This is a genomic window from Brevundimonas sp. GW821-FHT09G01 (genome assembly GCF_059416065.1).
Map to the genome: position 1 here is coordinate 1 of NZ_JBWKOL010000004.1, position 57,671 is coordinate 57,671.

Here is a 57,671-nt window from a genome sequence, read left to right on the forward strand (position 1 = left end):
GGCTGGCGGATCATCGACAACACCGCCGGCCGCGACGGCTCGATCCTGGCCACCAGCATCGAGGTCCTCGAGTTCGGAGACCGCTCCACCCGCGACCTGACCCCGCCCGCCGCCCCCGCCGACGTCGGCGATAAGGACCAGGGCGCCGACGCCCTGGTCTCGCCGCTCGTCGCCGACGACTTCCTGCTGGGCGGACCGCAGGTCCAGCCGGTCGCGCCGTCGGCCGACACGGTCAAGACCGTCGACGCCGGACCGCAGGTCCTGCCCGTCGATCTCGAAGCGCCGGCCGCCAAGGCGACCGCGGACATGCCCCTGGTCCTGCCGGGCGTGCTGGACGACGGCTTCGTGAACTACAAGGCCATCGGCGACGGTCCCCTGGTCCTGCCGTCGGAGGTCGGAGACCGTCTCATGATGGAGCCGGCCGGCTTCTTCGGCGGACTGGAAAGCCATGCCTTCCAGTTCAACCCCGGCTCGGCGATCGACTTCTGGAACCTGGAGCACGAGATGCAGCGCGCCCTGGATGATTTCCAGGGCCGGTCGCACACCGGCAGCCCCGCGGATCACGATCCCTGGGGCTGAGCCTGATCTCTCCGTGACCTGTGAACCGCCGCCGGACCTCCGGCGGCGGTTTTCGTTTCAGGCGCGGCTCAGCCGCCGGCGCGGTTCTTCACCAGATCCTCGACCACCGACGGATCGGCCAGGGTCGAGGTGTCGCCCAGCGATCCCACCTCGTTCTCGGCGATCTTTCTCAGGATCCGGCGCATGATCTTGCCCGAGCGGGTCTTGGGCAGGCCCGGGGCCCACTGGATCACGTCGGGCGCGGCGATCGGCCCGATCTCCTTGCGGACGTGGGCGATCAGCGCCTTGTGCAGGTCCACGGTCGGCTCCACCCCCTTGTTCAGGGTGACGTAGGCGTAGATGCCCTGGCCCTTGATGTCGTGCGGGAAGCCGACCACCGCCGCCTCGGCCACGTCGTCGTGCAACACCAGGGCGCTTTCGACCTCGGCGGTGCCCATGCGGTGGCCCGAGACGTTGATCACATCGTCCACCCGCCCGGTGATCCAGTAATAGCCGTCCTCGTCCCGGCGGCAGCCGTCGCCGGTGAAATACTTGCCCGGATAGGCGCTGAAATAGGTGTCGAAGAAGCGCTGGTGATCGCCCCAGACGGTGCGCATCTGCCCCGGCCAGCTGTCGGTGATGACCAGATTGCCCGAGGTCGCGCCCTCCAGCACCGCGCCGTCCGCGTCCACCAGCTGCAGCTCGACGCCCGGCAGGGGCTTGGTCGCCGAGCCGGGCTTCAGGTCCGTCGCGCCGGGCAGGGGCGAGACCAGCACCCCGCCGGTCTCGGTCTGCCACCAGGTGTCCACGATCGGGCAGCGGCCCTCGCCGACCACCTCGTGATACCAGCGCCAGGCCTCCGGATTGATCGGCTCCCCGACCGTGCCCAGCAGGCGCAGCGATGAGCGGCTGGTCGCCTGCACCGGCCCGTCGCCCTCGCGCATCAAGGCCCGCAGCGCGGTGGGGGCGGTGTAGAAGATCTCGACCTGGTGCTTGTCCACCACCTGCCAGAAGCGGCTGACCGTCGGATAGTTGGGCACGCCCTCGAACATCAGGGTCGTCGCGCCGTTGGCCAGCGGGCCGTAGACGCAATAGCTGTGGCCGGTGACCCAGCCCACGTCGGCGGTGCACCAGAAGACCTCGCCGGGCCGGTAGTCGAACACCAGCTCGTGGGTCCAGGACGCCCAGAACAGATAACCGCCCGTGGTGTGCAGCACGCCCTTGGGCTTTCCGGTCGAGCCCGAGGTGTAGAGGATGAACAGCGGATCTTCGGCGTTCATCGGCTCGCACGGGCAGTCGTCGCCGACGCCCTGCCTGGCCTCGCCGTAGGGAACGTCGCGGCCCTCGACCATCGGCACGTCGGCGTGGGTGTGCGAGACGACCAGCACCTTGTCGACCGCCACCTTCCCCAGCGCCGCGTCGACATTCGCCTTCAGCGGCACCCGCTTGCCGCCGCGCATTCCCTCGTCGGCGGTGATCACGACCTTGGAGCCGCAGTCCTCGATCCGCCCCGCCAGACTGTCCGGCGAGAAGCCGCCGAAGACGACCGAATGCACGGCCCCGATCCGCGCGCAGGCCAGCATGGCGACCGCCGCGGCCGGGATCATCGGCAGGTACAGGGTGACGCGGTCGCCCTTCACCACCCCGAGGCCCTTCAGCACATTGGCCATGCGGCAGACTTCGGCGTGCAGCTCGCGATAGCTGAGCTTGCCCGACTGGGTCGGTTCGTCGCCCTCCCAGATAATCGCGGTCTCGTCGCCGCGCGTCTCCAGGTGCCGGTCCAGGCAGTTGTACGCGACGTTCAGCACGCCGTCCTCGAACCAGCGGATGTGGAAGTCCGCCTTTTGGAACGAGACGGCCTTGATCACCGACGGCGTCGTCATCCAGTCCAGCCGGCGGGCCTGCTCGCTCCAGAAGGCGTCCGGCGTCTCACGCGCCGCGACCCGCGCCGTCTCATAGCCCGCCTTGGTCATCCGGGCGCGCTGGGCCCATTCGGACGGGACGGGATAGAGTTCGGGGTCGGTCGTCATGGGCGGCTCCTCGCGTCGGATCGCCCACGTTAGGCCGACAGCCGAGGCAAGGGGAAGCGCCGACTCCCGCGCCTCACTCCGGCGCCGCTGGCGAACCTCGACCGGATCACGTATCGCGACGCCAAGGGACAAGGGCGCCGCCAGACGCGCCCATCAGGAGATGACCCATGACCTACCGCCACCGCGCCCGCACGCTCGGGACCCGCACGCTCGCGCCCGAAACCCTGATGATGGGCTTCGGCTATGATCCCGCCCTGTCGGAAGGCTCGATCAAGCCGCCGGTCTTCCAGACCTCGACCTTCGTGTTCCGCTCGGCCGAGGACGGCAAGCGCTTCTTCGAGGTCGCCTACGGTCTGCGCGAGAAGGATCCGGAAGAGGCGCTGGGCCTGATCTATTCGCGGATCAACAACCCAAATCTCGAAATCCTCGAGGACCGTCTGGCGGTCTGGGACGCCGCGGACAAGGCGCTGGTCTTCTCCAGCGGCATGGCGGCCATCTCGACCACCATCCTGGCGCTGAGCCGGCCCAATGACGTGGTCATCTACACCGCCCCGGCCTATGGCGGCACCGAATACCTGTTTGACCGCATCCTGCCGCGCATGGGCGTGGAGACGATCAGCGTGTCGGAATGCGACGGCGGCCGGACCCTGGTCGACGCCATCCCCGAAGCGGCCGCGCGTGCGGCGGCGCGCGGCGGACGGCTGGCGGCGGTCTATGTCGAGACCCCGGCCAACCCCACCAATCAGCTGATCGATCTGCGCGCCGCCGCCGACGCCATCCGCGCCCTCGGCCAGGCCGAGCCGCCGCCGCTGGTGGTCGACAACACCTTCCTCGGCCCCCTGTGGCAGAAGCCGTTCGAGCATGGCGCGGACCTGATCCTCTACTCCCTGACCAAATACGTCGGCGGCCATTCGGATCTGATCGCCGGCGCCTGCCTGGGGCGCGCGGACCTGATGGGTCGGGTGGCGGAGATGCGCACCATCTGCGGCACGATCACCGACGCCCACACCGCTTGGTTGCTGACCCGCAGCCTGGAGACCCTGCAGATCCGCATGGAGCGGTCGCAGCAGAACGCCTCGGAACTGGTCCGGCGCCTGCGCGGCCATCCCAAGATCGAGGCGGTGCTCGACGCGGGCGGCGCGGAAAGCTCGGCCGAACAGCAGGCGATCTTCAGCCGCCAGTGCTCGGGCGCCGGATCGACCTTCTCGTTGCGGCTCAAGGGCGGCGAGGCCGAGGCCTTCCGGATGCTCAACGCCCTGCAGCTGTTCAAGCTGGCGGTCAGCCTCGGCGGGACCGAGAGCCTGGTCTCCCACCCGTCCAGCACCACCCACTCGGACTACACCGCCGAGGCCAAGGCCCGCTGCGGCATCGGCGACAACTTAGTGCGTCTGTCGGTCGGCATCGAGAATGTCGAGGACCTGTTCGCCGACCTGTCCCAGGCGCTGGACGCGGTCTGAGGCGTCGTGCGGGGCGGGATCAGGCGCGCGGCAGGGCGGCGGCCCAGGCCTCGCGCCTTGGCCCGTCATAGGCCTGCAGCGCCGGCGCCAGCTCCTCGACCAGGGGGCGGGCGTCCCAGTCCATCGGCAGGAGCGGGTCGCCGGCGATGGCCCTGACGACGGCCGCGCCCAGCGTCAGGCTCTCGCGCGCCGCCGCCGAGGGGGGCAGCGACCCCAGCTGCTGCGAACTCCGGGCCAGGCGGGCGAGAAGCGCGTTGCGCGCCTCGCCCATGCCCGACACGTCCCACAGCGACGCGGCGGTCCGCGTGACGGCGCCGTCCAGCCGGTCCAGGCGCGCGGTGAACAGCGTCGGGGGGACGCCGGCCTCGCGCAACCGGTCCCGGCAGGCGTCCAGTCCGCCGACGATGGTGTCGGGCCGCAGCCAGAAGCCTTCGGCGGTCCGGCGGAAGCCTTCGACCTGAAGCGCTTCGGCGGCGGTCGGGGCGTCCGCCGCCAGCAGCCAGCAGCCGGTCCACACCCGGCGGCGGAACACCGTCTCGCGCCATTGCCGCAGACGGCGGGCTGAGACCGCGTCCGGTCCGCTTTCCACGAAGGACCCGTCTTCCGTCCGCGTCAGCCGGCCTTCGCTGACCAGCCGCGCGGCGGCGTCGGTCATTGCGGCCGCCGACTGGTCGAAAACGGCGCCGGCCGCTGTCAGCTCGTCGGAGGACGCGCGGGCGTCGTCCGCCATCAGCAGCAGGTCGAGGATCAGCGCGCCGGGATCCGTGGACGGGGCGCCGCCGGGATCGGGGTCGGTGGTCCTCATGACGGCGCGCTCCCTCAGGCGTGGATGTCGACGTCCTTGCGATCCCGGATCAGCAGTCCGCCGACGACGACCGTCAGCAGGGCCACCACGATCGGGTACCAGAGGCCGTAGTAGATGTTGCCCGTGGCCGCGACCATGGCGAAGGCCGTGGTCGGCAGGAAGCCGCCGAACCAGCCGTTGCCGATGTGATAGGGCAGGGACATGGAGGTGTAACGCACGCGGGTGGGGAACATTTCCACCAGCGCCGCCGCGATCGGTCCGTAGACCATGGTCACGTACAGCACGAGCACGAACAGGATGCCGACCACCAGCGGCTTGTTCACCAGCGCGCTGTCCGCCTTGGCCGGATAGCCGGCGGCGGTCAGGGCGGCGCCGAGGCCCTTCTCCCATTCCGCCTTGCCGGACGGGTCGGCAAGGCCCGGCACGACCGTCTCGCCGATGCGGACCTCGGCGATCGTCCCGGCGGGCGCGGCGACGGTCTCATAGGTGACGCCCGCCTTGGCGAGGTAGGACTTGGCCATGTCGCACGAGCTGTCGAACACGGTCTTGCCTACGGGATCGAACTGGAACGCGCAGTCGGTCGGATCGGCGACCACGGTCACCGGCGCGCTCGCCGTCGCCGCCGCCAGCCGCGGATTGGCCGCGCCGGTCAGGGCGTGGAACAGCGGGAAATAGGTCAGGGCCGCCAGCAGGCAGCCGATCAGGATGATCGGCTTGCGCCCCACCTTGTCCGACAGCCAGCCCCAGAAGACGAAGAAGGGCGTGGCCAGCGCCAGCGAGATGGCGATCAGCACATTGGCCAGCGCCGGATCGACCTTCAGCGTCTTCTCCAGGAAGAACAGGGCGTAGAACTGGCCGGTGTACCAGACCACGGCCTGACCGGCGGCGAGGCCGAACAGGGCCAGCAGCACCAGCTTCAGATTGGGCCATTTGCCGAAGCTGTCCTTCAGCGGCGTGGTCGATCCCCGCCCTTCGGCCTTCATGCGGGCGAACGCCGGGCTCTCGGCCAGCTTCAGCCGGATCCACAGCGAGACGCCCAGCAGCAGGATCGAGACCAGGAAGGGGATGCGCCAGCCCCATTCCTTGAACGCCTCCTCGCCGATCGCCGAACGCACGCCCAGGATGACCAGCAGGCTCAGCATCAGGCCCGCCGTCGCGGTGATCTGGATGAAGGAGGTATAGAAGCCCCGCTTTCCGGGCGGGGCGTGCTCGGCGACATAGGTGGCCGCGCCGCCGTACTCGCCGCCCAGCGCCAGGCCCTGCACCAGCCGCATCAGCACCAGCACCACCGGCGCCGCCACCCCGATGGCGGCGTAGGACGGCAGCAGCCCGACCACGAAGGTCGACAGCCCCATCAGCAGCATGGTCACCAGGAAGGTGTTCTTGCGTCCCCACAGGTCGCCCAGCCGCCCGAAGAAGACGGCCCCGAACGGCCTGACCGCGAACCCGGCGGCGAAGGCCATCAGGGCGAAGATGAAGCCGGTCGTCTCGTTCACGCCCGAGAAGAACTGGGCCGTGATGATCGCCGCCAGCGATCCGTACAGATAGAAGTCGTACCACTCGATCACCGTCCCGACGGACGAGGCGAGGATGACCAACCGGTCGCTGCGGTCCACGGTGCGCCCTTCGGCGGCGGCTTCGGTCATGGTCCCTCCCTAGACTGGTCGGGAGGAGCCTAGAACGCCGATTTCGAAAAGCACATCCTTTCCTCTCCCGGCGGGAGAGGGCTTGAGTTGCTGGGAGCGGGGCGATTGGGGAAGGCCACCTTGAAGAGCCTTCGCGGGCAGTTCATCTTATCGTTGAACGATGTTCCCGAGGTCTGTCGCGGGAGGTGATTATCCGAGGAACGAAATCCAATGCCGAAGCTGTGGCTGACCTACGCGTGGAAGGACAATGAGGCGAACGATGTCGATCACGTGATCGCCGAGCTTAAGGCCGCTGGCATTGAGGTTGCATTTGATCGCGCCCATCTGCTGGCTGGTCGCCGCCTTTGGGATCAGATCAGCACCGGGATCGAAGACCCCTCTCTCGACGGGTGGGCGATTTACGCAACCAAAGCCAGCCTTGAGAGCGAGCCCTGTCAAGAAGAGCTCGCCTACGCCTTGGACCGGGTGCTTCGCACCCGTGGCAGCCAGTTCAATTTGATCGGAATATTCCCGGAGCCGATGGATAGGTCGGTCGTTCCCTCGGCATTGGCGACAAGGCTCTATGTGAACCTTGCCGCCGCTGATTGGCGCCAACAGATCGTCGATGGTCTGATGGGGTCCAAGAGCCCGCCTTCGCTGTCGCCGGGTTCGCCGTATGGCTTCCAGTGGCACCTGGACGGCACGCCTGCGCTGGAAGTCTGGCCTCGCACTGGGCAATGGGTTCCAACCTTCATGCTCGTCCCCAAGAAAGAAGAGGGTCTCGTCAAGATGATCATGGCGGGCCCGCGAGGGCATGTGACCGGCACGGGTATGAGCATGTACGCGCCAGCGCAAACCAACGACGGCTCCTACGTGGGACTGCGGCTCGACCAGCCGGTCACCGCTCAAACCACTGCGCATCTTTTGCTGAACGGCATCCCGTCGGCAGTCATGTTCGGGACAGCGCAAGAGCGCTACATCCTCAAACAGTCGGCCAACCTGATTTGAACCCCGTGCTGCGCCGCGAGCCGTGAGCGTGACAGATTCGCGCTATCGCACGCCGCTGGGTCATCCGACCTCTTCCCGCTTTCGCGGGAGCGCCGCAGGATGAAGATAGCAATGGAAGGCTGCTCCCACGACCAGTTTTGACGCACCGGCGTGCGATCCTGCGGTCCGTCGATCCACGGCCTGGAGGCGTCCGGATGGTCCGGAAATTCACCCTCAGCGATTACAATGACTTGGGCTGTCCATCCGGACGCATCGGACGCTTCGGACGGTGTTTTTAGTTCAGGGAAACGCCGGGGCTCCGAACGACAAAGGACCCCCGCCGCTTGCGCGACGAGGGCCCCCGGGTCGGCAAGGATTTCAGCCGAGGCTCAGTCGCTGTCGCTGTCGTCGTCGGAGGCGACCAGGACGGCGACGAGCACCACGCCGGCGGCGATGGCGGCCAACGGAATGCCGGCGAACTCGCTGGCGGCGTCGGCCCGGGCGCCGACGCGGTCGCCCACACGGGCGCTGGCGGTGGTCTGGGCGGCGACGGCCTGGCCCGCGACGAGCAGGGCGCCGACGGCGACGGCTGCGATGGCTTTCTTCATTCTGGTTCTCCTGGGCGGTCTGGAATCGTGACCTTCGAGGTCGCACGACCGGGACGGAATTTCCATCGCCGAGGGAAATTTGAGGAGAGTCCGGAGCGAGTCCTCACGTCCGGCCTAGCGGACGGCGGCGGCGCCCCTGCCCTCGACCCGTCCCTGCACCTCGGCCAGCGAGGTCATGGCGTTGTCGCCGGGCGTGGTCATGGCGATGGCCCCATGTGCCGTGCCGAAGTCCACCGCCGCCTGCGGCCCGAGTCCGCTCATGAAGGCCCAGGCCAGCCCCGAGACGAAGCCGTCGCCGCCGCCGACCCGATCCAGCACGGCGACCTCGCTGACCGGCGTGGCGTAGCGCTCGCCGCCCAGCCACAGCACTCCGCCCCAGCGGTTGACCGAGGCCGAGACCGGGTCGCGCAGGGTGGCGGCGAAGACCTGCACGTTCGGCAGCTCCTTCGCCAGACGGGCCACGAGGGCGTCGAAGGGCCGGCTGTCCGCCGGATCGGCGCGGCGGTCCGCCGTCTCGATCCCCAGGCAGGAGGCGTAGGCGTATTCGTCGCCGACCAGCACATCGACCAGCCCGGCGATCTCGCGGTTCACGCGGCGGGCGGCGTCGGGGTCCGGATGGCTGGACCACAGGCTGGCGCGATAGTTCAGGTCGTAGCTGACCACGACGCCGTGCCGCTTGGCGGCGCGGATGGCGGCCAGGGTCGTCTCGGCGGTGGCCTCGGACAGGGCGGCGAAGATGCCGCCGGTGTGCAGCCAGCGCACGCCTTCCGAACCGAACAGCGCATCCCAGTCGACCTCGTCCGGCCGGATCTGCGAGGCTGAGGAATTGGCCCGGTCGGAGCAGCCCAGCGCCCCGCGCACGCCGAAGCCGCGCTCGGTGAAGTTCAGCCCGACCCGGGTGTTGCGGCCCACCCGGTCGGCCTCGCGCCACAGGATGTGGGACGTATCCACGCCCCCCTGCAGGATCAGGTCCTCGACCAGCGCCCCGGTCTCGGTGCGGGGCAGGGCGGTGACGACCGAGGTCCTCAGGCCGAAGGTCTTCCTCAGGCCGCGCGCCACATTGTACTCGCCGCCGCCCTCCCAGACCTGGAAGGATCGGGCGGTGCGGATGCGGCCCTCGCCCGGGTCCAGCCGCAGCATGACTTCGCCCAGGGCGACGGCGTCCCAGCGGCAGTCCGCGGCGGGCTTCAGGCCCTTCAGATCGGTCATTTGAGCAGCGAGGGCAGCCACAGCGAAAGCGCCGGCACGAAGGTGACCAGCATCAGCACCGCGGTGCAAGCCAGATAGAAGGGCCAGATCGAGCGCAGGCTGTGGGTCATCGGCACCTTGGCGATGGCGCTGCCCACGAACAGCACCGAGCCCACCGGCGGGGTGATCAGGCCGATGCCGCAGTTGAGCAGCAGGATGACGCCGAACTGCACCGGGTCCACGCCGAAGGCCTTGGCCACCGGCAGGAAGATCGGGGTGCAGATGATGATCAGCGGCGCCATGTCCATGAAGGTGCCCAGGATCAGCAGGATGACGTTGATCAGCAGCAGGATCAGGATCGGGTTGTCGGTCAGGGTCTGCAGCAGGCCGACCATCATCGACGGCACCTGCAGATAGGCCATCAGCCAGCCGAAGGCGCCTGCGCAGCCGATGATGAACAGCACCGCGCCCGAGGTCCGCGCCGCGCCTGTGCAGGCCGCCTTGAAGGCGTCCCACTTCATGTGGCGGTAGACGATGCCGGTGATCACGGTGGCGTAGACCACGGCGATCGACGCGCTTTCCACCGCGGTGAAGATGCCCGCCCGGATGCCGCCGAAGATGATGCCGACCAGCAGCAGGCCGGGAATGGCGGCGACCAGCCGGCTGGCGACGACGCGGAAGCCGGGGAAGGGCTCGGCCGCATAGCCGCGGCGGCGCGCCATCACATAGGAGACGATCATCAGCGAGACGGCCAGCAGGCCCGCCGGGATGATGCCGGCCGCGAACAGGTCCGAGATCGACACCCCGCCTCCGGCCGAGGCCGAGTACAGGATCATGTTGTGCGACGGGGGCACCAGCAGGGCGACCAGCGCCGCCGAGATGGTCACGTTGACGGCGTAGTCGCTGTCATAGCCGCGCTTCTGCATCTGCGGGATCATGGTGCCGCCGATGGCCGAGACGTCGGCGATGGCGCTGCCCGAGACGCCGCCGAACAGGGTCGAGCCGACGACCGTGACCTGGCCCAGGCCGCCGCGAACATGGCCCACCATCGAGGAGGCCAAGGCGATCATGCGGTCGGACAGGCCGCCCTTCATCATCAGTTCGCCGGTGAAGATGAACAGTGGGATGGCCAGCAGGGCCACGGAGGTGATGTCAGACCCCATCTGCTGGAACACCACGATGGGCGGCAAGGCCAGGTAGAGCACCGTCGCCAGCGTCGCGGCCAGCAGCGAGAAGGCAACCGGCACGCCGATGACCAGCAGCACAGCCAGCAGGCCGAAGAGGATGATGTACTCCATGGTCAGTCCCCGGCTTCGGTGGTTTCGGGCGCGTGGTAGTCGCCGGTCAGCAGACGCTCGATCGAGAACAGCAGGATCAGCGATCCGCCGACGCACAGACCCGCGAACTTCAGGCCCGCAGGCAGGGGCGCGCCCGCCATGGTGACCGGCCACTCGTCGATCATCAGGGTCCCGCCCAGCACCATCAGGCCCGCGCCGGACGCCGCTGCGATCAGCCGCGACAGGGACTTGAGCAGCCATTGGGGGCGTCCGGGCAGGGCGTGCAGGACGGTCTGGAAGGCGAAATGGGTCTCGCGCCGCACGGCGACCGCGGCCCCGAACATGACGGCGAAGCTCATCAGCAGAAGGGCCAGGGGCTCGGTCCAGCCGGGGCTGTCGTTCAGCACATAGCGGGCGAAAACCTGCCAGGCCTGGATCAGGGCCATGGCGACCAGCGCCGCTCCCGCCAGTCCCAGGACGAAGACGGCCAGCCCGTCGAGCGCGCGGGTCAGACCGCGTCGGGATTCAGACATTCGGGCCCTCCCTGAGCGCCGATAGGGTGTGCGCGGCCGTTCAGGCGACCGCTGCGATACGTTCGTGGAGCGCGCGCAGACGCGGCTCGGAAAGATACTTGTCCAGCACCGGGCGGACCGTGGCGGCGAAGGCGGCCTTGTCGACCTCGCTCACCTGCACCCCGGCGGCCAGCACGGTCGCCCGGGCCTCGGCCTGGCGCTTGTCCCACGCGATGCGCATGACCTGCACCGACCGGCGGGCCACGTCGCGGACCAGGTCGCGGTCGGCGGGCGTCAGCTGTTCGAAGCTGGCCCTGGACATCAGCAGGGCGTCCGGCGCGAAGGAATGCTCGGTCTGGCTCCAGTACCGGGCCACCTCGAACTGGCGGCTGGACTGATAGCTGGGCCAGTTGTTCTCGGCCCCGTCGATCAGATGGGTCTGCAGCGACGAAAAGACCGCGCCGAAGGTCAGCGGCGTCGGGTTGGCGCCCATGGCCCGGATGGAGTCCAGGAAGATGTCCGACTGCGGCGAGCGCATCTTCAGCCCGCGCATCTGGCCCGGCTCGCTCACCGGGTGGCGGACGTTGTAGAAGCTTCGCGGCGCGGCGTCGTAGTAGGCCAGGCCGACCAGGTCGCGGCCCTCGAACACGTTCAGCAGCTCGGCGCCAATCTGCCCGTCAATGACTGCCCGCACATGGGCGACGTCGCGGTAGACATAGGGCAGGGCCAGCAGCCGGGTCTCGGGGAAGGCGTTGTTCAGCGCGGCTACGGCGACGCGGCAGATGTCCACCGCCTGGAAGCGGGTCAGGCCGATGGAGTCGTCCTCAGTGCCCAGCTGCCCGGCCGGGAACTGGCGGATGCCGATGCGGCCGCCGGTCAGGCGGCCCAGCTCCTCGCCCATCCATTTGACGGCGACGACGGTGGGGTAGTCGGCGGGGTGGACGTCGACGGCGTTCAGCACCGTGCGCCCGCCCGTCGCGCGCGGCGAACAGGCGGCCAGGCCGAGGCCGGAGATCCCGGCGAGCGCGAGGGTGCGGCGGGTCAGGCTCATCTGGCGTCTCCCACGGCCGGGATGGCCACGCAGGCGATCCGGCCGTCCGGGCCGAAGTCGGCGACGGCCGACTGGCCGATGGCGATCGGATGCACGCCGGTCGCGGCGCCCGTCGAGATCAGCTGTCCGGCCTCGAGGCGGCGGCCCCGGCGGTGCAACAGGTTCAGCAGGAAGGCCAGCGAGTCCAGCGGGCCGTTGGGGATCGAGGCGGCGCCGCCGGCGCCGACGATCGCGCCGTCGATGGCGGTGGTGCAGGTCAGGCCCGCCAGCCGCTCGCGCCAGTCGGCGATCTGGGCGCCCAGGATCAGGCCGGCGTTGTTGCCGAAGTCCGAGGCGGTGACGGCGGGGCCGTGGTCGTTGATGCCGGGGAAGGGGCTGCCCGCGATCTCGACGCCGGTGAAGACCCGGCTCACGAGGGCGGCGACGGTCCCGGCCGTCCAGTCGTCGCGATCGGGAGCGGTCTCAGCCAGCTCGATCACATATTCGGCCTCGACGGCGGCGAAGCCTCCCGCGATCACGCCGAAGGGCGTCGGACGGTCGGCCTCGGCGGTCCAGACGGCCTTGGAGAAGATCGGTCCCGCCAGGCGTCCGACGCCGAAGCGTGCGTCCCACGGCGCGTTGATCCGGCCCAGCTTCCAGCCCGCGATCCGGTCCGGCCACAGGGCGATGGCCTCGTCCTGGACGGCGTAGGCCGCCTCCAGCGAGTCGGGGTGCGCGCCCGGATAGGACGGCACGGCCCGGGCCGCCAGACGGGCCCCGGTGAAGGCGCGCGCGATCGGCGAACCGCTTGAATTGTCGTGTGCGTGGCTCACGCCGCCTCCCATTTGCAGTGGACATTGCGCAGGAAGGAAACCGGTGTCAATTTGAATCCGGCGACGCCCGTCCGGCGGCGCTTTCAGCACAAGGCCGCGGTCACAGTCGGTCAGGCTAAAGGATGGAAACATGACCCTCGCCCGTCTGGCCGCCCTGGCGGCCGCGTTCCTGCTGCCGGTAACGGCCCCGTCCGCCGGTCTCGCCCAATCGCCCGCATCGGCTCCGGCCGAGGCCGCGCTTCCCGCCTTCCCCGGCGCCCTGGGCTGGGCCGCGCGGACGCCCGGCGGACGCGGCGGACGGATCATCCGCGTGACCAATCTGAACGGGGAGGGGCCCGGCTCCCTGCGCGAGGCGATCGAGGCCGACGGTCCGCGCATCGTGGTGTTCGAGGTCGGCGGGGTCATCGACCTGAACCGCAGGACGCTGAAGATCGCCAACCCCTTCATCACCATCGCCGGCCAGACCGCGCCCTCGCCGGGCGTCACCCTCATCCGCGGCGGCATGGACATCGGCGGCCATGACGTGATCGTCCAGCACATCCGCATTCGCCCCGGTTCGGCGGAACAGGGCTGGATGAGCGGCTGGGACGAGGACAGCATCTCCACCCAGGCGGCGTATAACGTCATCGTCGATCACTGCAGCCTGGAGTGGGGCACGGACGAGAACCTGTCCGCCTCCGGCCCGCGCTTCACCGGCGCGACGCCCGAGGAATGGCGCGCCGGGACCAGCCACGACATCACCTTCTCGAACAATCTGATCGCCGAGAGCCTGGCCTATTCGACCCACGCCAAGGGCGAGCACTCCAAGGGCTCGCTGATCCACGACAACGTCACCGGCCTGCTGATCATCGGCAACCTGTACGCTCACAACTATGAGCGCAGCCCGCTGTTCAAGGGCGGGGTGCACGGGGTCATCGTCAACAACCTGATCTACAATCCGGGGCCGCGCGCTCTGCACTACAACCTGGCCCCCGAGGAGTGGCTGGATCACCCTTATGAGGTCGGCAAGATGACCGCCGTGGGCAACGTCCTGCGCGCCGGGCCGTCGACCCCGACCGATCACCTGGCCTTCCTGATGATCGGCGGGGCGGGGGATCTGGAATACTACGGCCGCGACAACATCGCCGTGGACCAGGTCGGCGAGCCGATCCGCATGTTCGGCCGCTACACCACCGCCCCGGCCCGCATCATCCAGACCCGCCGTCCGCCGGTCTGGTGGGAGGGACTGACTCCCATTCCGGCCGAGCAGGTGCAGGTCGCGGTCCTGTCGCAGGCCGGCGCCCGCCCGTGGGACCGCGACATGCGCGACGTGCTGCTGGTCGCCGAAGTCGCCGAGGGCCGCGGCCAGATCATCGACCATGAGCGGCAGGTCGGCGGCTATCCGCCGATCCGCGAGGCGACCCGCAAACCCTTCAATCCCGACGACTGGGACCTGCGTTTCATGACGCCCCTGCGCGACGAGGTCCTGGACCGCCCCGCGTCGAGGAACCACACCTGAGCCGCTGACACGGGACACGGCTCAGTTTAAGGACGGTGTTCGGCCAGAGAGACTTGACGCGTGAATGACACCAAGCGACCCGGCGGCAAGCCCGCCACCATCAACGACATCGCCCGCCTGGCCGAGGTGTCGAAGAAGACGGTGTCGCGTGTGATCAACAACTCCCCCTTCGTGAAGGAGGAGACACGCAAGCGGGTCGAGGCGGTGATCGCCGAGCATGGCTTCAGCCCTGATCCGCAGGCGCGGGGATTGGCCTTCCGCCGGTCCTTCCTGGTCGGGATGATCTACGACAACCCCAGCCCCAACTACGTCGTGAACATGCAGCAGGGTGTGTTGGACGCCGTGCGCGGCGCGGGCCTGGAACTGGTCGTCCATCCCTGCAACCGCGCCTCGCCGACCTTCCTGGACGAGGTCCGCGCCTTCGTCGTGCGCCAGAAGCTGTTCGGCGTGGTCATGCCGCCGTCGGTGTCGGAAGACGACCGGGTCATCGAGATCCTCAAGGACGCCGACTGCCCCTATGTCCGCATCGCCTCGGTGTCGCTGGACGAGCCGGCCTGCATGGTGGTGACGAACGACAGCCGCGGCGCGGCCCAGGCGGCGCGTCACCTGGCCGAGCTGCGCCACACGCGGGTCGCCTTCATCTCCGGCCCCGACACCTTCCGCTCGTCGTTCGAGCGGGGCAGGGGCTTCCGCGAGGGGCTGGCCGAGCACGGCCTGTCGATGGACGACGCCTATGTCCGCGCGGGCGCCTACACCTTCGAGTCCGGAGCGGAGGCGGCGCAGAGCCTGCTGGCCATGGCGAACCCACCGACCGCCATCTTCGCGGGCAACGACGAAATGGCCATCGGGGTCATGAAGGCCGCGCGCGACGCCGGTCTGGACGTGCCGCGCGACCTGTCCATCGTCGGCTTCGACGATCTGCCCATGGCCTCGCGCGTCTGGCCCAACCTGACCACCGTCCGCTTGCCCATCCGCGACATGGGCCGCATGGCGGCCGAGAAGCTGACGGCCGGCCTGCGTGGACTGGACCCCGCGACGCTGGTCCAGCCCGAGGTCGATCCGTCGCTGATCGTGCGGGAATCGACCGCACCGCCGAGGGGCTGACGACCGAAGGCTATTGACGACTACAGGCGTAGATGCAAGATCGTCTACAGATGTAGTTGAAGGTCGCCCGATGGAACGGATCAGTGAAGGCGAGCAGGCGGTGCTTGAGGTGCTGTGGCGTCAGGCCCCGCTCTCGGCGACCGACATCATCGACCGGATCGAACCATCCCGCGACTGGAGCGCCAGTACGGTCAAGACCCTGCTGGCCCGGCTGGTGGCCAAGGGCGCCGTGTCGCACGAGGGCGAGGGGCGCCGCTTCCTCTACTCGCCGCTGCTGACCCGGGACGCCTTTCTCGCCACCGAGTCGCGCCGGATGATCGACCGCCTGTTCGGCGGTCGGGCGGCCCCGCTGGTCGCCCATCTGGCGGAACAGGATCAACTGTCCGATCGGGACCTCGCCGAGATCGAGGCGCTGCTGCGGTCGTTGAAATCATGACCGACTGGCTGCTTCAGGCCCTGCTCGGTTCGACGGTTCTCGGCGCCGTCGTCCTGCTGGTCAGGCCTTGGGTCCTGCGCCGTCTGGGACCCCGGATGGCCTATGGCCTGTGGCTGCTGCCCGTCGTTCGCCTGGGGCTTCCGCCGGTGCCGGCCTGGAGCGTGCACAGTTCCGCCGTGGCCGCCTTCGGGGAGGAGGCGACAGGCGTCGCGGCCCAGATCGTTCGGCCTGACGCGCTGGTCCAGATGCTCGTCGTGCTCTGGGCGGCCGGGGCCCTGGTCCATCTCGTTCGGGGGCTGTTCGACTATGTCCGGTTCATGCAGCGCGCCGGGGCGGCGGTCGTCGGCCCGGACGAGACCCTCGACGGCGTCGCGGTGCGGACCAGCGCTTTCGTGACCGGGCCCGTGGCGGCCGGGATCTGGAAGCGGCGCATCTTCCTGCCGCTGAACTTCCGTCAGCGGTTCGACCCGGATCAGCGCGTGCTGGCCCTCGCCCACGAGCGCGCCCACCATCGCCGTCATGACATCGCCTGGAATTTCGTCGCCCTGATCGCGCTGTCGATCCACTGGTTCAACCCGTGGGCCCACCACGCCTACCGCCTGTACCGGCTGGATCAGGAACTGGCGTGCGATCGCGACGTCCTCGCCGCCTCGCCCGTATCCCCCGAAGCCTACGGCAGGCTGATCGCGAGCGCCTCCCGAACCGGCGGCGTCAGCCCGGTCTGCGCGCTGAGCAAGGCGGACCTGATCAAGCAGAGGCTGGTCGCCCTGACCCGGCCCGCCGGTCTTTCGCGGAGATGGGCGGCGGCGTCCCTCGCCCCCGCCGTGATCCTGGCCCTGGCGGCGACCGCCCCGATCAGCATCAGCGGGGCCGATGGCGTGGCGGCCATCGTATCGGCGGCGGCCCGGCCGAAACCCGCCCCATCCCCCGCGGCGTCGCCGGCGCCTGAGCCGGACAGCGCCCCGTCGGTGGCTCGCCGGCCGCCTTCTCGCCACCGTGCGTCGCCCGCACCCGTGCCTACACCAGCGACGCAGCGCCTCACCGCCCGGGCCGTCGCCGCGGAACCGACGCCCTCGGTGGATGAAGACCGGACCTCCCCCGACTATCTGGCCCGACGACGAGCGATCGGCTTGGCCAGAAGCCGGTGGCGGATGGAGCATCCGGCCGAGGCCGCCCGGGCCCGCGGCCGCCCCATCCCCGCATCCTTCTCGCTCGCGCCCTGACCACACCGCTTCGCGGCCGTCTCCAGCAGGACAACCGACCATGCAGATTCTATCGACGGGCGGACTCCGCCCGACCGGACTCTCGCGCCTGATGCGCACCCTCCGACAGGCGCTGATCGCAGTCGCGCTGATTGTTCCAGGGGCGGCGGTCGCCCAGAACGGCGCCGGACCGGCGGATGCGACGGAACAGGTCGATCGGTATCTGCAGATGCAGATGCAGCGGCTGCAGATCCCGGGCCTCGCCGTCGCGGTGGTCAAGGACGGCCGGCTGGTCCTTGAGCGCCATTACGGAACCGCCAGCATCGAGTTCGGCGTTCCCGTGTCCACGGACACCGTTTTCGCCATCAACTCCGTGACCAAGGCCTTCACCGGCGTCGCCGCCATGCGTCTGGTCGAGGCGGGGCGGCTGGACCTTTCGGCGCCGGTCGACCGCTACCTGGCCGATCTGCCCGAGGCCTGGCGCGCCGTCACCATCCGCCAGCTGCTCAGCCACACGTCCGGCCTGCCCGACGTCCTGCGCGCGCCCACGGTGGAGACCGATGCGGCTGCGGCCTGGGCCTGGGTCCTGGCCCAGGACATCCGTTTCCCGCCCGGGGAGCGCTTCAACTACTGCCAGACCAACTACACCTTGATCCAGCGGGTGGTGAACCAGCTCGAGGGCCGGGCGCCGGACGCGCCCCTGGCCGAGGAACAACTGGCCATCGCGGGCATGGCGGACACCCGTTATGGCGACGCCTACTCCGTTATCGCGAACCGGGCGCCGACCTATCGCTGGACCCTCGGCGGGCCGATGATCGCCGGCTATCGCGCCGCCTCGGCCACGAACCCCGGCGTCATGACGGCCGTCTCCGAACGGTTCCTGCCGTTCCGCCGCGCCTCCTCGGGCCTGAACAGCTCGGCCGGCGACCTGGCGCGGTGGCTGATCGCCATCCAGGACGGGAAGATCCTGAGCGCGGCCAGCCTGGAGACGCTATGGACCCCGGTCGCCTTCAACGACGGGAGCCAGGGCCAATGGGGACTCGGATGGCAGGTCCTGGCTCGCGGAACCCATCGGTCGGTGGGCATGACCGGCGGCGGCCGGGCCGCGGTCTCCCTCTATCCGGACGACGGCGTCGGGGTGGTCATCCTGACCAATCTCACCGGTTCGTATCCGGAAGACATGATCGACAGGATCGCCTCGATCTACGCCCCGGATCTGGACCTGGCCGGCGTCCCGGCGCTGCGCATCGCGCTTGAGGAGGGGGGCTATGACCAGGTCATGGCCGCCGCCTCGGCGATCGAGCAGGGCCATCCGGGCCTGATCTGGCCGGAGGCCGAGCTGAACGACTGGGGCTACCGCCTGCTCAGCACGGGACGCCCCCGCGACGCGCTGCAGGTCTTCCGCCTGGCGGCCGATCGCTATCCCGCCAGCGGCAACGCCCATGACAGCCTGGCCCAGGCGCTGCTGGTCAACGGCGACGACGGCGCCGCGGCCGACCACTATGCGCGCGCCGTCGCGCTGGACCCGGCCAACACCAGCGCGGCCCGGCATCTGGCCGAGCTGCGCGCCGGCCCGCCCCGCTGAGGCGCGACTTTTCGCCGGTCTCAGGCGGTTTCGAGCGCAGGGCTTTGGACCAGGCCCTTGATGTAGGCGCGGATGCCTTCGTCCGTGGCGTTGGCGAAGAAGTATTCCTGGAAGCGCTCGCCCGCGACGGCGGCCTTCAGCAGGTCCTGATCGACGGTCTTCAGGACGGTCAGCATGTCGTGGCAGGTGACGGCCTTGAGGTCCTTCAGGACGCCCCGGTTCTTGCGCATGATCTCGGCGCGTTCCTTGGGATAGCCCAGGCCGCGCTCACCCTCGAACAGCTTGCGATAGACGTCCTGCAGGTTCAGCTCGGCCGCCCAGCCGAAGCCCTTGGCGTAGGGCATGGCGATGGCGTTGCCGTCGTTGATCTGGCCGAACAGGAAGGCGTCGGTGGGGTCGATGATCAGGCCGCAGAACACGCCCGGCATGGCGTTGGCGGCCAGCATCGAGCCCGTGCCGGTGCCGCAGCCGGTCACCACGAAGTCGGCGGCGCCGGAGTTGAGCAGGATCCCCGTCAGCAGGCCGTTCATGACGTACGTCAGCGAGGCCTTATCTTCGGGCGTGTACATGCCGTAGTGGAACACCTCGTGGCCCAGGGGCTCGGCCACCGCGGTCAGGGCCGCATGGACCGTCTCGCTCTTGGCGGCCTGGCTGTTCTCGATGATCAGGGCGATTTTCATGGCGTTCCTCCGGTGGAGACAATGGGCGGAGCGGCGCGTCGGCTCCAGCCCAGTCCCCGTTTGCATCGGATTATGACACCGGTTACCTATGCGTTCAATCTGCATCAGACAAGCCGGGGAGGGAAAGCATGTCGACGAGCGCGCGTTCGTGCGAAATCCTCCTGATCGGCGCTGTGTCCGCCCCTCGTGAGGTCCACTGAAATGAACCCCTTCGACCTCTCGGGCCGCACGGCCCTCGTCACCGGCGCCAACACCGGACTGGGTCAGGCCATCGCCGTCGGTCTGGCGCAGGCGGGGGCGGATATCGTCGCCGTCGGCCGTTCGGCGCCGACCGAGACGGCCGCCCTGGTGCAGGCCGCCGGCCGCGCCCTGCACGCCATCCCGGCGGACCTGTCCACTATCGCCCCGATCGCCGACGTGGTGGCCAAGGCCGTGGACGCCGTCGGCGCGGTCGACATCCTGGTGAACAACGCCGGCATCATCCGCCGCAACGACAGCCTGGACTTCACCGAGGACGACTGGGACGCGGTGATCGACACCAATCTGAAGACCGCCTTCTTCCTGAGCCAGGCCGTGGCGCGCACCTGGGTCGACGCCGGCCGCGGCGGCAAGATCATCAACATCTGCTCGATGCTCAGCTTCCAGGGCGGCATCCGGGTGCCGTCCTATACGGCGTCCAAGAGCGGTCTGGCTGGGCTGACCCGCCTGCTGGCGTGCGAATGGGCGTCCAGGGGCATCAACGTCAACGGCATCGCGCCCGGCTATTTCTCGACCAACAACACCGAGGCCCTGCGCGCGGACGAGACGCGCAACCGCGACATCCTGGCCCGCATTCCGGCGGGGCGGTGGGGCGACCCGTCCGACCTCGGCGGCGCGGCCGTCTTCCTGGCGTCCGACGCCTCCGCCTATGTCCACGGCACGGTGCTGGCGGTGGATGGCGGCTGGCTGGCGCGCTAGCCCGCCAACGCGTTCAGCCAGTCCTCGAGATTGGTGAAGCCGTCGCCGTTCCGATCAGCCGGGCCGTCGGCGGCGTCGGCCGGATCCAGCCCGTGCGCCTGCTCCCAGTCGTCGGGCATGCCGTCGCCGTCGCGGTCGATCCACGGCGTTCCGGCCTCCAGCTCCGGCCAGCCGCCGGTCTGGCTCTGGCTGTCGATGATCCTGCCCGTGCGGCCGCGGACGCCCGCGACGATCCGCAGGTCCACGGCGTCGCGCACCCGGCCGGCGCCCGCCCGGTCCAGCACCGCCAGCGCCGCGGCCTCCGGCGTCTCCGCCGCCGCCTCCGCCCAGTCGGGCCGCGCGGGAAGGCGATAGTCGGGCCGGCCTGAATCCTTGACCAGCGTCCACGGGTCGGCGGGGATCGCGCCGTCCATGCTGTTGGCCTCGAACCAGGCCCTGGCCAGCGGATTGGATTCCTCGAACGCCCAGCGTCCGGCCGAGTCCGGGCCTGGGATGTAGGCGTTGCCGATGAAGGCGTAGGCCGAGCGGCTTTCGGTGTCGGCGTTGTAGCCCGCATGCGACCCGCCCCAGTCGTAGAAGACGTTGGAGCGGAACTCGAAGCGCGGCCCCTCGGGATCGACGGACGGCGGATTGTAGTTGCCCGGGCGGGGCATGCGCGCCCGGTGGGCGGCCCACAGATTGTGATGGAAGGTGAAGCGCGCGCCGTGCCCGCCGCGCACCAGCGAGCCATAGCCGTGATCGCCCTTGGCGTGGCCCGACCGGTTCAGCGATTCGGCGATCAGCGACCACTGCACGGTCACGTCGTAGACGCCGCGCTCGGGCGGGTCGTAGCGGCTGCCGACCGACAGGGTCTCGTCCACCGACCAGGAGGCCGAAACGTGGTCCAGGATGATGCGGCGGCCGCGCTCGATGGTGACGGCGTCCGACTCGATGCGGCTCTCGTCCCCCAGCCGCGCGCGGATGTGGCGCACCACCACATCGTCGGCGGCCACGATCAGCGCCTGGTCGCGCAGGGTGATCCCGCCGCCCGGCGCGGTTTGGCCGGCGATGGTGATGCGGCCCCGGCGGATGCGCAGCGGCGTCTCCAGCCGGATCGTCCCGCCGATATCGAACACGACCGTGCGCGGACCGTCCGCCTCGACCGCGGCCCTCAGGCTGCCGGGACCGGCGTCGTTCAGATTGGTCACCCGCAGCACCGCGCCGCCGCGCCCGCCCGAGGCCAGACGCCCCGCGCCCTCCGCGCCGGGGAAGGCGACGACCGGCTCGGGCCCGGCCTGGGCCGAGACCGTGTGTGCCCCAAGCGACACGGCGAACAGCGTCACGGCGAAGCCTGTGACCGCTTTGTGTCGAAGGCCGCTTGCGAAAACGCCGATCATCAGGTTAGGCTCGTGATTGCTACCGGTGTCAGGGCGCATTCCGCACGAATATGACACCGGTGTCAAACGGAACGGCCAGCGATGTCGGACCGCAAAAACAGATAGACCGGGGTCACTCCGGCGTCCTGTATGCCCATTGGGAGGAGGCATATGTTGCAAGCTATCCAGCCGGGGATGACCCGTGCCCTTCGTCGTCGCCTGTTCGTCGGAGCGTCCGGTCTGGCCGTCGCCCTGTCGTTGGGAGTCGGCGCCGCCGCCGCGCAGACCGCGCCGCAACCCGCACCGCAGGACGAGACCGTCGAGATCGATGAAGTCGTCGTCACCGGGTATCGCGCCAGCCTGAACGCCGCCCTCGACGCCAAACGTCGCGAGACCAGCATGGTCGACGTGATCATGGCCGAGGACATCGCCGATTTCCCCGACCTGAACCTGGCCGAGTCGATCCAGCGGGTCCCGGGCGTCGCCATCGACCGTGACGCCGGCGAAGGCCGTTCGATCACCGTCCGCGGCCTGGGCGCCGACTTCACCCGCACCCGCATCAACGGCATGGAGGCCCAGGCCACCGCCGGCGGCACCGACTCCTCGGGCGGCGCCAACCGGGGCCGTGGCTTCGACTTCAACGTCTTCGCCTCGGAGCTCTTCAACTCCATCACCGTGCGCAAGACCGCGGCGGCCGAGACGGAAGAGGGCTCGCTGGGCGCCACCGTCGACCTGCAGGCCACGCGCCCGTTCGACTACGACGGCTTCACCGCCGCCATGTCGGCCCAGGTCGGCTACAACGACCTGTCGGAGCAGTACAATCCGCGCATCGCCCTGCTGCTGAGCGACCGGTTCGGCGCCAATGACGAGTTCGGCGCCCTGATCTCGCTCGCTTACAGCGAACGCGACCTGCTCGAAGAAGGCTTCAGCTCGGTGCGCTGGGCGCCGGCCGTCGGCACCAACAGCTCGGGCGGCTTCGCCTCCGCCGGATCGAACGCCACGGCCTTCGCCCTGGCCAATCAGAGCAACGTATTCATCCCGCGTCTGCCGCGCTATGGCCGCCTGACCCACAGCCAGGAACGCCTCGGCGTCACCGGCGCCCTGCAATGGCGCCCGGCCGAGACCACGGTGCTGTCTCTGGACGTGCTGTATTCCTCGCTGGACGCGACCCGCCAGGAGGACTTCCTCGAAGCCCTGTCCTTCAGCCGCAACGCCGCGGCCGGCGGCCAGCCCCAGGTGACGGTCCAGGACGCCGCCGTGCAGAACAACATGCTGGTCTACGGCGTGTTCAACAACGTCGATGTCCGGTCCGAGAGCCGCTACGACGAACTCTCGACCGACTACCTGCAGGTCAGCCTGACGGCCGAGCATGACTTCACCGACCGCCTGCACGGCCGCTTCTACTACGGGCGCGCGGAGTCGAATTTCGAGAACCCGATCCAGACCACGGTCACCCTCGACCGGAACAATATCCAGAACTACTCCTGGGACTTCCGCGGCAACGCCAACGCCCCGGTCATCAGCTACGGCTTCGATGTCGCCAACCCGGCCAACTGGGAATGGCGCCCGTCGACCGCCGTGGTGCCGCGCTCGGAAATCCGCATCCGTCCGAACGGCGTCGACACCGTGTTCGAGTCCGCCCAGGCCGACTTCGCCTATGACGCCAGCGACTGGTTGACGATCAAGGCGGGCATCAACTGGAAGAGCTACACCTCGGACTCCTACGAGTTCCGCCGCGCGGACGAGACCGTGGTTCCGGTGCTTCCGGCCGGTACGACGATGGCCGACATCACCAATGTGCTGACCGGCTTCGGCGCCGACCTGATCCCCGGGGGCACGGCCAGCAGCTGGGTCGGTCCCAACCTCGGCGCCCTGGCCAGCCTGTTCAACATCTACTGCAACTGCGACACGGGCGTGCCGGGAGGCGACTTCCGCCTGACCAGCATCACCAACGGCAATGCGCGCGGCGGCAACCGGTCGATCACCGAAGACGATCTGGCGGTCTATCTGCAGGCGGACTGGGACACCGACCTGTTCGGCCGTCCGTTCCGCGGCAACGTCGGCGTGCGTCAGGTCAGCACCACGCTCAACGCCTCGGGCTACAGCTCGACCGGCGGCGGCACCCTGGTCACCGGCGAGAACCAGTACGACAACACCCTGCCGTCGCTGAACATCAGCTATGAGCCGATCGACGACCTGATCGTCCGCTTCGGCGCGGCCACGGTCATGGCCCGTCCGCAGATCGGCAACACCCTGGCCGGAACCAACTATCTGGTGCCGACCACCTCGCTGGCCGCCACCGGACCGAACTACACGGCCTCGATCGGCAATGTGAAGCTGGAGCCGTTCCAGGCCAACACCTACGACTTCAGCATCGAGTGGTATTTCGCCCGCGAAAGCCTGCTGTCCTTCGCCTATTTCTACAAGGACATCGACACCTACATCCAGATCGTGCGTCAGGACCTGGCCTATTCGGACCTGACCGCGCTGAACCCGTCGGCCTTCGCGCCGGGCTTCTGCACGGGCACCTGCTCGTCCTCGACCATCTTCCAGCTGACCGCCGCGGTGAACACCGAAGGCGGCCCGCTGAAGGGCTTCGAGATCAGCTACCAGCAGCCCTTCACCTTCCTGCCGGGTCCGCTGGAAAACCTCGGCGTGCAGCTGAACTACACCCACGTCGAATCCGAGATCGACTACTGCAACAACGCCCTGTGCACGACCTTCGTGACGGCCGACCTGATCAACCTGTCGCCGGAATCGTGGAACGCGACCGTGTATTATGAGGACGACACGTTCTCGGCGCGGGTCTCGGGCGCCTTCCGCGACAGCTACATCCAGAACGTGCCCGGCCGGAACGGCAACAATGTCGAAGGCAAGATGGAGACGTTCAACCTGGACGCCTCGGCCTCGTACAATCTGACCGACGAACTGGTCCTGACGCTGGAGGCCCTCAACCTGACGGACGAGGAGAACCATCAGTACGTCGGCGACGGCGCGGATCGCCAGAGCACCTCCGTCTACCACCACACCGGCCGACAGTTTTACTTCGGCGCCCGCTATCGCTTCTGATCACTCCTGAACCGAAGCGCACTCTCCGCCGCCGACCCACCCGGGTCGGCGGCGCTTTTTTATCCGGCGACCAGATCGGTCAGGTCGGCCCAGACGCTCTCGGTCGTCGGGATGCGGCCGGCGCCGCGGCCGCGGGCGGTGAAGACGCGGCCGTCGCCGGTGGTGACGCGCAGGGCGTTCCACTCGTCCGGCAGGTCGGCGAACAGGGCGTCGCCGTCGGCGGCGGCGAAGGCCACGTCGGCGCGGTCGGTGCGCACGTCCAGCCGCGCCAGCTGACGCACCCGGCCCGGCGGCAGGACCGCATCGGCGGCCAGGGTCGCGCGGGCGATCCGCTCGGGCGTCAGGCCGCCGTCCAGCGCCTCGTGCGCCAGGATGGCCAGTTTGGCGGCGGCGTCCAGGCCGCTCAGATCGGCGGTCGGATCCTCTTCCGCGAAGCCCGCCTCGCGCGCGCCGGCCAGGGCGTCGTCGAAGGCGACCCCGTCGGCCAGCCGGTTCAGGATGAAGTTGCAGGTGCCGTTCAGCACCGCCTCGATCCGCACTACCGGCGCATGGGCGCGGGCCCGGCGCACGGTCTCGATCAGAGGCGAGCCGCCGCCGACGCTGGCGGAGTAGAGCAGTTGCGCGTCATGGGCCTCGGCCAGGGCGGTCAGGGCCGGCAGGTCGCCGCCCACCGCCTGCTTGTTGGCGCTGACCACATCGACGCCGCGCGACAGGGCGGCGCGGATCAGGGCCAGTCCGGTGGACGCGTCCGAGATGGCCTCGACCAGCACGTCCGGTTCGCGGGCCAGCAGGGCGGCGGGATCGGCCAGCAGCAGGCCTTCGGGCGCGGCCGGGTCGCGCGGCTTCTTCGGATCGCGCACCAGCACCCCGACCACGGTGAAGCGGTCGTCGTCCAGCAGCCGCGCCAGCACGCCGCCGCCGACCACGCCGCAGCCGGCCAGCGCCACGCGCAGCGGACGCTCGGGCCTGGGCCGGGCATGGGCCGCGGCGGCCTCGGGCCCCGCGACGATGGAGACGGGGGCGTTCAGCAGCGCCTCGCCCGGACCGGGCCGGGCCGAGGTCACGCCGATGGCGTCCAGGGCGGCGGCCAGGCGGGCGGCGGCGTCCGCGGCGCCCGAGGCGACGGCCACGACCCGGCGTCCACGCCGCACTTCGCGATAGACCGCGCTGGCGGCCTCGGCCGCGTCGGCGACGTCGAGCTGGAGCAGGGCGACGGGTTCCTCGGCGCCATGCGGGACGGCGTCCGCCCCGGCGGCGGGGCGGGGAAGCGGCAGGGAGGCGGCGGTCATCAGGCGGCCTCGGCTTCCAGCGGAGAGGCGGCCAGGACGGCGTCCAGCGCGGCCGACAGGTCGGCCAGCAGGTCTTCCGGATGCTCCAGCCCGATCGACAGGCGCAGCAGGCCGTCGGTGATGCCCGCCGTCAGGCGCGCTTCCGGCGTCATGGCCGCGTGGGTCATCAGGGTCGGGTGGGCGATCAGGCTTTCGACCCCGCCCAGCGACTCCGCCAGGGTGAAGACCTCCAGCTGGTCGACGAAGGTCCGCACCGCGTCCAGGTCGGCCAGCTCGAAGCTCAGCATGGCGCCGAAGCCCTTCTGCTGGCGCGAGGCGATCTCGTGGCCGGGATGGCTCTTCAGGCCCGGATAGTTGACGGTCTTCACCGCCGGATGGGCTTCCAGCCATTCGGCGACGCGGCCCGCTGTGGCCTGCTGACGCTCGACCCGGGCGAACAGGGTGCGCACGCCGCGCAGGGTCAGATAGGCGTCGAAGGGCGAGCCGGTGACGCCCAGGCAGTTGGCCCACCAGGTCAGCTGCTCCAAGTCGGCCTGATCCTTGGCCACCACGCAGCCCCCGACCACGTCGGAGTGGCCGTTGATGTATTTGGTGGTCGAGTGGATCACCAGGTCGGCGCCCAGGGCGATGGGGTTCTGCAGGGCCGGCGACAGGAAGGTGTTGTCCACCGCCGCCTTGCAGCCGACGGCGTGCGCCCGGGCGCAGATGTCGGCCACATCGACGACGCGCATCAGCGGGTTCGACGGCGTCTCGATCAGGATCAGCTTGGGGTTCAGGGCGAAGGCGGCGTCCAGCGCCTCGCGGTCGTTCTGGTCGACGAACTGGACGTCGAAATGGTTGCGGCGCGCCCGGGCGCACAGCAGGCGGTGGGTGCCGCCATAGAGGTCGTGCGGGGCCAGCAGCAGGTCGCCGGGCTCCAGCGAGAACAGGGCCAGGTCCACCGCGGCCATGCCCGTCGCGGTCACCACCGCGCCTGCGCCGCCTTCCAGTTTCGCCAGGGTCTCGCCCAGCACGTCCCGGGTCGGATTGCCCGAGCGCGTGTAGTCGTACTTCCGTTTCCCATCGAGCCCGTCGAAGCTGTAGTTCGAGGACAGGTACAACGGCGGCATCACCGCCCCGTGCGCCGGATCGTTGTTCACGCCGTGCCGGGCGGCGGTCGTACAGGGGTGGGCTTCACTGGAACAGGTCATGCGGCGATCTCGCGGGGCTGGCGGGCGTACAGGGGAGAGAGGGCGTCGTGGAGCGTGCGGCCGACCAGCTCGCGCTCCTTCAGGAAGGCGTCGTGACCGAAGATGGAGCCGGCCTCGCCGAAGCGGCGCAGGGCGGGGGCGCGGCCGGCCAGGTCGCGCAGGTCCTCGATCGGCACAAGGCGGTCGCTGGTGAAGCCGAGCAGGGTCAGGGGGCAGGTCACCGCCTCGGGCGCGACCGCGTGGCGGTCCAGCGAGTCCGACAGCGAGATCCAGCGGTCGGCGCTGGTGGCCTCGGCGTAGTCGGCGCCGCGGGCGATCAGATAGTCGCAGACGGGGTAGGGGCCGCCGGCCTGCGCCGGGGCCGTTCCGGCGAAGCGCCAGTCGAACTCGTCGGCGGTGCGATAGGTGGTCATGGCCAGCTCGCGGGCCAGTGAAACGCCCTCCGCCTCGCGGCCGCAGTCGCGGGCGAAGGCCAGCACGCGGCGTTGCACTCCGCGCCAGGCGGTGGCGGCGGGATGGGCGCGGTGGGCGGCGGAGATGACCACCAGCTCGCCGATCCGCTCGGGGAAGTCCGCCGCGAAGGCCAGTCCGATGCAGCCGCCGTAAGAGGCGCCGACGAAGGCGTCGATGCGCGGCTCCTCCAGCGCGTCCAGCAGCAGGACCAGCAGGCGGGCCTGATCGGCGGTGGTGATGGTGACGCCCGGATCCGTCTTGCCGGGCAGCAGGTCGAAGGCCAGCACGCGGGCGCGGTCCAGGTCGATGGGGCCGCCGTGACGGACGGCCCACGACCACCAGTTGGCGGCGAAGCGGCCGCTGGAGATGCCGCCGGCGACCACCACCAGAGGACCCTCCGTGGGGCCGTGCAGGCGTCCCGTCAGGGTGTCCGCCGCCAGACGCTCGCCCGAGGCCAGCCGGAAGTCGGCCGGAATCACGGCCGTCACGTCACGGCCGGGAGCCTCGTCGATGATCCATTCGGTGGACGCCACTGTCCGCTCCGGTTCCGCTCAGCGAAACCGATGGGGCGAACCAACACCTGTGATGAAAGACCCGTGAAGTCCGTCGGACCCGCAAGGGTCCTGTCGCTTCACTCATCTCTCGCGGCTTCCGAAGAGGCCTCGCAGGAGTTGGCACCTTTCCAAGGATCGGGTGGATCCTGGGTAGGTTGCCCCGGCGTCAAAGGGCCTATCCCTCAGCCGGTCTTGATGAGTGTCCTTACGGTGAAGAACGCGGCCGCTGTCGTCAATCCCCCAAAATTGCTGCGACTGCGAATTACCAAGCGTGGCCGCAGCGTGGGTAATTTCGTCCCTTATCACCATCATTGAAGCATCAGTAATGCCTATGTCGGATTCAGGTGCGCTACAGACGCAACAAATTTCCCTGAATCTTCCTCCGCCCACTTGCGTATCTCGCAAGTGCGGTAAACAGTTCGCAAATGCGTAACGGCGTCCTTTTGGGGGATTGAGATGACTCGACTTCGCAACGGCCTGGCTCTTGGGCTCGGCCTTTTGACCATGGTGATCGCGACGGGGGCCCAGGCGGCGCCCGCGCTACTGGGGCACCAGGTTCCACTGGAACTGGACGGCGCCGGCACGGCCTGGCTGTCCACCTCGACGGCCCTCGTTCTGCTCATGACCCTGCCGGGTCTGGCGCTCTTCTACGGCGGCATGGTGCGCCGCAAGAACGTGATCGCGACCATCACCCAGTCCGTCGGCGTCTTCGCCGTCGCGACCCTGGTGTGGTTCATCGCCGGCTATTCCATCGCCTTCGGCAAGGCGGGCGGCCTGGGCGGCTATCCGGCCGACACAGTCAACCAGTTCGTCGGCGGCTTCGAGGCCGTCTTCCTGAACGGCGTGGGCATGGAGACGGCGCACAGCCTGCTGCCGGGCATTCCCGAGTTCGTCTTCCTGTCCTTCCAGCTGACCTTCGCCATCATCACCCCGGCCCTGGTCACCGGCGCCTTCGCCGAACGGCTGAAGTACACCGGTCTGTTGCTGTTCACGGCGCTCTGGTCGCTGTTGGTCTATGCGCCCATCGCACACTGGGTGTGGGGCGGCGGCTTCCTCGGCTCGGCCGGGGTGCTGGACTTCGCCGGCGGCGCGGTGGTGCACGTCAACTCCGGCGTGGCCGGTCTGGTCTGCGCCCTCTTCCTCGGCGCCCGCAAGGGCTACGGCAAGGAGCCGATCGTGGCGCACAATCCGGTGCTGACCATGATCGGTGCCTCCCTGCTGCTGGTCGGCTGGATCGGCTTCAACGCCGGTTCGGCGGGCGGCGCCAACGCCCTGGCGGGCGTGGCCCTGATCAACACCATCCTAGCCGCCGCGGCCGCCTCCATCACCTGGAAGATCGTCGAGGTCATCGAGAAGAAGAAGGCGTCGCTGATCGGCGTGCTGTCCGGCATCGTCGCCGGCTTGGTCGCCATCACCCCGGCCGCCGGCTTTGTGGATCCCAAGGGCGCCGTCCTGATCGGCCTGATCGCCGGTCCGGTCTGCTACGCCTCCTCGGTCTGGATCAAGAAGCTGCTCCGCTACGACGACAGCCTGGACGCCTTCGGCATCCATGGCGCGGGCGGTCTGGCCGGGGCCCTGCTGACCGGCGTGTTCGCCTCCACCGCGATCAACAGCCTGTCCGACGGAGCCAATGTCATGACCCAGCTGATCGGCCTGGGCTGGACCATCGCCTACAGCGCGGTGGGCACCCTGGTCGTCCTGATCATCTGCAAGTTCACCACCGGCCTGCGCGTCAGCCCGGCGGCGGAAGAAGAAGGGCTGGACACCCACCTCCACGGCGAGGCGCTGGAGTCCGTCTGATCCCGTGTGCCCCGGCGCGGGCTCTCTCCCCGCGCCGGGCCGCCAGTAAGCGTTCGCGTGCCGACATCGAGAACATTGGGGATACGACTATGAAACTCGCCTTCGCTAGCGCGGCCGTCGCGGCCGCCCTGTTCGCCACCGCCGGCGCCGCCCAGGCCCAGACGCCCGAGGTGGCCTGGAACGTGGCGGTGACCTCCGACTATGTCTTCCGCGGCTTCAGCCAGTCCGACGAGCATCCGGCGCTGCAGGGCGGCGTCGACGTGACCTTCGCCTCCGGCTTCTACGCCGGGGCTTGGGCCTCCAACATCGACTTCGGCGACGACACCGACGCCGAGGTCGACGTCTACGCCGGCTATCGCACCGAGGCGGCCGGGTTCGCCGTCGACGTCGGAGTGATCGGCTATCTCTACGCCGGCGCCGGCCGCGACAACGCCTACGACTATCTGGAGGTCAAGGCCGCCGCCTCGCGGGCTGTCGGTCCGGTGACCCTGGGCGCCGCCGTCTACTTCTCGCCGGACTTCTTCGGCGCGGACGAGGAGGCCACCTATGTCGAGGCCAACGCCAGCTTCACCCCGGCGCCCAAATGGACCGTCAGCGGCGCGGTCGGCTACCAGGCGCTGGACGTGAGCGACGACTACACGACGTGGAACGCCGGGGTGGCCTACGCCATCACGGACAAGATCATCCTCGACGGCCGCTACCACGGCGCAGACGTCGACACGCCGCTGGCGGACGATCGCGCCGTCGCGACGATCAAATTCCTCTTCTAGACCTCCGGACGCCCCTCCTGTCCGACCGCGACCGGCAAGGTCTTGCCTTCCTGGCAGGCCTTGCCGGTTTGTCTTTTCCTGAAGCTCATCCTTTCGCGCACATTCCGGATGGAAATTGCGCGCCCTTTCCAAAGACCCTACAACTTGTGCAGTTGCGAAGAGGGCTTGCCTTGGCGTCCGTGAACCAGACTTTCGTTGTCGTCCCCAGGACAGGACCGGCCAAGACGCCGGCCGCTGACCGCGTGCAGGATCACGCCGAAATCTACGCCAATTTCGCCCCCGAGGCCGGCAAGGGCCAGGCCGGACGCTGCGCCCAGTGCGGCGTGCCCTTCTGCCAGTCCGGCTGTCCGCTGCAGAACAACATTCCCGACTGGCTGAGGCTGGCCGCCGAGGGCCGCGCGGAGGAAGCCTGGCGTCTGTCCGAGGCCACCTCGACCCTGCCCGAGATCTGCGGCCGCATCTGTCCGCAGGACCGGCTGTGCGAAGGCTCCTGCACGCTGGAACAGTCGGGCTGGGAGACGGTCACCATCGGCTCGGTCGAGCGTTGGCTGGGCGACATGGCGTTCGAGAACGGCTGGGTCGATCCGATCCGCCCGCGCGCGGAGAAGGGCCAGTCGGTCGGCATCGTCGGCGCGGGCCCCGCGGGCATGGCGGCGGCGGACCGGCTGCGCTCGGCGGGCTATGCGGTCACCGTCTATGACCGGCACGACCGCGCGGGCGGCCTGCTGACCTACGGCATCCCCGGTTTCAAGCTGGAGAAGCATGTCGTCGGGCGTCGGGTGGACCGCCTGATCGACGGCGGCGTCGAGTTCCGGCTGGGCGTCGATGTCGGCGGGACCCTGCCCTTCGCCGAGGTGCGCGCCGCCCATGATGCGGTGCTGGTGGCGACCGGCGTTTACAAGGCGCGTCGGCTGACCGCGCCGGGCTGCGGCTCCGACGGCGTGGTGGCGGCGCTCGACTATCTGATCGCCTCGAACCGCAAAGGCTTCGGCGACGCCGTGCCCGCCTTCGACGGCGGCCCGCTGAACGCGGCGGGCAAGAAGGTGGTCGTCATCGGCGGCGGCGACACCGCCATGGACTGCGTCCGCACCGCCGTCCGTCAGGGCGCGACCTCGGTCACCTGCCTGTATCGCCGCGACCGCGAGAACATGCCGGGCAGCGCGCGCGAGACCCAGAACGCCGAGGAGGAGGGCGTGGTCTTCGAATGGTTGGCCGCCCCCCGCGCCGTGCTGGGCGGCGCCTCGGGCGTCACCGGCATGCGCGCCCAGCGCATGGCGCTGGCGGCCCAGTCCGCCGACGGCCGCTGGTCGGTCGAGCCGGTCCCGGGCGGAGAGTTCGACCTGCCCGCCGACCTGGTGATCGAGGCGCTCGGCTTCGAGCCCGAGGACATGCCGGCCCTGTTCCAGGAACCCGATCTGGCCCTGACGGACTGGCGCACCATCCGCACGGCGGGCCACACCAAGGCGACGACGCTGGAGGGGGTGTTCGCCGCCGGCGACATCGTGCGCGGCGCCTCGCTGGTCGTCTGGGCCGTCCGCGACGGTCAGGATGCGGCCGCTGAAATCGATACCTGGCTGTCCTCGCGCCGGAGGGCTGCTGCGTGACCTTTGATCCCGTTCAATATGAAGCCGATCGGCAAAAGCTGGTCGACGCCCACGCCTACGATCCCGCGTCCGAGCGCGACGCCTGCGGCGTCGGCCTGGTCGCCGCCATCGACGGCCAGCCGCGCCGCGAGGTCGTCGATCTGGCGCTCAAGGCCCTGTCGGCCATCTGGCACCGGGGCGCCGTGGACGCCGACGGCAAGTCCGGCGACGGCGCGGGCATCCTGATCGGCCTGCCGCGCGCCTTCTTCGAGGCCCAGGTGCGCGACGCCGGCCATGAGCCGCGTCCCGGCCCCATCGCCGTCGGCATGGTCTTCCTGCCGCGCGTCGATCTGGGCGCCCAGGAGCAGGCCCGCACCATCGTCGAGCGCGAGGTCATGGCCGCCGGCTTCTGGCTGTACGGCTGGCGTCAGGTGCCGCACCGCGCCGAAGTGCTGGGCCAGCGCGCCGCCGCCACCCGGCCCGAGATCGAACAGATCATGCTCAGCGCCCCCGACGGGCTGGAGGGCGAGGATCTGGAACGTGCCCTCTACCTGCTGCGCCGCCGCATCGAGGCGCGCGCCACGGCGGCGGGGCTGCAGCATTTCTACGTCTGCTCCCTGTCGGCGCGGTCAGTGATCTACAAGGGGATGATGCTGGCCGAGGCGTTGGGGGACTTCTACCCCGACCTGACCGACCCCCGGGTCGAGGCCAATGTCGCCCTGTTCCACCAGCGCTATTCGACCAACACCTTCCCCGAATGGCGGCTGGCCCAGCCGTTCCGGATGCTGGCCCACAACGGCGAGATCAACACCCTGCGCGGCAACGCCAACTGGATGCGCAGCCACGAGATCCGCATGACCGCCGAGGCCTTCGGGGCCGACGACGCGACTGTGAAGCCCGTCATCCAGGCGGGCGGCTCCGACTCCGCCGCGCTCGATAATGTCTTCGAGGTGCTGGTCCGCGCCGGCCGTCCCGCGCCCATGGTCAAGGCCCTGCTGATCCCCGAGGCGCCGATCGAGGGCGTGATCTCGGACGATCACCGCGCCCTCTACGCCTACTGTAACTCGGTCATGGAGCCGTGGGACGGCCCGGCGGCGATCTGCGCCACCGACGGCCGCTGGGTGGTGGCGGGCAAGGACCGCAACGGCCTGCGTCCCCTGCGGGTGGCCGAGACGGTGGACGGCCTGCTGATCTGCGGCTCCGAGGCGGGCATGACCGGCGTGCCGGACGAGCGGATCGCGCGCCGCCTGCACATCGGCGGCGGCCGCATGATCGCCGTCGATCTGGAAGCGGGCGAACTCTACGACGAGACCCAGACCATCGACCGTCTGGCGGCCCAGCATCCCTATCGCGAATGGCTGGCCAATATGGTCGAGCTGGAGCCCGAGGTCGGCCCCGGCCCGGAGCCGCGCAAGCTGTCGGGCGAGGCCCTGACCCGCTTCCAGGCCGCCGTCGGCTGGACCCAGGAAGACATCGAAGCCCTGCTCGACCCCATGGCGGGTGAGGGCAAGGAGGCGGTCGGCTCCATGGGCGACGACGCCCCGCCGGCGGTGCTGTCGGAACAGTCGCGGCCCTTCGCCCACTACTTCCGCCAGGCCTTCGCCCAGGTCACCAACCCGCCCATCGACTCCCTGCGCGAAGCGGGCGCGATGAGCCTGCGGACCCGATTCAAGAACCTGGGCAACATCCTCGCCCAGGACGAGACCCAGACGAAGGTCTTCGTGCTGGACAGCCCGGTCCTGACCAACGGCATGTACGAGCGGATGCTCGATGTCGTCGGCGCCGGCGCGACCACGGTGATCGACTGCACCTTCGCCGCGCCGCCCGAGGACGACCGCGCGGGCCTGGCTCTGCAGGGCGCGCTGGACCGCATCCGCGACGAGGCGGTGGCGGCGGCCCGGGGCGGCGCGGGTCTGATCGTCCTGACCGACGAGCGGGCGGGCGAGGACCGGCCGCTGATCCCGATGATCCTGGCCACGGCGGCGGTGCATGGCCGTCTGGTCGACGAGGGGCTGCGCACCTTCTGCTCGCTGGTCGTGCGCTCGGCCGAGGCCATCGACGCCCACGCCTTCGCCGTCCTGGTCGGCTGCGGCGCCACGGCGGTCAACGCCTGGCTGGCGCAGGAGACCTTCCTGGAGCGGCTGGAAGGCGGGCGCTATCCCGGCCTGACGCTGCGCGACGCCTGCCTGAACCACAAGGCCGCCGTCGAGGCGGGCCTGATGAAGATCCTAGCCAAGAAGGGCATCTCGGTCATTTCGGCCTATCGCGGCGCCTGCGAGTTCGAGGCCCTGGGCCTGTCGCGCGCCCTGGTGGCCGAATTCTTCCCCGGCATGACCTCGCGCATCTCGGGCGTGGGTCTGGCGGGTATCGAGCAGTCGTCGGTGGCCAAGGCGCAGCGCGGCTTCTCCGCTGACCGGGCCCGCCTGCGCATCGGCGGCGCTCACCGCATTCGGGCAGGGGAGGAGACCCACGCCTGGGACGCGGAGATGATTCACCGCCTGCAGGACGCCACCACGCGCGGCGACTACAAGCGCTTCAAGGCCTACAGCCGCCGGGCCCGCGACCTGCCCGCCACGGCCCTGCGCGACCTGCTGGACTTCCGCGAGGCCCTGCCGATCCCGGTCGAGGAGGTTGAGAGCGTCAACGAGATCCGCAAGCGCTTCGTCACTCCCGGCATGTCCCTGGGCGCCCTGTCGCCCGAGGCGCACGAGACGCTGAACATCGCCATGAACCGCATCGGCGCGCGCTCGGTTTCGGGCGAGGGCGGCGAGGACCCGGAGCGCTACCGCCCACGCCCGAACGGCGATAATCCGAACTCGGCGGTCAAGCAGATCGCCTCGGGCCGCTTCGGCGTCACCGCCGAATATCTGAACCAGTGCCGCGAGATCGAGATCAAGGTGGCCCAGGGCGCCAAGCCCGGCGAGGGCGGCCAGCTGCCCGGCTTCAAGGTCACCGAATTCATCGCCCGCATGCGCCATTCGACGCCGGGCGTGGGTCTGATCTCGCCGCCCCCACACCACGACATCTATTCGATCGAGGACCTGGCCCAGCTCATCTACGACCTGAAGCAGATCAATCCAGTCGCCCGGGTGACGGTCAAGCTGGTGGCCTCGTCGGGCATCGGCGCGGTGGCCGCGGGCGTGGCCAAGGCCAAGGCCGACATCATCCTGGTCGCCGGCCACAACGGCGGCACCGGCGCGTCGGCCATGGGCTCGATCAAGCACGCGGGCATGCCGTGGGAACTGGGCTTGTCCGAGGCGCATCAGGTGCTCAGCCTGAACGGCCTGCGCGGCCACGTCCGCCTGCGCACCGACGGCGGCATCAAGACCGGCCGCGACGTCGTCATCGCCGCCATGCTGGGCGCCGAGGAGTTCGGCATCGGCACCGCATCGCTGATCGCCGTCGGCTGCCTGATGGTGCGTCAGTGCCATTCCAACACCTGCCCGGTCGGGGTCTGCGTCCAGGACGAACGGCTGCGCGCCATGTTCACCGGCACGGCCGATAAGGTTGTAAGACTGTTCAGCTTCATCGCCGAGGAGACGCGCGAGATCCTGGCCTCGCTGGGCCTGCGTTCTCTGGACGAGGCGGTGGGCCGCACCGACCTGCTGCGCCAGGTGTCGCGCGGCGGGGCCCAGCTGGACGACCTGGACCTCAACCCCCTGCTGGTGCGGGTGGGCGAGGGCGATCAGCGCATGCTCGCCGACGCCCCGCGCAACCCGGTGCCGGACGCGCTGGACGCTCGCATCGTGCTGGACGCCGAGCCCTTCCTGGCGCGGCGCGAGAAGATGCAGCTGACCTATTCGGTGGCCAACACCCAGCGCACCATCGGCGCCCGCATCTCGTCCCACATCGTGCGGACGTACGGCTCCGACCTGCCCGACGGCCACCTGACCCTCAACCTGCGCGGCGCGGCCGGGCAATCGTTGGCGGCCTGGGGCATGAAGGGCCTTCGCATCATCCTGGACGGCGAGGCCAACGACTATGTCGGCAAGGGCCTGTCGGGCGCCGAGATCATCGTCCGGCCCCCGTCATGGGCGGCGGGGGCGGCGGTCATCGGCAACACCTGCCTGTACGGCGCCACCAGCGGCAGGCTGTTCGCGGCGGGCGCGGCGGGCGAGCGGTTCGCGGTCCGCAACTCCGGCGCCACGGCGGTGGTCGAGGGCGTCGGGGCCCACGGCTGCGAATACATGACCGGCGGGGCCGTCGTCGTGCTGGGCTCGACCGGCTGGAATTTCGGCGCCGGCATGAGCGGCGGCGAGGCCTTCATCCACGACCCCGAAGGCACGGCCCACCAGCGCCTCAGCGGCGTCTCGGTCGTGACCGGCGCGGTCATGGGCGACGCCAGCCGGCGCCTGCATGAGCTCGTCACTCGCCACGCCGTCGAGACCGGCTCCCCGCTGGCCCGCCGCCTGCTGGAGACCTGGCCGGTCGCGGTCACCCACTTCCGTCATGTGCTGCCGAGGGAAGAGGCGTCGGCGGCGAAGGCGAAGCGGGCCTAGCGGGCCGTCAGCAGCCCGCCGACCCAGGTCTTCAGCGCTTCGTCGTCCGCCATCGGGCCGGGATAGGGGATGTCGGGCGCATAGGGGCCGAAGTCTGGCAGGCCGACCGCGACCTTCTGCAGGGTGGAGAAGTCGCGCAGGCCGGATGGCAGGACGATGGTCCGGACCTCCATGTACCGGCTCGAGGAGTCGGTCGCCTCGCCGACATGAAGGGCGCCCAGTCGGCGGAACAGATCGACCGTCATCAGGCAGGAGCTGAAGCAGTGCCGATCGGTCACCACGATCACCTTCCTGTCCGGCGTCGCGCGGGTCTGAGCGTCGCCGGGGGCGGCGGTCGCGGCGCAGCCGGGCAGGTCGGGCCAGAAGCTCTTTCCTCCGGCGGCGGACGCCTCCATTCCGGCGATCACCTCGCCCAGCCGGGCCGCCGTGCCCGGGTTGCCCCCCGCCATCTCGTCTCGCTGGACTTTCAGGGCGGCGATGTTGTCGGGCGAAGCCCGCCAGTAGGCGCCTTGGCACGCCGAAGCCCTGCCCTTGGCCGTCTCCACTCGCGCTTCCCCGAACAGGACGGCGGCGATGGCGTCGCCATACCGGGAATCGCCTCCACCGTTGCCCCGCAGGTCCAGCACTACGCTCGGGGCGTCACGAAGTTGTGGGGCGGCTTCGCGCACCTGCGTGACGACCGCCTCGGCATCGCTGTCCAGCCCGCTCAAACGGATCCATGAACCGCCCGCCCACGGCGTCAGCGCATAGCCGGCGTCCGCCGTCTTCTCGAGCGCGTCGATCCGTCCCTGGATGAAGGCCACGGGGCTTCGGCCCCAGTGGAAGGTGATGGTCTGCCGCGACCCGTCCGCGCGTTCGAACTCGCACTGGTCCGGCCGCTTCAGGAAAGGATTGCCGTCGTCCGTCAGCAAACGACCGGCGGCCTCGGCCCGCTGCGCCTCATTGGGCGATCCGGCCACGAAGGTGCTGATCCGCGCATCCGCCCACGCTTCAGCCTCGGTCCCGTCGCAGCTGATCAAACGGGCGTCCTGCACTTCCGGCAATCGGGCCTCCGTCAGGACTGAGCCCACCCGCCAGACCTGACCTTCACGCTTCAGCAGGATGCCGGTCCACCGCAACCTCGCTGCGGCCACGCTCGGTCGTGACCAGATGTGTCCGTCCGAGAAGTCCGCAGCCAGGCCGGCCATCACGGCGCTGTAGCCCTCGAAGCTGCGCACCTCGGGCAGCCGCTCCCGTACATGGGCGTCCGCCGCCGCCAGCCGCTGCTGGAAGGCCGTGTCGCCGAGTTCATGCTGCGCGCCCGGATGGTTCTCGGTGATCAGTTTCAGCGCCGCCGCGCTATCGACCTCGGCCATCTGCCGCCACAGGGCGGCGGCGTCCTGCGCCTGCGCGGGCACGGCCGCCATCGTCATCGCCGTCGCCAGCGCCGCGAACGTCTTCGTCATCTCGATCCCCTGTCGCCTTGCATTGATGACCAAAGGCGGCGGGCGGGGTCCAGTTAAACTCCGGTAAGGGGCGGGCGACCGCGCATGAAAAAGGGGAGGCCGTTTCCAGCCTCCCCTTCGTCAGTCCAGTTCTGGTCCGAAAGCCTCAGCCCTCGTTGGTCCAGCCGCCGGCCAGCGCCTTGAACAGGGCGATCTGGTAGGTGGTGACCAGCGCGCTCGACGACGCCAGCTGGGCGTCGGCGGCGGCCAGGGTCCGTTCGGAGTCCAGCACCGTCAGGAAGCTGTCGGCGCCGGCGTCGAAGCGCAGGCGCGACAGGCGGGCGGCGTTGGCGGCCTGGTCCCGCGCCGACTGCAGGGCCGACCGGCGGTCCAGCTCGTTGGCGTAGTTGGCCAGGGCCGTTTCCGTCTCCTGAAGCGCGACCAGCACCGTCTGGTCGAACGTCGCCAGGGCGGCGTCCGAGGAGGCGCCCGCCTGTTCGATCCGCGCGCGGGCGGCGAACACGTTCGGGAACGACCAGCTGATCAGCGGACCCACCGAGAAACGGAAGTTCTCGTTGTCGCCCAGGCCGCTCGCGTCCAGCGCCGTCGCCCCGGCCGAACCGCCCAGGGTGATGCGCGGGTACAGGTCGGCGGTGGCCACGTTCACCCGCGCCGCCGCGGCGGCCAGATTGCGCTCCGCCTGACGGACGTCGGGGCGCCGCGCCAGCATGGCCGCGCCGTCGCCGACCGGGATCGGCTGGGTCAGTTGCGGCGGCGCCGCGCACGCCCGGGCCGCTTCGCTGGTCTCCGCCGGGGTGCGCCCGGTCAGGGTGGCCAGACGGAACAGGGCGCCGTCGCGCTGGGCCCGCAGGGGCGGCAGGGTCGAACGGGTCGACTCCAGCGCCGAGCGGGCGCGGGCCACGTCCAGTCCGTTGCCCGAACCGGCGTCCAGCAGACGCTGGGTCAGGCCGACGGTATCCGTCTGCAGCGTGATGGTCCGCTCGGCCACCGCGATCTGGGCGTTGCCCGAACAGGCGTCGGCATAGGCCCGGGCCGTTTCGGCCGCGACCGTGACGCGCACCACATTCAGTGCGGCCTCGGCGGCGGAAGCGTCGGCGCGGGCGGCGCGGACGGTCGACTCCACGCGGCCGAACAGGTCGACCTCGTAGGAGACGTCCAGACCGGCGCTGTAGGTGTCGGACTCCGGCGCCTCGGTCCCGGCGGGCAGGCCGGGCACGGTGGCGGCCGAAGGCCGGCCGGTGGTCACGCCGGCCGAGGTCGTCGTCGACGGGAACCGGCCGACCCGAGCCTCGCCCAGCGCCGCACGAACGCGACGCAGGTTGGCGGCCGCGGCCTCCAGCTCGTTGTTGTTGGCCAGGGCCTCGCCGACCAGACCGTCCAGGACCGGGTCGTTGTACAGCCGCCACCAGTCGTCGCGGGCTGTGGTGTTGGCCGAGACCGCCGGTGAGGCGGCCCCGATGAAGGCGCCCGACGCTGAGGGGGGAAGGGTAGCGTCAGGCGCCTTCGGCCCGACCGCGCACGAGGCCAGCAGAAGGCTGGCTCCGGCGGTTGCGGTCAGGAACCGGAGAGAGGGTTTCAGGGTCATCATCAGGCGTCTCCCAGCCGCGGAGTGGCGGGCTCGGCTTCATGCGGCGGCAGGCCGCCGGTGGTGGGGATCTCGCGCTCCTTCTGCGGCGCGCCGGGCAGCTTGGAGGCCACCCATCGCATCACGACGTAGAAGACGGGCGTGAAGATCAGGCCGAAGAAGGTCACGCCCAGCATGCCGGAGAAGACCGCGGTGCCCAGCGACTGGCGCATTTCGGCGCCGGCGCCGGTCGCCAGCATCAGCGGCACGACGCCGAAGATGAAGGCGAACGAGGTCATCAGGATCGGACGCAGACGGGTCTGGGCAGCCCGGACGGCGGCGTCCCAGCGGTTCAGTCCCTCGTCCTCGGCCTGTTTGGCGAACTCCACGATCAGGATGGCGTTCTTGGCCGCGAGCGCGATCAGCACCACCAACCCGATCTGGACCAGGATGTTGTTGTCCAGTCCCCGGATGTTGATCCCGATCATGGCCGCCAGGATGCACATCGGAACGATGAGCACGACCGCCATGGGAAGCGTGAAGGCCTCGTACTGGGCCGCCAGCACCAGGAAGACGAAGATCACGGCCATGATGAACACCACGGTCGCCCCGCCCGCCGACTGCTTCTCTTGCAGCGCCAGGCCGGTCCATTCGTACGAGAAGCCCGGAGGCAGGGTGGCCTCGGCCAGCTGCTCCATGCTCGCGATCGCCTGGCCGGACGAGACGCCCGCCGCTGCCTGCCCCTGAAGCTCGGAAGCCGGGAACAGGTTGTAGCGCACGATCCGCGATGGGCCGGAGTCCTCGCGCAGGTTGGCGACCGAACCGATCGGCACCATGGCGCCGGTGGCCGAACGCGTCTTCAGGTTGGCGATGTCGGCGATGTCGTCACGCGACGTCGGTTCCGCCTGCGCCGTCACCCGGAAGGTGCGGCCCAGATAGTTGAAGTCGTTGACGTAGGACGAGCCGAGATAGACGCCCAGCGTGTTGAACACGTCCGACGGCTGCACCCCCATCATCAGCGCCTTGTCGCGATCGACGTCGGCGGCGATGCGCGGCGAACCGGTGTTGTAGGTCGAGAAGACCTGCTGCACCTGGTCCGGCGCCTGGGCGGCGGCGCCCATCATGGCGAAGGTCGCGCCTTCCAGCGGGCGGTAGCCCGCGCCGGTGCGATCCTGCACCATCATCTGGAAGCCGTTGCCGTTGCCCAGACCCTGAACCGCGGGCGGGGCGATGACGAAGATGTTGGCGTCCTCGATGCCCATGGTCGCGCCGGTGATGGCGCCGGCCAGGGCGGCGGCGCTTTGCTCGGCGCTCTTGCGCTCATCGAAGGCGTCCAGTCGAACGAAGATGGTCGCCGAGTTGGAGCCGAACGAGAAGCTGGAGCCGTCCAGGCCGGCGAAGGCGACAAGGCCTTCCACGCCCTCGGTCTTCTTGATCGTGTCCGAGGCCCGGCGCATGACCGCCTCGGTGCGCTCCAGCGAGGCGCCGGGGGGCAGCTGGATGACGCCGATCAGGAAGCCCTGGTCCTGCTCGGGGATGAAGCCGGACGGGGTGTCCATCAGGCGCCAGCCGGTCAGGCCCAGCAGGGCGACATAGACGATCAGCACGATGCCGACGGTCCGCACCAGGCGGGCGGTCAGGCGGCCGTACTTGTCCGACAGCCAGTCGAAGCCCTCGTTGAACTTCCGCCCGGCGTAACCGCCGTAATAGGTCACCGAACCCCACACGCCCGGCTTGCGATGCGTGTCATGCTCCTTGTGCGGCTTCAGCAGCAGCGCGGCCATGGCCGGCGACAGCGTCAGCGACACCAGCAGCGACACGACCGAAGCCGTGGTGATGACGATGGCGAACTCGCGATAGAAGATGCCCGGGATGCCCGGCACGAACATGGTCGGCACGAACACCGAGACCAGCACCAGGCCGATCGAGATCAGCGCGCCGGAAACCTCCTGCATGGAGCGGTAGGCGGCTTCCTTGGGCGTCAGTCCCTCGCGGATGTAGCGTTCCACGTTCTCGACCACGACGATGGCGTCATCGACGACGATGCCGACCGCGAGGACCAGGGCGAACAGGCTCAGCGAGTTGATCGAGTAGCCCAGCATCAGCTGGACGGCGAAGGTCGCCACCAGCGCCACCGGGATGGCCACGATCGGAATGATCGCCGCCCGCCAGGTCTGCAGGAAGACGATGACCACCAGCACGACCAGGATCACGGCTTCGAACAGGGTGTGCTGCACGGACTCGACCGAGGCCGCGACGAACTCCGTCGGGTTGTAGGCGACGGAAAGGTCCATGCCTTGCGGCAGTTCGGCCTTCACGGCCTCCATCTCGGCCATCACGCGCTCGGCGGTGCCCAGCGCGTTCGCGCCCGGCTGCTGCACGATGGCGATGCCGACGCCGCGCTCGCCGTCGAAGAAGCCGCGGATGCCGTAGTCCTGGGCGCCCAGCTCGACCCGAGCGACGTCGCGGACGCGGGTCACGCGGCCTTGAGCATCCGTCTTGATGACGATGTTGGAGAACTGATCAGGATCGCTGAGACGGCCCTGCACCTGCACCGGCAGCTGGAAGGCCGCGGCGTTGGTGGGGAAGGGCGGCTGGCCGATGGCGCCGGCCGCCGCTTGCACGTTCTGGGCGCGCAGGGCGGCGATGATGTCCGGACCGGTCAGGCCGCGTTCGGCGGCCTTGGCCGGGTCGATCCAGACCCGCATCGAATAGTTGCCGCCGCCGAAGATCTGGACGGTGCCCACGCCTTCGAGGCGCAGCAGGCGGTCCCGCAGCGTCGAGTTGGCGTAGTTGCCGACGTAGTCGTTATCCAGCGACTTGTCCGGGGAGGTCAGCCCCAGGATCATCAGGAAGCCGCTCTCCTGCTTGTTCACGACCACGCCGGTCTGGCGGACCTGTTCAGGGAGGCGGGGTTCGGCCAGGGCCACCCGGTTCTGGACCAGCACCTGCGCGGCGTCCAGGTCGGTGCCCGGCTGGAAGGTCACGGTGATCGACGCCACCCCGTCCGAGGTGGACGAGGAGGACAGATACAGCATGCCCTCGACGCCGTTGACCTCTTGTTCGATGGGCGCGGCGACGGTCTCGGCCAGGGTTTCGGCCGAGGCGCCGGGATAGGAGGCGTTGATGGTGATCGTCGGCGGCGCGATCTCCGGATACTGCGATAGGGGCAGCAGCGGATAGGCGAAGACGCCGATCAGGGTGATGAACACCGCGATCACGGCCGCGAAGATCGGCCTGTCGATAAAGAAGCGTGAGATGTTCATTGTCGGATCAATCGCCCGAGACGCTGGCGGCGAAGGTGGCCGTGGACGCCGGAGCGGCCTGGGTCACCGGGACCTGCGCCTGCTGGACCACCGGCGTGATACGGCCGTTGCTGGCCTGCACCTTCATGCCGGGCGCCTGGATGCGCTGGACGCCGTTGATGATGACGCGATCAGTCGGCTGCAGACCCGAGCGGATCACGCGCAGGCCGTCGACCAGCGGACCCAGCTGCACCGGCTTGGGCGCGACCGAGCCGTCGGCGGCGACGACGTAGACGATGCGGCGGGCCTGGTCGGTGGCGACGGCGGCGTCGGGCACCAGCATGGCCTGATAGGTGCCGGCGCCGGCCAGGCGGGCCTGGCCGAACATGCCCGGCTTCAGGAAGCCGTCCGCGTTCGGGATCAGGGCGCGCAGGCGGATGACGCCCGAAGCCGTGTCGACCGCGTTGTCGGTGAAGTCGAGCGTGCCGGAGCGCGCGTAGCTGCTCTCGTCCTGCAGGCGCACCTGGATCGGGGCGGCGCCGTTGCGGGCCTGACGCTGATACTTCAGCAGCACGGCTTCGGAGCCGTCGAAGACGAAGTGGATCGGCGCGCTGGAGACCACGGTGGTCAGGACGTCGGCCTGCGACGAGCCGCCGGCGACCAGATTGCCCGGATCGACGCGGCGGTCGGACACGCGGCCCGAGATCGGCGCGGTCACGCGGGTGAATTCCAGGTCCAGTTGACGGGCGCGGACGTTGGCGTTGGCGGCGGCGATGGCCGCTTCCGCCGTCTGCAGGGCGCCGCGGCGGGTGTCGACCTCGGCCTGCGAGACGGCCTGCGAGGCCAGCAGGGTTTCCGAACGGGTCAGTTCCGTGCGGGCCAGGTTCACCTGCGCCTGCGCCTGCGCCAGCTGGGCGCGGGCCGAGGCCAGGGCGGCCTGGGCCGGACGCGGGTCGAGGGTGAACAGCAGCTGGCCGCGGCTGACATAGTCGCCGTCGCGGAAGTGAACGCCCTGGATATAGCCGCCGACGCGCGCACGCACCTCGACGGACTGGGTCGCCTCGAAGCGGCCCGTGAACTCATCCCAATCTTGAACAGCCCGGACCAGCGGCGTCGCCACGGTCACCGCCGGCGCCGGCGGCGCCTGGGCTTCGCTCGGCTGGGAACAGCCATAGAGCGCGACGGCCATGAGGGCCGACGCGGTCACGATCTTCACCGTGCGCATGAATGCTAGTCTCCGAATGGGAGCAAATCCCTGTCTCTGTCGACCATGGCGTTCGGGGAGGAAGCCGCTAGTCAACGCCCGGTGACTTAATGGTGATCCGCCCCTCACTTGTCAACGGGTGATGACAAAGCCATATTGATCTTGGGGCTATTCCGGAGACCTAACCCGTTGTTTTGTCATGTCGCGCCACGGCCAAGAAATGCCGAGGCGACTCGCGCTGCTATTTTGTCCGCCGCGCAGGAACGCTTCTCGCGCGAAAGCTACGACGACGTCGGCATGCGTGACATCGCCGGCGACGTCGGCGTCGACGCCGCCCTGGTGTCCCGCTACTTCGGCTCGAAGGAAGATCTCTTCACCTCCGTGCTCGACAGCTGTTCGAACGGCAGCGAGCTGATGGACGGCGAGCGTTCCGAGTTCGGCCGCCGCGTCGCCCATGCGGTGATCTTCGAGCCCAAGAAGGAGGGCAAGCTCAAGGGCCTGCTGATCATGCTGCGCTCGGTCGGTTCGACCAAGGCGATGGAGCTGGTTCAGCGCACCGGCAGCGAGCGCTTCTTCGATCCGTTCACCGAATGGGTCGGCGGCGAGGACGCCCCGGTCCGGGCCCGGCTGGCCGCGGCCACCATCATGGGCATGGCCGTCAGCCGCGAGATCACCGCCGGCTTCGGCCTGAGCCATGAGGAATGCGAGCGCATGGAGGCCCGCATGGCGGTCATCCTCCAGGGCATCATCGACGACGGCCCGGCGCTCAGCCGCGCGGCGTGAATTTCCGGATCACGCCCGAGAAGGTCATCAGGATGCGCTCGCCGACGCAGATCTGACCGCGCACGAAGATCAGGCTCTTGCCCGCGCGGACCACCTCGCCCGTCGCCTCGACCAGTTCGCCCACATAGGCGCCGTCGATGAAGGTTGAATCCAGCGACACGGTCACGCCCGAGGCGCCCTCCATCTCCTGATAGGCCGTCTGGAACAGCGAGATGTCGGCGAAGGTCATCAGGCAGCCGCCGTGCATCCGGTCGCCCGCGTTCATGTGCTTCTGCTCGGCCCGGAAGGCGCATCGCATCCGCCCGTCGGCGTCCGGCTTGAAGTAGAAGGGCCCTACCACCTGGTCGAAGGTGCCGTGCAGGTCATAGGTCCGCCAGCCGGTGAACTCGCCTTCCGTGACCGTGATTTTCGCGACCATGATGATCCCTGCCTTCTTCTCGCTCTCGCAATGCAGCATATAGGCCCGATGAGCGACCCCATCGAAACCGCCATCTTCGAAAAACTGGCGAAGGCCGACCCCAAAAGCGTCGGCGGAAAAAGCATTGAACCTTCGGATGTGGCCAAGGAGCTGCAGCCCGAACAGTGGCAGCGCATGCTGCCCAAGGTGAAGGCCGTGGCCCTGGGCCTGATGCGTCAGGGCAAGCTGACCATCACCAAGAAGGGCAAGGCGGTCGATCCGAACAGCTTCAAGGGCGTCATCCGCCTGCGTCTGCCGAGCCCGGAAGAGACCGCCGCCGCCCTGGCCGCGCTCCCGCCCAAGTCGGAAGGCGATGACGAGGACTGAGTTGTCGGAATCTCCCTCCCCCTCGTGGGGAGGGATGTCGCCGCGTAGCGGCGACAGGGTGGGGTTCGTATCCGAGCGCTCGGTTCCCTACCCGTCTCGCTTCGCGAGCCACCCTCCCCAGAAGGGGAGGGAGAGCTGACCCTCTCTTCCGTTCTCGCTGACATCCGCGCCTGCCGGGCCTGCCTCGGCCAGCTGCCGCACACCCCGCGTCCCGTCGTCCGCGTCTTTCCCGAGACCCGGCTGCTGATCTGCGGCCAGGCGCCGGGCCGGCGCGTGCATGAAAGCGGCCTGCCGTTCACCGACCCGTCCGGCGATCGCCTGCGCGACTGGATGGGCGTGGACTATGAGACCTTCTACGCCGATCCCCGCCTCGGCGTGGCCGCCCAGGCCTTCTGCTATCCCGGAACGGCTCCGAAAGGCGGCGACTATCCGCCGCCCAGGAAATGCGCCGAGCTGTGGCGGCCCCAGCTGCTGGCCGAACTGCCGGCGGTCGAGCTGACCCTGCTGGTCGGCGGCTATGCCCAGGCCTGGGCGCTCGGCGATCGGGGCAGGGCCAACATGACCGAGACCGTGCGGGCGTGGCGTGACTACGCCCCCGCCATCCTGCCCATGCCCCATCCCTCGTGGCGGAACACGGCCTGGCTGAGGAAGAATCCGTGGTTCGAGGCCGAGGTCGTCCCCTATCTGCGCGAGCGGGTTCGGGGCATTCTCTGCGCATGACCCGGACATTCGCGGCCCTGTTCCTGTCTCTCGCGCTAGCCGCCTGCGCCACCCCCGCCATCCAGCCCGTCCTGACCCCGCCGCCCGGCTTCACCGGCCCGGCGCTGGAGGCCTCGACCCTGCTGATGGATGACGGCGCGCGCCTGCCGCTGGCCCGCTGGGCGCCCGAGACGGGCGAGCCCTGGGCGGTCATCGTCGCCCTGCACGGCATGAACGACAGCCGCGCCTCCTTCCGCCTGGCGGGGCCTTACTGGGCCGAGCGCGGCATCGAGACCTGGGCCGTCGACCAGCGCGGCTTCGGCGAGGCGCCCGGCCGCGGCGTCTGGGCGGGCGAGGCGCGCATGACCGAGGACCTGCGCACCGCCGTGGCCCTGGCCCGCGCCCGCCATCCCCGCGCGGTCATCGCGGTCGCGGGCGAAAGCATGGGGGGCTCGGTGACCATCGCCGCCTTCGGCTCGGACCGTCCGCCCGCCGCCGACCGCGTCATTCTGCTGGCCCCCGGGGTCTGGGGCTGGAGCGCGCAGGGCCCGATCAACTCCGTCGGCCTGCAGCTGGCCGCCCGCGCCATGGGCCCCTACGCCGTCGATGCGCCCGAATGGGCCATCAAGGCTCATCCGGCCTCGGACAACAGGGTCGAGCTCTATCGGAACGGCCGCGACCCCAACAGCATCATCTCGACCCGGTTCGACACCCTGTACGGCCTCGTCGATCTGATGGAGAGCGCCTCTCTGCGGCTCGGGTCGATCCGCGCCCCGACCCTGCTGCTCTACGGGGCCCATGACAATGTGATCGAGAAGCCGTCGATGCGGCTGGCCCTGCGGCGGGCGGGCCAGCGCCCCGACTTCCGCACCGGCTACTATCCGGACGGCTGGCACATCCTGAACCGCGACCTCCAGGCCGAAACCATGTACCGCGACGTCGAAGCCTGGCTGCGGGATGCGGCGGCTCCATTGCCGTCAGGGGCCCAGCCGGTGCTGCCTCTGCTCGAGAAGTGATTGGTGGTTGCTGGCTCTGGGGCCGGTGGTCGCAGCCATGGCGCGGACGCTCGCCCCATCGAACCACTAATCACTAACCACTAATCACTTGCAGGGTCGCCGCCCGTCGCCCGCGCGCGCCGCTCCCCGCCATCCCCCATCACGAAACCGCCATGCTTGCGGTGTTACTCCGACGCGCGTAATCAGCCGCGCAATAAAAATACCTTGGGAGTAGCGCTTATGGGCATGACCCTGTTCGATTCACCGTCGTTCGCGAACCATGAAGGCGTCCACGCTGTCTTTGACGAAAAGACCGGCCTGCGCGCTATTATCGCTGTTCACTCGACCGCGCGCGGCCCCGCCGTCGGCGGCACGCGGATGTGGAACTACGCCTCCTCGGCCGAAGCGCTGGAAGACGTGCTGCGCCTGTCGCGGGGCATGAGCTACAAGAACGCCGTCGCGGATCTGGAGATGGGCGGCGGCAAATCGGTCATCATCGGCGACAGCCGCACCCAGAAGTCGCCGGAGCTGTTCCGCGCCTTCGGCCGCGCCGTCGATACCCTGGGCGGCCGCTACTACGCCGCCGAGGACGTCGGCGTGTCGGTCTCCGACATCGCGGAAGCGCGCAAGGCCACCGAATACGTGCTGGGCCTGTCCGACGGTCCGGAAGCCTCGGGCGACCCGTCGCCGGTCACCGCCGAGGGCGTGTTCCGCTCGACCCTGACCGTCGCCCGCCGCCTGTGGAAGCAGGACGACCTGACCGGCCTGACCGTCGCCCTGCAGGGCATCGGCCACGTCGGCGGCTATCTGGCGGACAAGCTGCACGCCGCCGGCGCCAAGCTGGTCATGACCGACGTCAACACCGCCCTGCTGGCCGAAGTCGCCGCCCGCACCGGCGCCGAGATCGTCGCTCCGGACGCCATCTATGACGTCAAGGCCGACATCTACGCCCCGTGCGCCCTGGGCGCGACGCTGAACCCGCAGACGCTGGACCGCATCACCGCCAAGGCCGTGGTCGGCGCCGCCAACAACCAGCTGGCCACCCCGGACATCGGCCAGAAGCTGTTCGAGCGCGGCGTGCTCTACGCCCCCGACTACGTCGTCAACGGCGGCGGCATCATCAATGTCGCGTCCGAGCTGCGCGCCCGCCAGACCGGCGGCGCCTATGACGCGGCCTGGGTCGAGACCAAGCTCTCGCGCCTGATGGACACCCTGGACGAGGTCCTCGAACGCTCGGCCGCCGAAAAGCGCCCGACCCACGAGATCGCCGACGCCATCGCCGAAGCCCGCATCAACGCCGCCCGCGAAGCCCGCGGCGAGGTTCTGAAGGCGGCGTAGGCCTCCACGTCCAATCCTGACGCACCGACCGGCTATCCTGCGATCCGCGGGGTAGCCGGTTTGCGTTTTTGCGACCCGCCGGACGCATCGGACGCTTCGGACGGTGTTTTTCATCCGCACCGTTCGCACTCTTCGCACTGCAGTTTTTTGCCCGGATTCGCGCGTCAGGGGCATACGGCCCATCATCGCGCCTTCCACCCGTTTGATTCGGGCCGAGACGCCATGACGACGACCACCGCCCGCCGCTCCATCGATCCGCTGCTAATCGTGATGGCGCTCGGCTTCGTGGTGGCCGTGGGCGCCCTGGCCTATCCGGCCTTCCGCGCCGATCCGATGAGCGCGCCGGGCCTGATGCTGATCTTCACCGTCGGCGCCGTGGCCCTGATCGGCCTGTTCACCTACGCCCGGGGCGAGGCGAAGAAGCCGACGGGCGACACCACCGTCGAATTGCTCGACGCCATGGCCGAGCCCGCCGCCCTGGTCTGGGCCACCGGCCAGGTGCTGGCCTTCAACGGCGCCTGGGCCGAGGCCGGAGGCGCCACCGCCGCCCTGCCGCCCGCCCGCTCCGGCGGCAAGTCCGCCTCCGCCCTCTACATGGCCTTCGCACAGGCCCGCGCCGGGGAGCAGGGCCGCGCCATCGTGCCGGTCGGCGACCGCGAGCTCGAGGTCCTGATCGGCATGGCCGGGGAGGGGCGGTTCCTGATCCGCGCCGCGCCCGAGGCCGTCCTGCCCGTCTCCGCCCCGGCCATGGACCGTCCCGCCGCCGCCGCCAACGGTCCGGGCGGTCGCGCCATGGCCGCCGGCGCGCCGTTCGGCTCAGCCCTGCTTCAGGCCGAGGACCTGTTCGCGGGCAAGGTCGAGGAGGCCAACGCCGCCCTCGCCCTGCTGACCGGCCCGGCCGCCGCCCGCGACGCCGCCTTCGGCCACCTGTTCGAGCCCACCGGCGTGATCGAGGCCAAGGCCAAGCTGTCCGGCGGCTCGTCCGGCCCGATCGAGCTGGTCGCCCGCGCCCACCCCGACCGGATGCTCCACCTCTATGTCGCGCCCGAGAACGGCAAATGCCGGGTCTGGCTGTTCGACGTCTCGGCCCAGAAGTCGATGGAGCTGCAGCTCTCGCAGGCCCAGAAGATGCAGGCCGTGGGCCAGCTGGCCGGCGGCGTGGCCCACGACTTCAACAACCTGCTGACCGCCATCCAGATGCAGCTGTCCGAGCTGCTGGAGCGTCACCCGGTCGGCGACCCCTCCTATGACGGCCTGAACCAGATCCGCCAGACGGGCATCCGCGCCGCCGACCTGGTGCGCAAACTGCTGGCCTTCTCGCGCAAGTCCACGGTCCGCCGCGAGCGCCTGGATCTGGGCGAACTGGTCGGCGAGTTCGCCGTCCTGCTGCGCCGCCTGCTGCGCGAGGACGTGCGGCTGGAAACCGACTACGGCCGCGACCTGCCGGTGGTCCTGGCCGACAAGAGCCAGCTGGAGACCGCGGTCATGAACCTGGCCGTCAACGCCCGCGACGCCATGCGCGGCGTGGTCGAGCCGGGCGCGGGCGTCGTCACCATCAGGACCCGCCGCCTCAGCCGCGACGAGGCCCGCCAGATGGGCTGGGCCGCCGCCGAGACCGAGGCCGTCGCCCTGATCGAGGTGTCCGACACCGGCCCGGGCGTGCCGCCGGAGCTCCTCGACAAGATCTTCGAGCCCTTCTTCACCACCAAGGCGGTGAACGAGGGCACGGGCATGGGCCTGGCCACCGTCTACGGCATCGTCGAACAGGCGGGCGGTCATATCAACGTCGCCAACGTGGACGGCGCCGGCGCCGCCTTCCGCATCTTCCTGCCCGAGGCCGCCGAGGCCGAGTTGGCCGAGGTGCCGCAGGTCGAGATCAAGGTGAAGACCCCCCGCGACCTCTCGGGCGCCGGCCGTATCCTGTTCGTCGAGGACGAGGCCGCCGTGCGCGGCATCGCCGCCCGCCTGCTGCGCCAGCGCGGCTATGAGGTGATCGAGGCCGAGGACGGCGAACAGGCGCTGGAGCTGGCCGAGGAATGGGCCGGCCAGATCGACATGATGATCTCCGACGTCATCATGCCCGGCCTCGACGGCCCGTCCCTGCTGAAGAAGGCCCGTCCCTTCCTCGGCGACGCGCCGGTCATGTTCATCTCCGGCTATGCCGAGAGCGACTTCTCCGACCTGCTGCAGGACGAGGTCGGCGTCTCCTTCCTGCCCAAGCCGCTGGACATCAAGACCCTGGCGGAACGGGTGAAACAGGAGCTCCACGCGGGCTGACATGGACGACCTTGAGGACAGATACGTCGCCATCATCGACGCCCTCGACTGGGCCGAGCCCGCCCGGCACGTCGAGGCCCTGCGCGAGCTGGCGGACCTCGGTCAGGCCGACGCCATGAACCTGCTGGCCGTCCTGCTCGACGACATCGACGGTGCGGCGCATCGGGACGAGATCATCGCCCTGTACGAGCGGGCCTTTGACCTGGGATCCTGGGTCTCGGCCGGGAATCTCGCCATCCAGTACCGGCAATGGAATGAGCTCGATCTCTCCCGGATCTGGGAGGCGAAGGCCGACGCGGCGGAAGCGGCTGCCGCGTCTCCCGGCTGAACTATCGTTCACTTGTCAGCCGTTCCGACCCGCGCCACGGTCCGCCCCCGATAGTCTGAGGGGAATCCGCATGAAGCTCGCCATCGCCGGTCTGGCCGTCATCTCGCTCGGTTTCGCCGCCGCCCCGGCCTGGGCCCAGACGGCGCCCCCGGTGCGCTACGACCTCAGCTTCGAGAACGCGGTCCACCACGAGGCGCGGATCACCGTCACCTATCGCGACGTCGGCCGCGCCCCGGTGCGGTTCGAGATGTCCCGCTCCTCGCCCGGCCGCTATGCGCTGCATGAGTTCGCCAAGAACGTCTATTCGGTCTCCGCCGTCGACGGCGCGGGCCGCCCGCTGACCGTCGAGCGCACCGATCCCTACGGCTGGACCGTCGGCGGCCACGACGGAACGGTCAGCGTCACCTACACCCTCTACGGCGACCGGGCCGACGGCACCTACGCCCAGATCGACGCCGCCCACGCCCACCTGAACATGCCCGCTGCGCTGATGTGGGCGCGCGGCTTCGACGACCGGCCGGTGGAGCTGACCTTCCACTCGCCCAACCCCGCCTGGCGCGTCGCCACCCAGCTGGCCCCCACCGCCAACCCGGCCGTCTTCACCGCGCCGAACCTCCAGTACCTGATGGACAGCCCGACCGAGCTCAGCGACCACATGGTCCGCGAGTGGCAGGTCGACGACGCGGGCGTGCCCCGCACCATCCGCATCGCCCTCCACCACCCGGGCACGGCCGAGCAGGCCGACATCTTCGCCGGGCGCGCCCGCAAGGTCGTGGACCAGCTGATCGCCGTCTTCGGCGACGTGCCGGACTTCGACTACGGGACCTACACCTTCCTCGCCGACTACCTGCCCCAGGTCAGCGGCGACGGCATGGAGCACCGCAACTCCACCGTCATCAGCGGCTCGCGCTCCCTGGCCGACGCCGACTACGGCCAGATCGGCACCCTGAGCCACGAGTTCTTCCATGCGTGGAACGTCGAGCGGCTGCGGCCCGCCGAGCTGGAGCCCTTCGACTTCACCCGCGCCAACGCCACCCCGTCGCTGTGGTTCGCCGAGGGCTTCACCAACTACTACGGCCCGCTGGCCATCCGCCGCGCCGGCCTCTCGACCGTCGACCGCTTCCTGGCCGAGATCGGCGGGCAGGCGAACGTCATCGTCAACACCCCGGCCCGGGCCTACGGCTCGCCGCAGGAGATGAGCCTGCGCGCGCCCTTCGTGGACGCCGCCGCCTCCATCGACCCGACCAACCCGAACATCTTCACCTCGTACTATACCTACGGCGCCGCCCTGGCCCTGACGCTGGACCTGACCCTGCGCCAGCGGTTCGACGGCCTGACGCTGGACGACTACATGCGTCAGATGTGGCGCACCCACGGCCGGACCGAGAAGGCCTATACGCCCGACGACCTGCGCGCCGGCCTGGCCGAGGTGACCGGCGATCCGGCCTTCGCCCAGGCCTTCTTCAACGCCAGCATCCAGCGCAGCGAGATGCCTGATCTCGCGCCGCTGCTGGCGCAGGCGGGCGTGGTCATGAAGCCGCGCAACCCGACGGGCGCCTGGGCCGGCCCGGCGCGGCTGCAGGTCGCCGACACGGTGGTGCGGCTGGCCGGGGCCACGGCGCCGAACACGCCGCTGTATCTGGCCGGGCTGGACGGCGGCGACGAGATCGTCCGCCTCGGCGATACGGCCATCGACAGCCAGGCCAATTGGGACGACGCCCTGAAGGCGCTGAAGCCCGGCGACACGGTCGCGATCACCTACATCCAGCGCGGCGCCGAGCGCACCGCCCAGCTGCGGCTGGGGACAGATCCGGCTTTCGAACTGGTGCGCGTCGAGACGACGGGCGGCGCGGCCACTCCGGCGCAGCTGGCCTTCCGGAACGCCTGGCTCGGCCAGGAGACCGCGGCCGCCCAGCCCTGAGCCGCCGCGCACGCGGGCTTGCCAGCGGAGGTCAGGCAGCGTTCAGTGCCGGGCTACGCATATCCATGACCCTGGGGAGTCCCTCATGCTCGATCGTCGCCGTTTCCTTCTGACCACCGCCGCGGGCGCCGGTCTGGCCGCCACCACGGGCGGGGCGGTCTTCGCCCAGGCGGCAAACGGCGCCGATGCGGCCCTGACGACGGTGATGGACGGGATCACCCGCGACCACCTGCTCAGCTCGCCGGAACTGCTGACCATGCTGGGGATGGACAAGGGGCCCGGCGCGGCCATGAAGTCCCGGCTCGATGACCGCTCGCTGGCCAAGCAGGCGGCGGACAAGACCAAGTTCCTGGCGTCCATGACCGCCCTGAAAGGGATCGACCGCGAGGCCCTGTCCCCGCGCTTCAAGGTCTATCACGACACGGTCGAATTCTTCGGCGAGACGGCCGTCCAGGGCTACGACTTCCCCTACGGCGGCGGCCTGTTCCCGTCGCCCTATACGATCAGCCAGCTGGGCGGCGCCTACCAGAGCACGCCGGACTTCCTGGACAGCCAGCACTCCATCGAGACCGCCGAGGACGCCGAGGCCTATCTCTCGCGTCTGTCGGCGCTGGCCACCGTCTTCGACCAGGAGACCGAGCGGGTGAAGGCCGAGTTCGCGGCCGGGGCCGTGCCGCCCGACTTCGTGATCCAGCGCGCTACCGGCCAGATGCAGACGATCCTCGGCGCCGATCCGGCCGGGCTGACGCTGGTCACCTCCGTGGCCCGCCGCGCGGCCGAGAAAGGCCTGCCGGGCGCCTGGGGCGAGCGCGCTCTGGCCATCGTCAACGGCTCGGTCCTGCCCGCCCTGGCGCGCCAGCGCGACACCCTCGCCGCCGGCCTGCCGACGGCCTCGCACGACGCCGGTTGCTGGCGCCTGCCGGACGGCGACGCCTATTACAATTACGGCCTGAAATTCTACACGACCTCCTCCCTGACCGGGCAGGAGATCCACGACATGGGTCTGCAGCAGGTGGCCGAGCTGAGCGCGCGGGCCGACGTCCTGCTGCGCGCGCAGGGGCTGACCCAGGGCACGGTGGGCGAGCGCATCGCCTCGATCGCCTCGCATGTGCCGGGCCAGGTCTATCCCAACACCGACGCCGCCAAGGAACAGCTGCTGGCTGATCTGAACGCGCAGATGTCGACGGTCATGGCGCGAATGCCCGAGTATTTCGGCCGCCTGCCCAACGCGGCCTGCGACATCCGCCGCGTGCCCAAGGAGATCGAGGTCGGCGCGCCGGGCGGCTACTACCAGTCGCCGTCGCTGGATGGCTCGCGGCCGGGCGCCTACTACATCAACCTGCGCGACACGGCCGAGTGGCCGAAATTCACCCTGCCGACCCTGACCTATCACGAGGCGGTGCCGGGCCATCACTTCCAGATCGCCCTGCAGCAGGAGAAGACCGAGACGCCGCTGCTGCTCAAGGTGCTGGGCTTCTCGGCCTATACCGAAGGCTGGGGCCTGTACGCCGAGCAGCTGGCCGACGAGATCGGCATGTACGAGAACGACCCGTGGGGCCGGATCGGCTCCATCCAGTCGCTCATGTTCCGGGCGGCGCGCCTCGTCGTGGATTCGGGCCTGCACTACAAGCGCTGGAGCCGCGAGCAGGGCATCCGCTACATGGTCGAGACCCTGGGCGACCAGGAAAGCTCGATCACCACCGAGGTCGAACGCTACGCCGTCTGGCCGGGCCAGGCCTCCAGCTACAAGGTCGGCCACACCACCTGGGTGCGTCTGCGCGAGCAGGCCAAGGCCACGCTCGGCGACCGCTTCGACATTAAGGGCTTCCACGACACCGGCCTGGACGCCGGCGGGGTGCCGCTGACCGTGCTGGAACGGGTGATCGGCGACTGGGTCGCCAGCCGTCGGGGCTGAGGAACGCCGGATGATCGATCGCCGCCGCCTGCTCCTGACCGCCGCCGCCGGAGCCGGGCTCGCCGCCTCCGGGGCGGCCCTCGCCGCGCCCCGTGACGCCGACGCCGAACTGGACGCCCTGCTGCAGTCCTGGTTCGACCAGGACATCGACGAGTCGCCTGAGAGCGCCACCAACCTGGGCCTCGACCGCGGCGCGCGGGCGGGCCTGGCGTCCAAGCTCAGCGACCAGAGCGAAGGCGCCTGGCGGGACGAGCGGGCGCAGGCGGTGGAGCGCTGGCGCGTGTTCCGCGCCTTCGGCGGGACGGACGGCCTGTCCGAAGCGGGCAAGGTCAACCACGCCGTCGCCGCCTTCCGGACAGAGACGGCCGCTGCGGGCGCGGGCTTCGACTACGGCTCCACCATGGGCGGCGGGCGGATGGGCCCCTATGTCGTCAACCAGCTGACCGGCGCCTACTTCACCGTGCCGGACTTCCTGGACAGCCAGCACCGGGTCGAGGATGCGGCCGGCGCCGACGCCTTCCTGTCGCGCCTGTCGGCCTTCGCCCCCTCGGTGGATGCGGAGACGCAGCGAATCCGCGCCGATGCGGGCAAGGGCGTCGTCCCGCCCGACTTCATCATCGACCTGACCACCGGCCAACTGCGCGCGCTGTCGGGGCAGGCGGCCCCCGACATGGCCATGGTCCGCTCGCTGGAGCGCAAGGCCTCGGCCCTGGGCCTCAACGGCTACGGCGACCGCGCCGCCCGCCTGGTCGAGACCGAGGTGAAGCCGGCCCTGGCGCGCCAGATTGCCGCCTTCGAGGCCCTGCGTCCCACCGCCGTCCACGACGCGGGCGTAACCCGCCGCCTGCCCGACGGCGAGGCCTTCTACGCCCACGCCCTGAAGCACTGGACCACCACCACCCTGACCGCCGACCAAATCCACGCCATCGGCCTGGAACAGGTGGCCGAGATCAGCGCCGGCATCGACGCCATCCTGAAGGCCCAGGGCCTGACCCAGGGAACCGTCGGCCAGCGCATCGACGCCCTGAACAAGGATCCGGCCCAGCTGTGGGGCGAGACCGACGCGGACAAGGTGGCGCTGATCGCCTCGCTGAACCGGCAGGTGCAGGCGCTGCAGCCGCTTCTGCCGCGCGTCTTTGGACGCCTTCCCCGCGCCGCCATGGAGGTCCGCCGCGTTCCCCCGGCGATCGAGGCGGGCGCGCCGGGCGGCTACTATCAGGGGCCGCCGCTCGACGGCTCGCGGCCGGGCGCCTACTACATCAACCTGCGCGAGACGAAGAACTGGCCCAAGTTCTCCCTGCCGACCCTGACCTATCACGAGGCCTCGCCGGGCCATCACCTGCAGGTCGCCCTGCAGCGTGAGACCGACAGCCTGCCCCAGTACCGCCGCGCCAACGGCTTCTCGGCCTATAACGAGGGCTGGGCCCTGTACGCCGAGGCGGTCGCCGCGGACGATCTGGACGTCTACGCCGAGGACCCGCTGGGCCGGGTCGGCTTCCTGATGTCCTATCTGTTCCGCGCCGTCCGCCTGGTGGTCGATACGGGCATGCACGCCAAGGGCTGGAGCCGCGAACAGGCCGTCGACTACATGGTCGCCTCGGGCGCCAAGCCGGTCGGCGCGGCCAACAGCGAGATCAACCGCTACGCCTCGATGCCGGGCCAGGCCTGCGCCTACAAGATCGGCCACACCGTCATCGCCCGCCTGCGGGCGGAGGAGGCGGCCAAGCCCGGCTTCGACCTGCGCGCCTTCCACGACAAGGTGCTGGTCAACGGCTCGGTTCCGCTGGCCGTGCTGGAAGGCCTGATCCGGGGCTGAGGCCTAGGGACGGGGCGCGGCCGCCTTCTTCGCGGTGCGCGCCTCCTGCCCGACCCGGGCCGCGGCCACCGCCGGGTCGGCCTCGGCCTGGGCCATGAGCCAGTCACGGAAGCGCTTGATCTTGGGCGAGCGCCGCCGCCCCTCGGGCCAGACCAGATAGTAGCCGGTGTGGAAGGCCACCATCTCCTGGAAGGGCCGGACCAGGACCCCGGTCTCGATCTCGCGCGCGAACAGGATCGGCGAGGCCAGGGCCACGCCCTGTCCGCCCAGCGCGGCCGCGACCTCCAGCACCTGGTAGTCGGCCGTCAGCTTGGTCGCCGGGCGCACGCCGTCGTCCAGCCCCGCCGCCGCGAACCAGGCGGCCCATTCCTTCTCCATGCCGATGCGCGGGGCGTTCAGCAGGTCGCAGGGGTCCTTCAGGTT

44 protein-coding genes and 1 riboswitch (1 of these 45 running past the window's edge) are annotated in these 57,671 nt (G+C 69.8%); of the genes, 24 read left to right on the forward strand and 20 right to left on the reverse strand.

Going from position 1 to position 57,671, the window contains the following annotated elements:
- The coding region (locus AC07NB_RS09245) for a hypothetical protein (RefSeq protein WP_494570650.1) at window positions 1-579 on the forward strand (579 nt) is incomplete at its 5' end.
- 68 nt (window positions 580-647) lie between these two features.
- On the opposite strand, the gene acs is transcribed toward AC07NB_RS09245, so the two are convergent.
- Complete coding sequence (gene acs, locus AC07NB_RS09250; RefSeq protein ID WP_494570651.1) at window positions 648-2,588, reverse strand: acetate--CoA ligase; 1,941 nt, start codon at window positions 2,586-2,588, stop codon at window positions 648-650.
- A 167-nt stretch (window positions 2,589-2,755) separates the two neighbouring features.
- On the opposite strand from acs, the gene AC07NB_RS09255 reads away from it, so the two are divergent.
- A complete protein-coding gene (locus AC07NB_RS09255; RefSeq protein WP_494570652.1) occupies window positions 2,756-4,045 on the forward strand; it encodes a cystathionine gamma-synthase family protein in 1,290 nt (429 codons plus the stop codon).
- A 19-nt stretch (window positions 4,046-4,064) separates the two neighbouring features.
- Here the strand turns inward: AC07NB_RS09255 and AC07NB_RS09260 are convergent, their stop codons facing one another.
- The gene (locus AC07NB_RS09260) at window positions 4,065-4,850 is read right to left on the reverse strand and encodes a hypothetical protein (protein WP_494570653.1); all 786 of its coding nucleotides are present in this window, start codon (window positions 4,848-4,850) and stop codon (window positions 4,065-4,067) included.
- Window positions 4,851-4,864: 14 nt separating this feature from the next.
- Entirely contained in the window at window positions 4,865-6,496 is a 1,632-nt protein-coding gene (locus AC07NB_RS09265) for an MFS transporter (protein ID WP_494570654.1), read from the reverse strand.
- Window positions 6,497-6,706: 210 nt separating this feature from the next.
- On the opposite strand from AC07NB_RS09265, the gene AC07NB_RS09270 reads away from it, so the two are divergent.
- A complete protein-coding gene (locus AC07NB_RS09270; protein WP_494570655.1) occupies window positions 6,707-7,483 on the forward strand; it encodes a toll/interleukin-1 receptor domain-containing protein in 777 nt (258 codons plus the stop codon).
- Between the two features lie 368 nt (window positions 7,484-7,851).
- On the opposite strand, the gene AC07NB_RS09275 is transcribed toward AC07NB_RS09270, so the two are convergent.
- From AC07NB_RS09275 to AC07NB_RS09300, 6 genes are all read right to left on the reverse strand, one after another.
- The gene (locus tag AC07NB_RS09275; protein WP_494570656.1) at window positions 7,852-8,070 is read right to left on the reverse strand and encodes a hypothetical protein; all 219 of its coding nucleotides are present in this window, start codon (window positions 8,068-8,070) and stop codon (window positions 7,852-7,854) included.
- Between the two features lie 114 nt (window positions 8,071-8,184).
- The gene (locus AC07NB_RS09280; RefSeq protein ID WP_494570657.1) at window positions 8,185-9,279 is read right to left on the reverse strand and encodes a sugar kinase; all 1,095 of its coding nucleotides are present in this window, start codon (window positions 9,277-9,279) and stop codon (window positions 8,185-8,187) included.
- Window positions 9,276-10,556, reverse strand: a complete 1,281-nt coding sequence (locus AC07NB_RS09285; protein ID WP_494570658.1) for a TRAP transporter large permease — start codon at window positions 10,554-10,556, stop codon at window positions 9,276-9,278. The genes AC07NB_RS09280 and AC07NB_RS09285 overlap by 4 nt, the downstream gene beginning before the upstream one ends.
- Window positions 10,557-10,558: 2 nt before the next feature.
- The gene (locus AC07NB_RS09290; protein ID WP_492312310.1) at window positions 10,559-11,068 is read right to left on the reverse strand and encodes a TRAP transporter small permease; all 510 of its coding nucleotides are present in this window, start codon (window positions 11,066-11,068) and stop codon (window positions 10,559-10,561) included.
- Window positions 11,069-11,108: 40 nt separating this feature from the next.
- Window positions 11,109-12,098, reverse strand: coding sequence for a TRAP transporter substrate-binding protein (locus tag AC07NB_RS09295; RefSeq protein WP_494570659.1), 990 nt, complete (start codon window positions 12,096-12,098; stop codon window positions 11,109-11,111).
- A complete protein-coding gene (locus AC07NB_RS09300) occupies window positions 12,095-12,910 on the reverse strand; it encodes a 2-keto-4-pentenoate hydratase (RefSeq protein WP_494570660.1) in 816 nt (271 codons plus the stop codon). Before AC07NB_RS09300 ends, AC07NB_RS09295 begins: the two co-directional genes overlap by 4 nt.
- Window positions 12,911-13,040: 130 nt before the next feature.
- On the opposite strand from AC07NB_RS09300, the gene AC07NB_RS09305 reads away from it, so the two are divergent.
- The 5 genes from AC07NB_RS09305 to AC07NB_RS09325 all read left to right on the forward strand — a co-directional run bounded on the left by AC07NB_RS09305 (window position 13,041) and on the right by AC07NB_RS09325 (window position 18,735).
- A complete protein-coding gene (locus AC07NB_RS09305) occupies window positions 13,041-14,408 on the forward strand; it encodes a pectate lyase family protein (protein ID WP_494570661.1) in 1,368 nt (455 codons plus the stop codon).
- Between the two features lie 60 nt (window positions 14,409-14,468).
- Window positions 14,469-15,512, forward strand: coding sequence for a LacI family DNA-binding transcriptional regulator (locus AC07NB_RS09310; RefSeq protein WP_494570662.1), 1,044 nt, complete (start codon window positions 14,469-14,471; stop codon window positions 15,510-15,512).
- Between the two features lie 70 nt (window positions 15,513-15,582).
- Window positions 15,583-15,948, forward strand: coding sequence for a BlaI/MecI/CopY family transcriptional regulator (locus AC07NB_RS09315; protein ID WP_492312315.1), 366 nt, complete (start codon window positions 15,583-15,585; stop codon window positions 15,946-15,948).
- Window positions 15,945-17,171, forward strand: a complete 1,227-nt coding sequence (locus AC07NB_RS09320; protein WP_494570663.1) for a M56 family metallopeptidase — start codon at window positions 15,945-15,947, stop codon at window positions 17,169-17,171. The genes AC07NB_RS09315 and AC07NB_RS09320 overlap by 4 nt, the downstream gene beginning before the upstream one ends.
- A gap of 91 nt (window positions 17,172-17,262) precedes the next feature.
- Window positions 17,263-18,735: a serine hydrolase domain-containing protein gene (locus tag AC07NB_RS09325; protein WP_494570664.1), complete on the forward strand. Its 1,473-nt coding sequence runs from the start codon at window positions 17,263-17,265 to the stop codon at window positions 18,733-18,735.
- A 20-nt stretch (window positions 18,736-18,755) separates the two neighbouring features.
- On the opposite strand, the gene AC07NB_RS09330 is transcribed toward AC07NB_RS09325, so the two are convergent.
- On the reverse strand, window positions 18,756-19,415 hold the full coding sequence (locus AC07NB_RS09330) for an RpiB/LacA/LacB family sugar-phosphate isomerase (protein ID WP_291835501.1): 660 nt from the start codon (window positions 19,413-19,415) through the stop codon (window positions 18,756-18,758).
- A gap of 201 nt (window positions 19,416-19,616) precedes the next feature.
- Between AC07NB_RS09330 and kduD the strand changes: the two genes are divergently transcribed.
- Window positions 19,617-20,372 (forward strand): 2-dehydro-3-deoxy-D-gluconate 5-dehydrogenase KduD, encoded by a 756-nt coding sequence (kduD, locus tag AC07NB_RS09335; protein ID WP_492312319.1) that lies wholly within the window; start codon window positions 19,617-19,619, stop codon window positions 20,370-20,372.
- Here the strand turns inward: kduD and AC07NB_RS09340 are convergent.
- Window positions 20,369-21,694 (reverse strand): pectate lyase family protein, encoded by a 1,326-nt coding sequence (locus AC07NB_RS09340; RefSeq protein WP_494570665.1) that lies wholly within the window; start codon window positions 21,692-21,694, stop codon window positions 20,369-20,371. The two genes, kduD and AC07NB_RS09340, sit on opposite strands and share 4 nt — an antisense overlap.
- A gap of 228 nt (window positions 21,695-21,922) precedes the next feature.
- On the opposite strand from AC07NB_RS09340, the gene AC07NB_RS09345 reads away from it, so the two are divergent.
- Window positions 21,923-24,796 carry a TonB-dependent receptor gene (locus AC07NB_RS09345; RefSeq protein ID WP_494570666.1) on the forward strand — a complete coding sequence of 958 codons (2,874 nt, stop codon included), beginning with the start codon at window positions 21,923-21,925 and terminating at the stop codon, window positions 24,794-24,796.
- A 59-nt stretch (window positions 24,797-24,855) separates the two neighbouring features.
- Here the strand turns inward: AC07NB_RS09345 and AC07NB_RS09350 are convergent, their stop codons facing one another.
- The 3 genes from AC07NB_RS09350 to metX are packed head-to-tail and all read right to left on the reverse strand — an operon-like array spanning window position 24,856 to window position 28,261.
- Complete coding sequence (locus tag AC07NB_RS09350; protein ID WP_494570667.1) at window positions 24,856-26,085, reverse strand: homoserine dehydrogenase; 1,230 nt, start codon at window positions 26,083-26,085, stop codon at window positions 24,856-24,858.
- Window positions 26,085-27,275, reverse strand: coding sequence for a cystathionine gamma-synthase (gene metB / locus AC07NB_RS09355; RefSeq protein ID WP_494570668.1), 1,191 nt, complete (start codon window positions 27,273-27,275; stop codon window positions 26,085-26,087). Before metB ends, AC07NB_RS09350 begins: the two co-directional genes overlap by 1 nt.
- A complete protein-coding gene (gene metX / locus AC07NB_RS09360; RefSeq protein ID WP_291832241.1) occupies window positions 27,272-28,261 on the reverse strand; it encodes a homoserine O-succinyltransferase MetX in 990 nt (329 codons plus the stop codon). The genes metB and metX overlap by 4 nt, the downstream gene beginning before the upstream one ends.
- 99 nt (window positions 28,262-28,360) lie before the next feature.
- Window positions 28,361-28,484: riboswitch (SAM riboswitch) on the reverse strand.
- A 254-nt stretch (window positions 28,485-28,738) separates the two neighbouring features.
- Here metX and AC07NB_RS09365 point away from each other — a divergent pair.
- From AC07NB_RS09365 to gltB, 4 genes are all read left to right on the forward strand, one after another.
- Window positions 28,739-30,082 (forward strand): ammonium transporter, encoded by a 1,344-nt coding sequence (locus tag AC07NB_RS09365; RefSeq protein WP_492312324.1) that lies wholly within the window; start codon window positions 28,739-28,741, stop codon window positions 30,080-30,082.
- Window positions 30,083-30,171: 89 nt separating this feature from the next.
- Window positions 30,172-30,852: a TorF family putative porin gene (locus AC07NB_RS09370; RefSeq protein ID WP_494570669.1), complete on the forward strand. Its 681-nt coding sequence runs from the start codon at window positions 30,172-30,174 to the stop codon at window positions 30,850-30,852.
- 170 nt (window positions 30,853-31,022) lie between these two features.
- Window positions 31,023-32,456, forward strand: coding sequence for an NAD(P)-dependent oxidoreductase (locus tag AC07NB_RS09375; RefSeq protein WP_494570670.1), 1,434 nt, complete (start codon window positions 31,023-31,025; stop codon window positions 32,454-32,456).
- Complete coding sequence (gltB, locus tag AC07NB_RS09380; RefSeq protein ID WP_494570671.1) at window positions 32,453-36,934, forward strand: glutamate synthase large subunit; 4,482 nt, start codon at window positions 32,453-32,455, stop codon at window positions 36,932-36,934. The genes AC07NB_RS09375 and gltB overlap by 4 nt, the downstream gene beginning before the upstream one ends.
- On the opposite strand, the gene AC07NB_RS09385 is transcribed toward gltB, so the two are convergent.
- The 4 genes from AC07NB_RS09385 to AC07NB_RS09400 all read right to left on the reverse strand — a co-directional run bounded on the left by AC07NB_RS09385 (window position 36,931) and on the right by AC07NB_RS09400 (window position 44,413).
- Window positions 36,931-38,379, reverse strand: a complete 1,449-nt coding sequence (locus tag AC07NB_RS09385) for a S41 family peptidase (protein ID WP_494570672.1) — start codon at window positions 38,377-38,379, stop codon at window positions 36,931-36,933. The two genes, gltB and AC07NB_RS09385, sit on opposite strands and share 4 nt — an antisense overlap.
- A 145-nt stretch (window positions 38,380-38,524) precedes the next feature.
- Window positions 38,525-39,967: an efflux transporter outer membrane subunit gene (locus AC07NB_RS09390; protein ID WP_494570673.1), complete on the reverse strand. Its 1,443-nt coding sequence runs from the start codon at window positions 39,965-39,967 to the stop codon at window positions 38,525-38,527.
- A complete protein-coding gene (locus AC07NB_RS09395) occupies window positions 39,967-43,209 on the reverse strand; it encodes an efflux RND transporter permease subunit (protein WP_494570674.1) in 3,243 nt (1,080 codons plus the stop codon). The genes AC07NB_RS09390 and AC07NB_RS09395 overlap by 1 nt, the downstream gene beginning before the upstream one ends.
- Window positions 43,210-43,216: 7 nt before the next feature.
- A complete protein-coding gene (locus AC07NB_RS09400) occupies window positions 43,217-44,413 on the reverse strand; it encodes an efflux RND transporter periplasmic adaptor subunit (protein WP_291832233.1) in 1,197 nt (398 codons plus the stop codon).
- Between the two features lie 225 nt (window positions 44,414-44,638).
- On the opposite strand from AC07NB_RS09400, the gene AC07NB_RS09405 reads away from it, so the two are divergent.
- A complete protein-coding gene (locus tag AC07NB_RS09405; protein ID WP_492312330.1) occupies window positions 44,639-45,175 on the forward strand; it encodes a TetR/AcrR family transcriptional regulator in 537 nt (178 codons plus the stop codon).
- Here the strand turns inward: AC07NB_RS09405 and AC07NB_RS09410 are convergent.
- Window positions 45,159-45,593 (reverse strand): PaaI family thioesterase, encoded by a 435-nt coding sequence (locus AC07NB_RS09410; protein ID WP_291832232.1) that lies wholly within the window; start codon window positions 45,591-45,593, stop codon window positions 45,159-45,161. The two genes, AC07NB_RS09405 and AC07NB_RS09410, sit on opposite strands and share 17 nt — an antisense overlap.
- A gap of 48 nt (window positions 45,594-45,641) precedes the next feature.
- Between AC07NB_RS09410 and AC07NB_RS09415 the strand changes: the two genes are divergently transcribed.
- The 9 genes from AC07NB_RS09415 (at window position 45,642) to AC07NB_RS09455 (ending at window position 57,248) form a co-directional block, all read left to right on the forward strand.
- The gene (locus tag AC07NB_RS09415; RefSeq protein ID WP_494570675.1) at window positions 45,642-45,959 is read left to right on the forward strand and encodes a DUF3253 domain-containing protein; all 318 of its coding nucleotides are present in this window, start codon (window positions 45,642-45,644) and stop codon (window positions 45,957-45,959) included.
- A 135-nt stretch (window positions 45,960-46,094) separates the two neighbouring features.
- Window positions 46,095-46,679, forward strand: coding sequence for a uracil-DNA glycosylase family protein (locus AC07NB_RS09420; RefSeq protein WP_291832244.1), 585 nt, complete (start codon window positions 46,095-46,097; stop codon window positions 46,677-46,679).
- Entirely contained in the window at window positions 46,676-47,674 is a 999-nt protein-coding gene (locus tag AC07NB_RS09425; RefSeq protein WP_494570676.1) for an alpha/beta fold hydrolase, read from the forward strand. Before AC07NB_RS09420 ends, AC07NB_RS09425 begins: the two co-directional genes overlap by 4 nt.
- 225 nt (window positions 47,675-47,899) lie before the next feature.
- The gene (locus AC07NB_RS09430) at window positions 47,900-48,991 is read left to right on the forward strand and encodes a Glu/Leu/Phe/Val family dehydrogenase (protein WP_492312335.1); all 1,092 of its coding nucleotides are present in this window, start codon (window positions 47,900-47,902) and stop codon (window positions 48,989-48,991) included.
- A 222-nt stretch (window positions 48,992-49,213) separates the two neighbouring features.
- On the forward strand, window positions 49,214-51,268 hold the full coding sequence (cckA, locus tag AC07NB_RS09435) for a cell cycle histidine kinase CckA (RefSeq protein WP_492312336.1): 2,055 nt from the start codon (window positions 49,214-49,216) through the stop codon (window positions 51,266-51,268).
- Between the two features lies 1 nt (window position 51,269).
- Window positions 51,270-51,596, forward strand: coding sequence for a hypothetical protein (locus AC07NB_RS09440; RefSeq protein WP_494570677.1), 327 nt, complete (start codon window positions 51,270-51,272; stop codon window positions 51,594-51,596).
- Window positions 51,597-51,666: 70 nt separating this feature from the next.
- Complete coding sequence (locus AC07NB_RS09445; protein ID WP_494570678.1) at window positions 51,667-53,517, forward strand: M61 family metallopeptidase; 1,851 nt, start codon at window positions 51,667-51,669, stop codon at window positions 53,515-53,517.
- A gap of 85 nt (window positions 53,518-53,602) precedes the next feature.
- A complete protein-coding gene (locus AC07NB_RS09450; RefSeq protein WP_494570679.1) occupies window positions 53,603-55,432 on the forward strand; it encodes a DUF885 domain-containing protein in 1,830 nt (609 codons plus the stop codon).
- Window positions 55,433-55,442: 10 nt separating this feature from the next.
- Complete coding sequence (locus AC07NB_RS09455; protein ID WP_494570680.1) at window positions 55,443-57,248, forward strand: DUF885 domain-containing protein; 1,806 nt, start codon at window positions 55,443-55,445, stop codon at window positions 57,246-57,248.
- A 3-nt stretch (window positions 57,249-57,251) separates the two neighbouring features.
- Here AC07NB_RS09455 and AC07NB_RS09460 read toward each other — a convergent pair whose 3' ends face one another.
- Window positions 57,252-57,671: the 3' portion of a LysR substrate-binding domain-containing protein gene (locus AC07NB_RS09460; protein WP_291832224.1), read on the reverse strand. It continues 534 nt past the right edge of the window; the window shows 420 of its 954 coding nt (coding positions 535-954); the start codon falls outside the window, past its right edge — the gene reads right to left on this strand; it ends in the stop codon at window positions 57,252-57,254.

Coding starts and splice junctions, on each gene's coding strand:
- acs (WP_494570651.1), bottom strand. CDS start 2,588: ATGACGACCGACCCCGAACTCTATCCCGTCCCGTCCGAATGGGCCCAG.
- AC07NB_RS09255 (WP_494570652.1), top strand. CDS start 2,756: ATGACCTACCGCCACCGCGCCCGCACGCTCGGGACCCGCACGCTCGCG.
- AC07NB_RS09260 (WP_494570653.1), bottom strand. CDS start 4,850: ATGAGGACCACCGACCCCGATCCCGGCGGCGCCCCGTCCACGGATCCC.
- AC07NB_RS09265 (WP_494570654.1), bottom strand. CDS start 6,496: ATGACCGAAGCCGCCGCCGAAGGGCGCACCGTGGACCGCAGCGACCGG.
- AC07NB_RS09270 (WP_494570655.1), top strand. CDS start 6,707: ATGCCGAAGCTGTGGCTGACCTACGCGTGGAAGGACAATGAGGCGAAC.
- AC07NB_RS09275 (WP_494570656.1), bottom strand. CDS start 8,070: ATGAAGAAAGCCATCGCAGCCGTCGCCGTCGGCGCCCTGCTCGTCGCG.
- AC07NB_RS09280 (WP_494570657.1), bottom strand. CDS start 9,279: ATGACCGATCTGAAGGGCCTGAAGCCCGCCGCGGACTGCCGCTGGGAC.
- AC07NB_RS09285 (WP_494570658.1), bottom strand. CDS start 10,556: ATGGAGTACATCATCCTCTTCGGCCTGCTGGCTGTGCTGCTGGTCATC.
- AC07NB_RS09290 (WP_492312310.1), bottom strand. CDS start 11,068: ATGTCTGAATCCCGACGCGGTCTGACCCGCGCGCTCGACGGGCTGGCC.
- AC07NB_RS09295 (WP_494570659.1), bottom strand. CDS start 12,098: ATGAGCCTGACCCGCCGCACCCTCGCGCTCGCCGGGATCTCCGGCCTC.
- AC07NB_RS09305 (WP_494570661.1), top strand. CDS start 13,041: ATGACCCTCGCCCGTCTGGCCGCCCTGGCGGCCGCGTTCCTGCTGCCG.
- AC07NB_RS09315 (WP_492312315.1), top strand. CDS start 15,583: ATGGAACGGATCAGTGAAGGCGAGCAGGCGGTGCTTGAGGTGCTGTGG.
- AC07NB_RS09320 (WP_494570663.1), top strand. CDS start 15,945: ATGACCGACTGGCTGCTTCAGGCCCTGCTCGGTTCGACGGTTCTCGGC.
- AC07NB_RS09325 (WP_494570664.1), top strand. CDS start 17,263: ATGCGCACCCTCCGACAGGCGCTGATCGCAGTCGCGCTGATTGTTCCA.
- AC07NB_RS09330 (WP_291835501.1), bottom strand. CDS start 19,415: ATGAAAATCGCCCTGATCATCGAGAACAGCCAGGCCGCCAAGAGCGAG.
- kduD (WP_492312319.1), top strand. CDS start 19,617: ATGAACCCCTTCGACCTCTCGGGCCGCACGGCCCTCGTCACCGGCGCC.
- AC07NB_RS09345 (WP_494570666.1), top strand. CDS start 21,923: ATGACCCGTGCCCTTCGTCGTCGCCTGTTCGTCGGAGCGTCCGGTCTG.
- AC07NB_RS09350 (WP_494570667.1), bottom strand. CDS start 26,085: ATGACCGCCGCCTCCCTGCCGCTTCCCCGCCCCGCCGCCGGGGCGGAC.
- metB (WP_494570668.1), bottom strand. CDS start 27,275: ATGACCTGTTCCAGTGAAGCCCACCCCTGTACGACCGCCGCCCGGCAC.
- AC07NB_RS09365 (WP_492312324.1), top strand. CDS start 28,739: ATGACTCGACTTCGCAACGGCCTGGCTCTTGGGCTCGGCCTTTTGACC.
- AC07NB_RS09370 (WP_494570669.1), top strand. CDS start 30,172: ATGAAACTCGCCTTCGCTAGCGCGGCCGTCGCGGCCGCCCTGTTCGCC.
- AC07NB_RS09385 (WP_494570672.1), bottom strand. CDS start 38,379: ATGACGAAGACGTTCGCGGCGCTGGCGACGGCGATGACGATGGCGGCC.
- AC07NB_RS09390 (WP_494570673.1), bottom strand. CDS start 39,967: ATGATGACCCTGAAACCCTCTCTCCGGTTCCTGACCGCAACCGCCGGA.
- AC07NB_RS09395 (WP_494570674.1), bottom strand. CDS start 43,209: ATGAACATCTCACGCTTCTTTATCGACAGGCCGATCTTCGCGGCCGTG.
- AC07NB_RS09400 (WP_291832233.1), bottom strand. CDS start 44,413: ATGCGCACGGTGAAGATCGTGACCGCGTCGGCCCTCATGGCCGTCGCG.
- AC07NB_RS09410 (WP_291832232.1), bottom strand. CDS start 45,593: ATGGTCGCGAAAATCACGGTCACGGAAGGCGAGTTCACCGGCTGGCGG.
- AC07NB_RS09415 (WP_494570675.1), top strand. CDS start 45,642: ATGAGCGACCCCATCGAAACCGCCATCTTCGAAAAACTGGCGAAGGCC.
- AC07NB_RS09425 (WP_494570676.1), top strand. CDS start 46,676: ATGACCCGGACATTCGCGGCCCTGTTCCTGTCTCTCGCGCTAGCCGCC.
- AC07NB_RS09430 (WP_492312335.1), top strand. CDS start 47,900: ATGACCCTGTTCGATTCACCGTCGTTCGCGAACCATGAAGGCGTCCAC.
- cckA (WP_492312336.1), top strand. CDS start 49,214: ATGACGACGACCACCGCCCGCCGCTCCATCGATCCGCTGCTAATCGTG.
- AC07NB_RS09440 (WP_494570677.1), top strand. CDS start 51,270: ATGGACGACCTTGAGGACAGATACGTCGCCATCATCGACGCCCTCGAC.
- AC07NB_RS09445 (WP_494570678.1), top strand. CDS start 51,667: ATGAAGCTCGCCATCGCCGGTCTGGCCGTCATCTCGCTCGGTTTCGCC.
- AC07NB_RS09450 (WP_494570679.1), top strand. CDS start 53,603: ATGCTCGATCGTCGCCGTTTCCTTCTGACCACCGCCGCGGGCGCCGGT.
- AC07NB_RS09455 (WP_494570680.1), top strand. CDS start 55,443: ATGATCGATCGCCGCCGCCTGCTCCTGACCGCCGCCGCCGGAGCCGGG.